This is a genomic window from Pseudoalteromonas sp. AS84 (assembly GCF_038900255.1).
Taxonomy (GTDB): Bacteria; Pseudomonadota; Gammaproteobacteria; order Enterobacterales; family Alteromonadaceae; genus Pseudoalteromonas.
In genome coordinates this window covers 57,672-115,342 of sequence record NZ_JBBMQY010000009.1, presented here as the reverse complement: position 1 = coordinate 115,342, position 57,671 = coordinate 57,672, and the positions used below count along the sequence as shown (strand labels likewise).

Genomic DNA, 57,671 nt, shown 5'->3' with positions numbered 1-57,671 from the left:
ATTAGAAGCGGTTGCTAAAGCAAGCAAACCACTACTAATCATCGCAGAAGACCTTGAAGGCGAAGCACTAGCTACATTAGTAGTTAATAACATGCGCGGTATTGTTAAAGTATCAGCTGTTAAAGCACCAGGTTTTGGCGACCGTCGTAAAGCAATGCTACAAGATATCGCTGTATTAACTGGCGGTACTGTTATTTCTGAAGAAATCGGCTTAGAGCTTGAAAAAGCAACAGTTGAAGACCTAGGTACAGCTAAGCGCGTAATTATCACAAAAGATGATACAACAATCATTGATGGTGCTGGTGAAGAAGCGGGTATTACTGGTCGTGTTTCTCAAATTAAAGCACAAATCGAAGAAGCAACATCAGACTACGATAAAGAAAAACTTCAAGAGCGCATGGCTAAACTAGCTGGCGGTGTTGCAGTAATCAAAGTAGGTGCTGCTACTGAAATCGAAATGAAAGAGAAAAAAGACCGCGTTGAAGATGCATTAAATGCAACTCGTGCAGCGGTTGAAGAAGGCGTAGTACCTGGCGGCGGTGTTGCACTTGTACGTGCTGCTAGCAAGCTAGTTGATTTAGTTGGCGACAACGAAGATCAAAACCACGGTATTAAAGTTGCACTTCGTGCAATGGAAGCACCACTTCGTCAAATCGTAACTAATGCTGGCGAAGAAGCATCTGTTGTAATTAACGCAGTTAAAGGCGGCGACGGTAACTTTGGTTACAACGCAGCAACTGGCGAATACAACGACATGATTGAAATGGGTATCCTAGATCCAACTAAAGTAACACGCTCTGCATTACAATTTGCAGGGTCTATTGCGGGTCTAATGATCACTACTGAAGCAATGGTAGCAGAAATCCCGAAAGATGAAGCTGGTGCACCTGATATGGGTGGCATGGGCGGAATGGGTGGTATGGGCGGCATGATGTGATAAACATCACCGTTTAAGCACCTCGCTTATATAAAAAACCAGCTTCGGCTGGTTTTTTGCTTTTTAGCAGAAAAACTATAGACAGCTTACCCTTAATGGTTAGCCCTATTTGAATAATATTATAACAGTACTTAGAAACACTAGGTGTGAATGAAAGGTATCATCGCTTTGGCTCAGGCAACCGTGATGCAGTGTGTTGCCACACAATCACCAAATAAATGAGATGGAATATTCATCATATCGTGGAAGGAGTTAAAGATGCCAGTGATGAAATGAGTAATCTGGTATTGTTGCATCCCAATTGATACAGGCAGTTACACTCAAACTAGGCGTTGAGAAAATACTTTTTTATTTTTGGTATAATAGACGTAACTTTGAACAGATGAGAGTGTTGTCTATGAACAGTGAACATTTTGAACTTTTAAATCAAGTGAAAAATCAAGACGAAACTTATGGTTTCTATTGTGACTTTGATAATAAAAAGGTGATAACAATGTCACAGCTTATTTCTGAAGGATATATACAAGGTCAGAAACAAAGTCATGATAATGGGGTTATTTTTAGCAAAGTTCAAATTACGATGAGAGGAATTTCAGCCTACGAAAACTTTGATCAGAAAGAATCAGAATGGACACTGCCAAACAGATTGACGGTATTGAACATCTCCGTGGCTATTTTAGGAATAATGGTTACAACCATAATTTCACTTTATTTGACAAAAGGCTAGTCGCTGTTTTGTACTTAGATACTGATTTATAAAGGCTTGAGCCACGTAAGCGGGAAACTCGCACGTACGATCCCTATAGGAGGAGCATGCAGCAATGGCTCCCTACCCGACATCAACATCGCCGTTTAAGCACCTCGCTTATATAAAAAACCAGCTTCGGCTGGTTTTTTGCTTTTTAGTATAAAAACCATTGACATTGTTTAATTTATACCCACATCTAAGTTACGTATAACTAAGATTTATATTAAATGGATTTATTAAGTAATAACACAATATTCATCTTCTTTGTTTTTATTGCCCTTGTGACTGGGTTATTTTCATTCGTAGTTTGGGCTATGCTCAAAATGGTCACGTGGGGTAAAAGTATGTCTAAGGGGGCTTATTTATTTTTAGCATTCTTTCCGCTTATTTCTATTATTCCTATCCCACCGCCTACCTACGAAAATGTTCAAAAAGCAAAACAAGAACAAAGAAAACGCAAAGAAGACTCAGGTGATCCACCCGATGATGAAGACGAACTCGTAAGTTAATTCATATTACATACTGCGGGCATATACCTGCGTAATTGTTTACTAAATATGATAAAAAGCACATTTATTCAAGAGTACGGAGCAAACTAAACATGACTAACGTTCAACAGCATATTGGCAGCATTGCATTAGTTGTTAAGGACTACGACGATGCCATTGAGTTTTATACTCAAAAGCTCAACTTTGAGTTAGTCGAGGATACTGATTTAGGAGATGATAAACGCTGGGTGTTAATTTCACCTCCAAATTCAAACGGGGCTAATTCAAACGAGACTAATTCAAACGGGACTAATTCGAGCAGGACTAATCTACTGCTTGCTAAAGCCACAACACCCGAACAGATAAGCGCTATTGGTAATCAAACGGGTGGTCGCGTGTTTTTATTTTTGCATACCAATGACTTTTGGCGAGATTATAATTTAATGCTTTCTAAAAGCGTTACATTTAACGAAGAACCTCGAGTAGAACCCTATGGTACCGTCGTGGTTTTTGAAGACTTGTATGGTACAAAATGGGATTTATTACAGCTTAATAATTAGTACGATAAAATGCTGTTAAATATAAAAGCAAAGTTTTTATTAACCGCAGGCGTTATTGCATCTGCAGCGGCTGTAGGGCATTTACTTTGTATATGGGGTGGCACTAGTTGGTTTATATTTGCTCGCGCCCCAATACAAATAATAGAATCATCACAGCAAGGTACATTCCTTGCGCCTTTAGGTAGTATTGCAATAGCTGGACTCATGTTTGCCTGTACTGCATTTGCCTTATCAGCAATTGGCTTAGTGCGTAATATAGCATTTACTAGAACCGCTTTAATTGCTATTGCAACCTTGTGTATCATACGAAGCTTAATAATTATCCCTGCATTAATTCGAGCCGATACATGGAATATTATAGCGAGCAGTGTTTGGCTTTATGTAGGTGTATGCTTTTTAGTGGGTGCAATAACGTTTCACAATTTAAAACCGAACACTAATAGTTGAGTGACGCTTAAACTCACGTCTCTTTATTAACTAACTCTCTTACAATTGGGAATAAATCACTGGGTAGCATGCCCCTTTGCCCATCTCGCTCACTTGCGATATCACCGGCTTTAGCGTGCAGTGTTACACCATAGCGTGCTGCTTCATCAATATTTAAACCTTGAGCAAGTAATGCACCAATAATACCGGTAAGTACATCGCCACTGCCGCCAACGGCCAATGCCGGGTTGCCATCTTCACATACCCACGTTTGCTCAGCATTATCTATTAATGTTCCAGCCCCTTTTAATACACAGGTCGCGTTATAGCGTTTAGCGCAAAGGCGAGCATAATTAAAACGATCAGATTCGATTTCGCTGGTGCTCACACTCAACAGTCGAGAGGCTTCGCCGGGATGTGGAGTAAGTACGCATTGCTCTAACGTGTATGATGAAGCTTTCTTAGCCAGTAAATTAAGGGCATCTGCATCTATAACCAACGGCATTTTATTGTTTTGGCAATATTGCATTACTTCATCGAATGTTTGCTGTGCCCATTCGTCTTGCCCAAGCCCTGGGCCAATAACAACGCAGCTTGCCCACTCTAGTGCTTGATGTAAGTTATTACTGCTTACCATAAGTTCTGGTCTGCCAATGCTAATAGGCGTTATTGAGCTTTCGTGTGTATACACTCTTACCATGCCAGCACCCGTTCTAAGAGCTGCTTCACTACTTAACCTAATTGCACCTGCAGTACCTTGATTGCCACCAACACATAAAAGTTTACCGTGGCTTCCTTTGTGACTATTAATTGCTCGCGTGGATATTCCTTTAAAGCTATTAATATTAATCAGGGTTCCTGATGATTGAGCGATACAAGTAAACGCATCACCAATTGCTAAATCATCAAATACTAACTTACCGCTATATTGTTTACCTGCTGTCGTTGTGAGCCCTTGCTTAATACCCACAAAAGTAACGGTTGAAGTTGCTTGTACTGCGCACCCTAAAGGCTGCCCTGTATTAGCCTCAATGCCTGATGGAATATCAATGCTTATTACGGGCTTACCACTGTTATTTACAGCCTTAATTATATTCGCAAAGTTATCACGCACTGCGCTTTTAAGCCCAGTACCAAGGAGCGCATCAATAACTATATCGCACTCATTAAGGGCATCTTTTGTAAAATGAGAAACTTCCCCACCCGCTTCAATCCATAACTGCTGCGCTTTTGCTGCATCACCGGTTAATATCTTCTCGGGTTCAGCAGCGCATACCGTTACCTTTTTACCCAATTGCTTTATAAGCCTTGCAACAATATAACCATCTCCAGCATTGTTACCATGGCCAACGAGTACTAAGGTATGTTTTGCATCAAATAACTGCCATTGCTTATATACAGCCTCGCCTGCACGCTGCATTAGGGTAAATAAATCACAATGACTATTTTTAGCCGCTAAAGCTTCATTGTCTCTTACTTGTTGTGCGGTAAATAAGGTTTTATTAAGCATAAAGGCTCCTTTACTAGGTGATACTTCACCTTATCAAATACTTATATCTAGCGGCTAGTTCTGTTGATAATTTTAAACTGCAATTTTATTTAAAGTCTAACTTAGCAAAATACGCCCAAGCCAATTTGGGCATGACCAACATGAGCACGACTAACTTGAGCAAGGTGAGCTAATTAAAGTACAATGCAGTTAATTAAAGGCTTGGCTTACTTGTAACCCAGGCCTGTTTATTTTTAGGTAGAGAAAAAATGGCACAAACTCGCGGTAACTTATTTATTTTGTCAGCCCCTTCTGGTGCTGGTAAATCAAGCTTAATCAATGCGTTATTAAAAAAACACGCTGACATGAAAGTATCTGTATCACATACAACTCGCGCCCCTCGCCCAGGTGAAGAAAATGGCGTGCATTATCACTTTGTATCTACAGACGAATTTAAAGCGCTTATTGCCAAAGATGACTTTTTTGAATGGGCTCAAGTATTCGATAATTACTACGGCACATCAAAGCAGGCTATTGAGTCGCAGCTTGATGCGGGTATTGATGTGTTTTTAGATATTGATTGGCAAGGCGCTCAGCAAGTGCGCAAAATTATGCCAAGCGTACAAACTATTTTTATTCTACCGCCTTCAAAAGAAGAATTAGAGCAACGCTTAAATAACCGTGGCCAAGATTCGGCTGAAGTTATTGCCTCTCGTATGGCAAAAGCACAATCTGAAACATCACATTATAACGAATACGACTTTGTAATTGTTAATGATGACTTTGAGAGCGCACTTGCCGACATAGAAACAATTGTAATGGCTCAGCGCTTAACGCTAAAAACCCAAGAAGATCGTCATCAAGTTTTACTAAATAGTCTGCTTAAATAATTTAAGCCTACTTAAATTAGGCTTAGGCAAGTAAAACTGATAAAAATTGAACACTGGCTATTGGCGAAAGTGGCTCCTTGGAGTAAACTACGCCTTTGCTTTTAAATTATTTTTGGAGTGCTGTGATGGCCCGCGTAACAGTTGAAGATGCAGTAGATGCAGTTGGTAATCGTTTTGACTTAATTTTAGTTGCGGCTCGTCGTGCCCGCCAAATTGCTGTTGGTGGTAAAACTCCACTAGTAGACCCTGAAAACGATAAGCCAACGGTAGTTGCTTTACGTGAAATTGAATTAGGTTTAGTTGATAGCTCTTCAATGGACTTAATTGACCGTGAAGAACAACAACACCAAGAAGCAGCAGAATTAGCTGCTGTTGCTGCCATTGTTGGTGGCAACCAATAATCGACCTCCCGGTCTGATTTAGCCAACGGCGCAGTATTTCTACTATAGCCGTTGGCAATCCTTTCATTTCATCGTATATTCGTAACTTACCTAATTTGCTTCACTAGGGCTGTCTATCTTTCGAGGTTAAATTTGCAGTAGTATGCTTGCATAAATGCCAAGCATGAGCTGCCCAAAGGGTTCTGCCTAGGGGCAATTTACTCTTTGTTGCTCGATTTTTACTTAGCCCGCTAGGCTAAAAACCTCGCGCCGCGATTAAATCGCCCCTAGATTGAACAAATTTTAATCCTGAAAGGTCAACAGGCCCTAGAACATTGGAGTGTGAATGTATCTTTTTGAAGGTCTTAAAAAGAAAATTTCAGAATACTTGCCCGCTGCTGATGTAGAGCTGGTTCAAAAATCTTACGTGGTAGCCCGAGAGGCCCATGAAGGACAAACTCGCTCAAGTGGCGAACCTTATATTACTCATCCTGTTGAAGTAACCCAAATTCTTGCAGGCATGCATCTTGACCATGAAACGCTCATGGCCGCGCTAATGCACGATGTAATTGAAGATACTGATTTTAGCCAACAAGATTTAGCCGAAATTTTTGGCGAAACAGTGGCAGAACTCGTTGAAGGTGTAAGTAAGCTCGATAAACTTAGCTTTAAAGATAAAAAAGAATTCCAAGCCGAAAACTACCGTAAAATGATTATGGCAATGACTCAGGATATTCGAGTTATTTTAATCAAGCTTGCTGATAGAACACACAATATGCGTACCTTAGGGGCACTGCGCCCAGATAAGCGCCGCAGAATAGCACGTGAAACGCTTGAAATTTACGCGCCAATAGCAAACCGTTTAGGTATCCACGATATTAAAAATGAGCTTGAAGACTTAGGTTTTCAAGCTTTATATCCTATGCGTCATCGCGCACTTAAATCTGAAGTAGCAAAAGCACGTGGTAATCGCAAAGAAGTTATCACTAATATCCAACACGAAATAGAAGCACGTCTTGAAGAGTCAGGCATTAAAGCGACTGTGTCAGGCCGTGAGAAACATTTATATAGTATTTATAAAAAAATGCTTAATAAAGAACTGCTATTTAACGAAGTTATGGATATTTACGCGTTTAGAATTGCAGTTGATTCTATGGATACGTGTTATCGCGTATTAGGTGTGGCTCATAGTCTTTATAAGCCTATAGAAACACGCTTTAAAGATTATATTGCAGTACCAAAAACTAACGGTTACCAATCACTTCATACTTCATTAGTTGGCCCACACGGAATACCTGTTGAGATTCAGATTCGTACTCACGATATGGATCAGATGGCCGACAAAGGTGTAGCGGCGCACTGGATGTATAAAAAATCAGGTGATGGTGCAGGTAATACTTCGCAGCAACGTGCTCGCCAATGGATGCAAAGCTTATTAGAGCTTCAGCAAAGTGCGGGTTCATCGTTTGAATTTATTGAAAATGTAAAAACTGAGCTATTCCCAGAAGAAATTTACGTATTTACACCTGATGGTCGTATTGTTGAGCTACCAATGGGCGCTACCGCAGTCGATTTTGCGTATGCAGTTCATACTGATGTAGGCAACACTTGTGTAGGCGCACGCGTTAATCGCAAGCCACATCCTTTAAGTAGGCCGTTAGATACAGGGCAAACCATAGAGATAATAACAAGCTCAGGTGCCCACCCTAATGCAACATGGCTAAACTTTATTGTTACTGGTAAAGCACGCTTAGGTGTTCGTAATTACCTTAGAAGCCAGCATCATGAAGAAGCTATGCTTTTAGGGCGTCGTTTGCTTGATTCGGCATTAGGCGAAAACAAACTGGATAGTATTGCTGATGAAAATATAGCGAGAGTACTTGAAGAACACGAACTCTCCACAGTTTTAGAGTTGTTGGTAGAAATTGGCTCTGGTAACTTAATGAGCATGTTAATTGCCAAGCGCTTATTGCAAAATGACAATGACGATTTAACTGATATAACAAACCAAGCCAAAGCGACCATTATTGGTACTGAAGGCATGTTAGTGAATTACTCTAAGTGCTGCCGACCTGTACCAGGTGATGCCATTACAGCTCACATAAGCCAAGGTAAAGGCCTCACTGTTCACCGCCAAGAATGTAAAAACATTCGTGGTTGGGAAAATGAGCGCTCTAAATACTTAGTTGTAAAATGGGACGATAGCCCAGAAAAAGAATATATTGCAGCTCTGAGAGTTGAAATTATTAACCATCAAGGCGCGTTAGCTAAGCTAACCAATGTTGTTGCTACAACCCAAGCCAATATTGTAGAAATTGCCACTGATGAAAAAGAAAGTAATTTATACGTGATAGATTTAGGGGTTACCGTTAAAAACCGTATCCACGTTGCCAACATTATGCGCCGCATTCGCGTTATGCCTGATGTGCAAAAAGTCTATCGTAAAAAATAAAATAGGAAACACATGAATAAAGCATTTATCTCTACCGACAAAGCACCTGCAGCTATTGGCACTTACAGCCAAGCAGTTAAAGTAGGTACCGCTGTTTATTTATCTGGTCAAATTCCATTAGTTCCAGAAACGATGGAAATGATTTCAGAAGACTTTAGCGAACAAACGCATCAAGTATTTAAAAATATTACTGCGGTATGCGAAGAAGCAGGCGGAAAAATCCAAGACTTAGTTAAAATCAATATTTACCTAACAGATCTATCTAACTTCGCCACTGTAAATGAAGTAATGAGCCAATACTTTAAACAACCTTACCCAGCGAGAGCTGCATTAGGTGTTCGTGCACTCCCAAAAGGTGCACAAGTTGAAATAGACGGAATAATGGAATTACCTTCTACCAATTAAGTATTACAGGCTATAGAGCTTCTCTATAGCCTTTATTTTCTCGCTCCGCACTTCGTTTTCTCTGACTTCTTGACTCAAATGTAAATTTCTAGCAATCTGTAGTTGTGTTTTAAAAAACAAACTTAACTTAAGTAGTAAAAAAGGATTAACTCGTGTTTAAGCTTGCCAACAATGGAAATGTTTTACTTGATGTAAAAGAACATATTCCTCCCAGCGCTGCATTTATTTTAGAGGCTCTCGAAAAGTCAGCTTTTTGCGACTGTAAAATAGATCATGACGCTATTAATGATTTTTTTAAAAACGAAAACACACAACAAACTTTGGTTGTAGCAACAAAACACAATGCCACTTTAAATGTAACAATTAGCGACGATAAAATGCTGGCTATTGGCGAGCTAACGCTTGCCCAAGGTGGAAAGTTATTAAGCTTAGAAGATGCAAAAAAACAACTCGTTAAAGCAGGTATTGTGCGTGGCTATAAACAAGCATTTTTAGAACAGCTTCTGCAAAAACAATCTGAACACTCTGCGGGATCTTTAGTTAAGGGGATATTAGCTAAAGGTAGGCTCCCAAGCGATGGTTTAGCCACTAAACTAATAACAACGGTAGAAACTTTAAAAGATCGTTTAAAAGCGCCCAAACTCAAAGAAGACGGCAGTGTGGACATGCGCGACTTTGGCAAGCTTGCAAGCGTAGAGCCTGGCTCTGTGCTTATTCGCCAACAACCAGCAACTCCCGGTAAAGAAGGATTTACCGTAATAGGTGACATACTGCCTGCAAAACCCGGAGAAAATAAACAATTAGTGGCTGGTGAAGGCACTGAAATATCAAAAATGAATCCGCTTGAGTTAGTCTCTACTATTGCTGGTGTTCCGGTTGAAATTAATAATGGCATGCGTGTCGACGATATTTTTACCATTTCAGATGTAAATGTAAAAAGCGGCCATATTGACTTTCAAGGCAGTGTTATTGTTACTCGCAATATAGACCCAGGGATGAAAGTAACTGCCAAAGGCGATATTACTATATTTGGCACGGTTGAATCTGGCGAGCTTACCGCAGGCGGAAACATCACTGTTAAACAAGGTATTATTGGCCATCAAAAAGTGGATAGTAAATCACTTTCTTGCAAACTAATTGCGCTGGGTGATATTCATGTATCTCACTCACAGTATTGCTACCTCGATGCAAATAATATTTTTATTGATCGCCAAACAAGCCATTGTGTAATGAAAGCTAAGCGTTTACTGCAAGTAGGCCAACCAGACTTACCTAAGGGTAAAATATTTGGTGGCGAAATACTTGATGCAACAACTCTCATTGCTGGCGAAATAGGGAATGAATCAGGCGCTAAAATGATTATTAACCTAGCGGCTTCGGGCGCCGAAATAACAGCAGATACTGATAATTGCTTTAAAGACTTAGCTAAAACAGATGCACAATTAGATACGCTTCAAGCAGCGCTAGAAAAAACTGATTTAGTGAAGGATGCCGAAAAGAAGAAAATATTAATCACCAAAATTGGCGCTACTCAAAAACATTATTGTGAGCAAGCAGAGCTATTAGAAAAACGTCTTTCAAACTTAGATCACGACTTGCACGATTTACTTAGCGACGCTAATTTAGCGGTAAATTCTGTTTTGCATTCAGGTGTAGAAATTCATATTTTTGATAAAGTGCTAAAAACAATCCGTAATTACCCTCCGTGCAACGTTAAACTATTGAATAACAAAATTGAAATAGAGTTTAAAACAAGCTAAGAACAGAGTGCTCTATTGAGCACTCAAATTAATTCATGTTTTAAAGTAAACCACTTACCTCAACATGTGTTTGCTGCGGCCATACACCCACTTGTACTTGACCAATATGCTGCTTTTGTAGTAATAGCATCGCTAAGCGCGACTGCCCTATTCCACCGCCAATTGTTTGCGGGAATTTACTTTGTAGTAGCGCTTTATGCCAATCAAACTCTAAGCGATCTTCATCCCCTGTTGTACTTAACTGCGCTTTTAAAACCTCAGGGCTTACACGTATACCCATTGATGATATTTCAAATGCATCTTCAAGCACTGGGTTCCATACTAAAATGTCACCATTTAAACCCATATATTGATCGCATGTTGGCGTAGACCAATCATCGTAATCTGGGGCTCTTACATCATGAATTTTGCCATCTCCAAGCACGCCACCAATACCAATTAAAAATACAGCACCATATTCTTGTGCAATGGCTTTTTCGCGTTGCTTAGCACTAAAATCAGGATACATTTTACGCAGCTCTTCACTGTGCACAAACTTAATATCATCCGGTAAAAAAGGCGCCAAACCATAAGACTCTCTTACAAAAGCTTCCGTCTCTTTTATCCCTTTATAAATAGACTGAACAGTTTGCTTTAGTGTTGCCAGCGAACGCTCTGTCGTTTCGCTAATTACTTTTTCCCAATCCCACTGATCAACATATACAGAATGAATAGGACTTAATGAATCTTCATCTGGGCGCAAAGCCTTCATTTGAGTGTAAATACCCTCACCAATACTAAAGCCATAAGTAGCCAGTGTTTTACGTTTCCACTTAGCCAGTGAATGCACCACTTCGTAGCGGCTATCTGTAATCGCTTTCACATTTACAGCAACTGCGCTTTCATGGCCGCTTAAGTTATCTTGCGTGCCATCGCCCACTTTAGCCAAAATTGGGGCTTGAACCTCAACCAGCCCAAGTTGGGTTTCTAGTTGTTGTGAAAAAAATTGCTTAACTTTACTTATTTGCTGCTGTTGCTGCACATAGTGTGAACTCATAATAATTGGCCTCATTCCCAGTTATTGTTACTTGCTTAATTGATAAAAAGCGCTCTAACTAGCGCCCTTAATGAAGTTAATGTAACGATTTAAAGGATTAATTCAATATCCCACAACAAAAATAGCTTTAATATATAAAAAACACTAATTAAGTGGTATAAAAACCATATATTCGATAATTTTATGAGAAAAATATAATGGAAAATTATTTAATCGATAATCTCGATAAACAGATACTTCATGCGTTAATGGCAAATGCCCGTACTGCGTACGCCGAATTAGCAAAAAGATTTAATGTAAGCGCGGGGACAATTCACGTAAGAATTGAAAAAATGAAGCAAGCAGGGATCATTACAGGAACTCAATTAACGATTAATACTAAACAGCTAGGCTACGATGTATGCTGCTTTATAGGTATTAATTTAAATAACGCACGTGATTATCCACAAACACTTATAAAGCTAGAAGCATTGGAGGAAGTGGTAGAGGCTTATTACACAACAGGTAACTACAGTATATTTATAAAAGTAATGACAAAATCCATCGATCACTTACAAGATGTGCTGATTAATAAAATACAGGCAATAGAAGCAATCCAATCAACAGAAACACTTATTTCTCTACAAAACCCAATTAGCCGTACGGTAATGCCTTAACTGTAAAAATCTCGTATAATTGCCGAAAAAAGAGGATAACCATGCAGCAAACTCGCTATCAAAGAATCGAAGACGTACTTTCGCGTCGTCAAACAGACTTAACCGTGTGCTTAGAAGACGTGCATAAACACCATAACTTATCGGCAATAGTACGAAGTGCTGATGCAGTTGGTTGCCATCACGTACATGCTGTATGGCCTGAAAAACAAAAATGGCTAACAAACAATACCTCGGGTGGCAGTAAAAACTGGCTAGAGACGCACCTGCATAGAAATATTGATGATGCTGTAGTGGCAATGCGTGAACGCAATCCAGAAATACAGATATTAGCGACTCACCTGTCAGAAGATGCCGTTGATTTTAGAGAAGTAGATTACACCAAGCCAACGGCTATTATTGTTGGACAAGAAAAAACAGGGATATCAGAAAAAGCCCTAGAATATGCCGATCAAAATATTATTATTCCAATGCAAGGCATGGTGCAATCGCTAAATGTTTCGGTTGCTGCTGCGCTAATATTGTTTGAAGCACAGCGTCAACGTGAGCTGGCTGGTTTATATAATAGAGATATGCTGAGCGCCGAAGTTAAGCACCCACTTTACTTTGAAGGTTGCCATCCTATTATTGCAAGGCAGTGTAAACAAAAAAAATTACCCTACCCAGCACTTGATGAAAACGGCGAAATCGTCGCTGATGAGCAATTTTGGCAAGCTTTAAAACATACTTGATGGACTAAAGCTCTGTAAGTACACTTAACTTACTCACAAATAATAAGATTGATACAATTTGTCTAAACCTAGCTTAAATCAATACCCAATTACAGAGCTCAAAGGGGTCGGCCCAAAAATGGCTGAGCGTTTGCTAAAGCTAGGTATTTTAACTGTGCAAGATATGCTTTTTCATTTGCCACTTCGCTACGAAGATCGTACTCGCTTATACGCGATTAGCGAGTTGTCACTGCATAGCCATGTAAGTGTTGAAGCCACAATTGAAACAAGCCAAATAACGTTTGGTAAAAGGCGCATGCTTGTTTGCCAAATCAATGATGGTACTGGCAGGCTAACACTACGATTTTTTAATTTTACCGCCGCACAAAAAAACGCATTTAGTGCAGGTAAAATAATACGTTGTTTTGGTGAGATACGCCGAGGCCGTGTTGGCTTTGAAATGAGTCATCCTGAATACAGCATCAGCGATACCTCTAACGAGCAGCCGGTAGCGACGACATTAACGCCCGTTTATTCAACAACCGAAGGTTTAAAGCAGCTATCGATTAGAGCTTTAAGCGAACAGGCTATTAATTTACTAAATAAATACTCAGTAGAAGAACTACTGCCTTCAAAATGGCAGCTATCAAGTATGGCGTTAAGTGACGCCTTATTATTGCTGCATCGCCCACCTAATGATGTTGATGTAACTGCATTAGAGCAAGGTACTCACCCTGCTCAACAGCGCCTTGTATTTGAAGAATTACTTGCACAAAATCTCAGCTTATTAAAAGTAAGAGAGCAAGGGCAACAAGTTAAAGCCGTAGCATTAAATCCGGTCAACACATTAGAAAGCCAATTTTTAGAGCAACTTCCTTTTGCACCCACAAATGCGCAAAGCCGCGTAGTTGCTGAAATTAAAGGTGACATGCAACACGCGTATCCCATGATGCGTTTAGTACAAGGCGATGTAGGCTCAGGTAAAACCCTAGTAGCAGCACTTAGTGCACTAACAGCCATTGCCCAGGGCTTTCAAGTAGCTTTAATGGCACCTACTGAAATTTTATCAGAGCAACATGGTGTTAATTTTACAACGTGGTTTAATCAACTAGGTATAACAGTTGCGTGGCTTGGCGGTAAAACAAAGGGCAAAGAGCGCGTAGCAACACTTGAAAAAATCGCCTCTGGTGAGGCGCAAATGATTGTAGGTACTCACGCTTTATTCCAAGATGAAGTTAAGTTTAATAACTTAGTGCTTATCGTTATTGACGAACAACACCGCTTTGGTGTCCACCAGCGTTTATCACTACGCGAAAAGGGTAAGTTTGGTGATTGCTACCCTCATCAACTAGTTATGACCGCAACACCTATCCCACGTACGCTTGCTATGACCGCCTACGCCGACTTAGAAACTTCTGTGATTGACGAGCTGCCACCAGGGCGTACGCCAATCACAACAGTGGCACTTCCTGATACTCGCAGAGACGATATTATTGCTCGCGTTAAATTAGCGTGTAACGAGCAAGGCCGCCAGGTTTATTGGGTGTGTACACTTATTGATGAATCTGAAGTACTGCAATGCCAAGCAGCGGAGGACAGCGCACTGCAGTTAAAAGAAGCGCTACCAGAGCTAAATGTTGGTTTAGTACATGGCCGAATGAAATCAGCTGAAAAACAAGCCATTATGAGTGAGTTTAAAGCAGGTAATATACATGTTTTAGTTGCCACTACGGTTATTGAAGTCGGCGTAGATGTCCCTAATGCGAGCTTAATCATTATAGAAAACCCCGAGCGCTTAGGTTTAGCACAGCTGCATCAGTTACGTGGGCGAGTTGGCCGTGGCGCTACGGCATCGCATTGCGTGCTTTTATACCACGCACCGTTGTCTCACACCGCTCAAAAGCGATTAGGAGTACTACGCGATAGTAACGATGGTTTTGTGATAGCTGAGCGCGATTTAGAAATTCGTGGCCCTGGTGAAGTACTTGGTACAAAACAAACAGGGTTAGCCGAGTTTAAAATTGCCGACCTTACCCGCGATAAGCATATACTTAACCAAGTTAAACCGATTGCACAGCAAATGCTTAAGCAGCACCCTGAAGCTGTTGACCCACTAATTCAACGTTGGTTGGGTAATAAGCAAAATTACGCGCAAGCGTAACCACTCTATTTTCGATACTTTTGAGTTTGCTAAGTTAATTTACTAAATTAGTTTACTAAGTTAGAGATGCTAAATTTATTTGTTAGCATTTTGAGGGGATATAAAAAAGTCAGCTCTAGACAATATAGAGCTGACTACTGATATCTAAGCTAAGCAGCATAAAAGCGATTAGCGCCTTTTACTGCTCTTAGTTAAATTTAAGCTTTGTTAAGCTCAAATATAAGCGATGTTTGCGGGAATGATATTGGCATTTGTAAACCAAACTGCATTAGCGCTTCACCTGTAAATGTTTGACCATTTACCGCAGCAATAGAAGATGGGCGATACTCTTCAAATTTTACCGGCCACACTAAATTAAGTGTGTACTGCGCATCGGCATCTAGGCCAACAAAACGAAGCTTATTAGGCGCTGTACGCGGTGTTTCGCGAACGCTGTTATACGCAAATAACGCTTTTGTTTTTTGCTCATCGATTAAACCAAAGTTAATTGATAAATCGTCGCTACCTAAGCGGTATAAATCGGCGCTATGAATAAACTCACGATGCTCTTTGTGTAGTGCTATTGCCGCTTTAAGTGCATTGTATTCGTGATCGGTCAGCTCACGTGGGTCCATTTCAATGCCCATGTGGCCAAACATTGATACCGCAGCACGCATTTCAATACTTACATTACGCCCTGTGATATGACAATCGCGTGGCCCTACGTGTGCACCCATAACCGACGATGGGAAAAAGAACGAACATCCACGCTGTATTTCAAGGCGATCAAGCGCATCGTTTGAATCTGACGTCCATACACGGTCTGTGTGTGCAAGTACGCCGTAATCTACACGTGCACCACCTGACGAACAGCTTTCTATTTCAAGCCCTGGGTGCGCCGCTTTAATACGGTCAATTAAACGATAAAGTGCTAATGTTTGCTGGTGCACTGCTGGCTTACCATCAAAATTACCCGCATGGTTAATATCGCGGTTCATATCCCATTTAATGTACTTAATAGTTGGGTATTCAACTAAAATATCGTCGATGGCTTTGTATAGGTACTCAACAACCTCAGAGCGCGTTAAATCAAGTACTAGTTGATTTCTAAAGCTTAACTGTTCGTTGTTTTGGGAGCCTAAAACCCAATCAGGATGCGCGCGGTATAAATCACTATCTGGGTTGACCATTTCTGGTTCAAACCAAATACCAAACTCCATACCTAAGCTATTCACATGATCTATAACGGGTGATAAACCATCGGGGTAAATTTTGTAATCTACTGTCCAATCACCTAAACCAGCGTTATCGCCACGGCGGCCTTTAAACCAACCATCATCAAGTACAAAACGCTCAATACCTAACGGCGCTACTTTGTCGGCTAGCTGCTTAAGCGTGTCTACGTCGTGATCAAAGTATATGCCTTCCCATGTGTTGTAATGCACAGGACGTGTTTTTTCACGCTGCGCTTGGCTAAGTAAATTAGCTTTAACAAAACGATGAAAATTACGAGAAAGCGCACTAAAACCTTCACTCGAAAACGAGCCATAAATGCTCGGGCTTTGATATGTTTGACCTTTAGCAAGCATAAGCTCACCAGGAAGTAATAGCTCACCCATTTGTACATAACGACGACCTTCAGCTAAAAGCTCTGCGCGTAGTTTATTATTGCCACTCCAACCTAAATGAAAGCCGTAACATTCGCCGTGTTGCTCGCCTGCATTCTCGTTATGCACTAATAAACCAGGAAATACATCGTGTGATGTTTTTCCTTTACGGTTTTCACGAACAAAACTGCCTAAAACTAAATCAACCGATTGACGTTGAAATTCATTTGACCAACGACCTTCAAAGCTCACTATTTTGCTTACGCTATCTGGTAGCTGAAATGTTGGTGCTGCGCAAAAGTTAACGCTTAGTGGTGAGTCACCTAAATTAGTTAATACAGTATGTGCACTTAAAACATTTGTGTTGTTATCAAGCGTGATGCTGTGAACGACTTCAATACCACGAAGCTTATCTACGCTTACAAACTCAACGGTCGTACTTGAAGGCTGACGCACTTTTTGAAGCTCTGGCCCTACTGACCATGCGATTGAGTCGTTTACTAGCTCAAGCCCTGGCGCACCAGTAAAGCCCTCACCTAGTAATGGAGATAGAGAAATAGGCGCTTCTTCAACCACGGCACATTTTACTTCTTGACGCGTAGCAAGCTGAGTTAGCATTGTTTCTGTTGTTTGCTCAGATAGGTGTTTACCAAAGTACAGTAACGCCGGTGTTTTGCTCTGGCAGTCGAAAATAACGGTGCTGTTTACACTGTCTAATCGATAAAATGATTTAGTGTCGGCCATGATTTTCCTATCCTCTTGTTCATTGTGTGAGTTATAAATATAACGAAAATTAGTAAGCTACACTATGTACTAAATGTATCTCATTGCTTGAGCCACAATCTATCAGACTGTGACATTCAATAATAATAGTATATATCATATAAATTAGATTTTGATAGTCTTTACATCGCAAATAGTCAGATAAACTCACTGGAAGTACCACTGTAATAAAAAGTATTAAACTAACCTTAGCTTTGAAGTTGTCATGTTGCTTTTAATACATATAAAAAATCGGCCAGAGTTTCCCCATGACCGATTTTGTCAGCTTAAACTATTTATACGTTATTTTTGTACTTGTGCTTGGCCTGCGTCATCAAGTGCCGGTGTTTTACCTGCCCACTGCGCATTCAAACCAAAGACCACTTTATTTACTATCAATGCAAAAGCTACACATACAATCAGTGTAATTGGCATTAAGTGAATGTAATGAATGTCAGTATGTAGTGGTGAGTTTGCAAATGTAAGCATGCCATACATAACCACACCTAAAATTACTGCAGCAATACCCGCTCGTGCATCAACATTTTTAAATAATAAGCCCACTACAAAAATAGAGAATATAGGCATACTTAATAAGCCATTTAATTGCTGTAGTAAGTTAATAATACTGTCTGCTTGCTGGTAAATTGGTACAAGTACCAGTGTTAAGCTTGTGAGTAGTAACGTTACGTAACCACTTAGCTTTACAACACTTGGCTCTTTATTAAAGTACGCTTCGTGAATGTCACACACATATAGTGCTGTAGCTGAATTTAATAAGCTGTTGTAAGTAGAGAGTACTGCTGCTGCCATTGCCGCTGCGAACACACCGGTTAACCATGCTGGCATTACATCACCCACAATTCGACCATAAGCAGCGTCGCCAATATCGCCATAAAGTTTAAACGAAATAATACCCGGTAATACCACAATTGCTGGGACGATTAAAAAGCGAATACCCGCTGCGGCAAATATACCTTTTTGCGCTTCTTTAACATTAGGTGCTGCCATTGCTCGCTGTGTGATTGTTTGGTTAGTACCCCAGTAATACATTTGAATAAAGATCATACCGGTTAAAAGTGTTGGCCACGGAATAGGTGAGTCAGCATCACCTATGAGTGTTAAGCGCTCCTCAGGAATACCCGTAAAGTCATAATCAATCGCATTAAGTGCTAAAAACACGACTAAAACAGCCATGCCTAGTACAAGTATGCCATTGTAGGTATCCGATACAGCAACTGCTCTCAGGCCACCAAAAAACGCATAAACAGCACCAATAATGGCAAATGCGGTGGCAATATACATTAGCGGAATATCAACCTTAAACATGGTTTGCATAAATAGCGCGCCAGAATAAATAACCGCTGGCATATAAATAAGTGCATTACCTAAAAAGAATAAACCACCAATAACAGCGCGAATATGTTTGTTGTTATAACGCTTTTCTAAAAGCTCTGTGGTAGTTGTACAGTTGTATTTGTAATAAACAGGAATGAACACTTTGGCTAAAATAATCAAACCTATAATTGCTGCAAGCTCCCACCAAACCAGTAAAGCCATTTGGTTACCATTCATACCTACAAGCTGATCAGTACTTAAATTAGTTAATGTGATTGAACCTGCAACAAACATCCAAGTAAGGCCACCGCCCGCTAAAAAATACTCTTTGGTTTGGCTTTGTCCGTTATTGCGATTTTGGCCTCGGCATTTCCAATAAGTAAGGCCACCAATTAAAGCGGTGACAAAAACAAAAACCACCAGCTGTAAAATGTTATCTGACATGTGTGTGTCTCCTGCGCGTTATACGCAATGTCTGTGTAATAAAAAAGTGCACGCTACAGCGCGTGCGCATCTCGACTTAGTTCTAACTTAATCTGCTTTAAAGGCATAAGTTCGGGACGTTGGTTATGCAGCTTTACCAATGCATTTAACTGAAACAGTGAAATAAGCATGCTGTTAAGCACACTCAAGTAACCTTGCTTGTGTAAGTTTGCAACGGTATCGCTATTTAATGTTTGCAGTTTGTCTTCATCAACGGTGCTCAAACCTTGAATAGTTTGGGTTTCGCCTTGTTCAAACTGCAATACAATATCTATGTTTTTAATGAGCCCTAACCGCGCAACTTCTTGGGTAAATTGATACGTTTGATAGTCATTTTTTAAGTCGCTTTCTAACAGTTTTTGCTGTGCACTTAAAAATAAACTCGGGTTACCTTTAGCATCAAATAGTGCCTCACCTTGCTGCGTGTTTACGGCTGAGCTTTGATCATCAATTGCAATAAAATAATCGCTACTATTTGCTTCTCGGGTCATTAAATAAAGAGGCTGGGTTTGCATACATACCGGTGTGTAAAGTGCCTGCCATTGGTTGTTATTAACCAATAAACTTTGACCTGCACTAAAGCTGGTTAACGCTGATACGGTATAACTACCATTTTGTGTATTACGTGCTAAAAAAATAGGTAAGTCGCAGGCTGCTTTTGCTATTTCATTTGCTCTTAAATTAACTAAATGCTGCGTTTTTGCATATTCAACAGCTGCATTGGGGTTAATTTTTAATGTTTGGTGTTTGGTGTTTACTAGTTCACTAATAGCCATAGTTACACATCCTTAAACTGGGTTAGCTGCTAACCACTGCTCTATAAAAGCACGGTGAGGCGGCAAAGTTTGCAACATCTGCTGTGTAAGCTGGCTGTTACGTTCAATTATTTGTTTGGCTTGCACATGTTGTGAATACAAATATGCTTGTTTAGTAAAGTCAGGCTTAAAGCCCATACCGTACAAAACATACTGATAACTGGCAGCAGGGAATAACTCTAATGCGCCATGAAAATCTTGAATTAGCGGGCCACGGCTTCCCCAAAGCAGTAAATCTTCTTGTAGGGTTTGTGGAATAGTGTCGGGCTGTACATGTGCTTGCCAGTAAGGTTCTGGGCGCTTGGTTAGCATGTAATGCAGCTTTAAAAAGTCGATAATACGCTGCCAGCGGTAATCCATCTGCTCATTAAAACGCTTAGCTACAATAGGCATTACTTGTGTGTCTGCTGGCATATGCTCTGCTACAAAGCGTGCTGAAATTTCAACAAGCATAATAGCGGTTGCTTCAAGCGGTTCTACAAACCCTGCTGACATACCCACTGCAACACAGTTTTTATGCCAAAACTTCTCACGATATCCTGATTCAAAGTTAATTTTACGGGCAGTTAAACCGTTTGCTGCATCGCCTAAATAATTTATTAGGTTTTGCTCTGCTTCATCGTCTGATAAAAACTTGCTTGAATAAACATGCCCTACACCTCGGCGGTGCGTTAAACCTATATCCCAAATCCATCCAGCGTTTTGCGCTGTTGCTATGGTATGGCTGGCCAAGGAGTCGTCGCTTTCATCATAAGGGACTTGCATAGCCAGTGCGCTGTCGTTAAATAGCACGTGGTCCATTTTTTTAAACGGTACGTTGAGCGCTTGGCCTAATAACAATGATGAAAAACCAGTACAGTCTATAAATAAGTCGGCGTTTATAGTGCGGGTTTGATCTTTTAGAGTAAGCTCATTTATTGCACCATCGTCATCAAGCTTTACCTGATCAACAGTACCAATAATATGCTCTACACCAAGCTTACTTTTACAATGCTGTTTAAGCATTTCGGCAAAAGCGCCGGCATCTAAGTGATAAGCGTAATTACAATTACCTTGGTATTCACCTTGCGCTATACCTCTTGGGGCTAAGCTTGCTTCGCAAATATCATGTTGAAAATTAGTTTGCTGTGCAAAGTCTTCAACATTATCTAAATATGGGGCTAAATCTATACGGCCGTAGCCTAGCGGTACAGTAAATGGATGGTAGTAAAAGTCATTATTGCCATGTGTCCAATTTACAAACTTTCCGCCTTGTTTGAAGGTAGCATTACAGGCTTTAAACACATCAACTTCACGCAAGCCTATTTGCTGAAGTGTGTTTTTCATCGTGGGCCAGGTACCTTCACCTACGCCAATAGTTGGAATGTCTGACGATTCAACCAACATCACTTTTAAGCCGTCACCATTTTGACCTTGGTGATACGAAGCTATAATTGCAGCGCTCAGCCATCCTGCTGTACCACCGCCAACTACCGCTACTGTTTTTATTGCTTTATTCATAATGGACTACTCTTTGAGTATTTTTTGATAACGTTTTATACAACAAATGCCCGTTAGGGCATTTTGATTTAATGTGAATTCATTTTAGCCAATTAGGTTAACTAATATACATTACTGCTAAATTAACCTAATTGGTATTAGCACCTCGGTGCTGTAATGAAAACGAAGAGGCGAAAAAATACGCCTCCATCATTAATTAAAACGATCCGCGAATACCAAACGCGTAACGTGAGCCATTATCTTCTACTGAATAGATTTGGTTAGCAAAACGACCTGTTTGCACTAACTCTTCTTCAGTGATGTTGATGCCTTCTGCAAAAATAGTGAAGTTTTCGTTAATATCGTAGCTTGCACTAATATCCCACTGGCCGTAAGTTTCTACGTTCACTGGTTCACCGTTAAAGCCGTTATCAACTAAGCGTAAAAAGCCTTCACGGTTGTTAAATGCAACACGTGCTTGCCAGTTTTCTTGCTCATAGAAAAATATTAAGTTTTGTGAATCCCCAAGACCTTCTAGTGCAAATGTTTGTGTAGTATCATCACCCACACTAATGTCGCTATTCACAACAGTTGCATTAGCAATAAAACCAAAGCCATTTTCAAACATGTGAGTAACACCGACTTCAAAGCCGGTTACAGTTGCAGACTCACCATTTTGAGGACGACTTACAGTGTAAACTTCTGAACTACCAATAAGTTCGTCATCTGTTTGATCTGTACATGTAGTACACGCAAAATCAGGGCCTGAACGATCAGACATTTCGTATGTTTCGGCACCTGTTAGGGTAACAATAAAGTCATCTACTTCTTTACTAAATACTGCAAAGCTAAATAAGTTAGCATCGTTGTAGTACCACTCGTAAGAAATATCCCAGTTTTCTGATTGGAATGGTTTAAGTGCTGGATTACCACCACTTGCCGTTAAGTTTTGACGACGTGGCTCGTTAAAGTTTGTCGCAGGAGATAGCTGAGACATCGTTGGACGAGTAATACTGTCGTACGCTGCAAAGCGTAAAATCATGTTGTCTTGCAGCTCTAACTTAACATTGAAAGACGGTAATAAGTTTGAGTAGCTAGTGCCTTGCTCGATGTTCGTTGCAGGCCCAAAAACATTCTGAAATAATGTTGCGTCAGATGTTGGTATAACATCGCTAATAAAGCTTTGTATTGCAGCAACTTCAATATCAGTTTCTGAGTAACGTGCGCCCATATTAACAGTTACTGGCATATCAGCTAGGTCAAAACCAAGCGTAAAGTCCATGTATAAGCTAGTGATGTCTTCGTTAATTGTATAACGGTTATTTTGTAGTGTTGGCTCTACTGGGAAACCTTGATCGGCTAGGTAATCAAGCATTTTATCACCGTCGTAGGTGTAGAATGTATCGATTAAGCCTGGGAAGTAATTGCTTGCTTGGTATGCTTCAAAATCAATTGCATCAAGTGGTGCTTGTGTACCATAACCACAGAACTGACATTGACTACCAAAGATTTGAAAGCTTGATTTTTCACGCTCTTGGCGATAAGCACCAAAGTTAATGCGATCAACTGGGCCTTTATCTGGCACATATTCAAAATCGGCTTTTACTTCAGTAATTTCATCTTCATCTGTAAATTGATTACCAATTTCGTTGTAATGAAGACGCGCTAGGCTTGGATCTGGCAGCGAACCATTTTCAAAACCGTCATGCTGTACAGTAGGAATGCTGCCTGTACCGTCAAAAGTATAGCTATTGATAACACCTACAACGTTAAAACGATCTCTACCAGCACGGTCGTTTTCGGCTGTTGAGCGAGATACATCAAATTTAGCTTTTAATGACTCGTTTACTTGCCAATCAACGTTAATACCAAATGCTTTATTAGTTACATCACGTGAATTACGTGTATGCGATACAAAGTCACTTGCAGGGTCGCCACTTGGCGCGCCTAAACCAACTTCTTGAGAGAAAGTTAAAAGAGTGCCTGTTTCTGGATCAATCGTTGCACTGCCTACGCGGTCTGGTTCAAACCAAGATGCTAAATCGCGGACTGTTGAGTCAACTTCGAATTTTGAAATCATGCCATCAACAGTAATCGTAACATCGTCAGACGGTGCGTATTGAAGTACTAAACTTGCATTTGTACGCTCGCGGTCTTGCTCATCAACTACTTGGTCCCAGTTACGTGGAATGTAAGCATTTTCAAACAATACACCATCAGTTGGGTTAGAAATTGTTTGGCCACCGCGCCAACCTGCCGTTAAAATTTGGTTATTTTGAAGTTTACGTTGTTGATTAGTGATGGCAAAAAGCACACCTAGCTTGTCATCGTTAAACGTATTACTTATTAAGAATGATGTTGATGGAGATACTTCTTCAGAAAGGCTTTCGTACATACCTTTAACTGAACCTAAAATATGTAAACCACCAAAATCAAAAGGACGTGCTGTAGTTACGTTAACCGTACCGCCAATGCCGCCTTCTTGAAGAGTTGCTGTATTACTTTTATAAATATCAGCACCGGTGATTTGATCCGCGGCCAATACATCAAAGTTAAATTCACGACCTGCACTGTCTGTCGCAATTTGACGACCATTAACAAGTACAGTATTAAATTGTGGACCAAAACCACGAATAGTTACCGCTTGGCCTTCACCACCACTACGGTCAATTGCTACACCTGTAATACGTTGCAGAGATTCTGCTACGTTTAAATCAGGAAATTTACCAAGATCTTCTGCTTTAATCCCGTCTGTAACAACATTAGATGCTTTTTTATCCAACATTGATGAACGTAAGCTGCTGCGGATACCCGTTACTGCGATAACTTCAACATCTTCATTTACTACTGTAGGCGTATTGCCTTCAGCGCCTTGAGCTGCAACGTTTCCGCTTGCCAATATGCCAGTGATAGCAATACTGATCGCGGTTTTCTTGTTGAACGATAACTTATTGTTAATTATCATTTTTTAAAAACTCCTGATTGTGTGTAGTCGTTGTGTCGTTGTGGTAGTGCATATAGTTTCAAATACTATTTATATTATAAATACTTTAAAACAGCAAAAAGTGCAACCTTTTCCTGAATTATAGATAGCATTTAATCACCGTATTTTTGCTTTTAATTTTCTTTAAATTAACATTGAAAGGCTGCATTCACTCAGAAAAAGAGTAAATAATAACCTGCTCGTAATCCTCTCCCGGCAATAAATTAGCTTTTGGGAAATTTTCACGATTTGGCGCATCAGGCCAATTTTGCGCTTCAAAGCACAAAGCTTGGCGTGCTTTAAAAGGCGCACCAACAAAGTTAGCAGTATATAGTTGCATACCTGGCTGAGTGCTTTTAAGGGTTAAATTAACCTTCGTGTGTGGCGAAGTTAATGTAGCCATCGTCTTTAAACTGCTGTCATCATTAAAAATATAGCAGTGATCAAAGCCATTTCCAGCTTCTAACTGAGGATGAACAGCGCTTAATGCCTTACCAACTTGAGCTGGCTTGGTAAAATCAAAGCAGGTGCCTGTAACTAAAGCGGATTCATTAAGTGGAATACTGGTTTTATCGATAGGAAGATAGTAATTGGTATTAACTTGAACAAGGTGTTCATTAATTGATTCGCTGCCATCAAGATTAAAGTAACAATGGTTGGTAAAGTTAACGAGCGTTTCTTTATTGGTTAGCGCTTTAAAGTGCAGAGTAAGCTCGCCGTTTTTAGCGCTAATAGTTTGCCAAACCTGCAACTCACCAGGGAAACCTTGTTCGCCGTCGGGAGAGCAATAATAAAGCTCAACTTCACTTTCAGTTTGTTTGGTTACTTGCCAAAGTACTTTATTAAAGCCTTTAACGCCGCCGTGCAGGCTATTAGGACCGTTATTTGCTTCCAGTTGATACTGCGTACCAGATAAGTTAAAACGCCCCTTTGCAATGCGATTAGCGTATCGACCTACTGTAGCGCCAAGATAAAATGGGTTTTCAAGATAGTATTGAGGATCATCGACGCTAAGCGTCATCTCTTGTTTTTTAAATTTAATGCTTTTTATTATTGCGCCAAACGGCAAAATTTCAGCTGTTAAATTTTCACCATCACTGAGCTGAATAACTTGTAAAGGTTGGTTATTGGCAATAGATGTCACACGCATACTCCAATCAAATTACCGAATTAACATTTCCTGTTATAACGGCGCAACAATATATACTATAAATAGTATATAACTGAAGCCTGTAACTCAATCTAAATGCGTTAAAATTTCTCGACAAAAATTTACAGTTGCCGTCATATATTTACAATAATTCAGCTCAGCACGAGCTTATATAAAATATAAGCTTCGTAAGGTTAACTGCTTTGGTAAATATGCTCATTAAGCGCCGCTTTTTCGTCAACGCTAAGCGCTTGCTTTGATTTAGCGATAAAATCGTATCTCACCATCACGGCTTTGCCTATTGCGCAGCATTTATCGTGTTGCCATGCTTCTTGCCTCAGCGTAAAAGAACTAGTGCCTATATGCTCTACAGAGGTTTTAACTGTCACTTCGTGGCCATAAAATAATTCGCCTACAAACGACACTTCTACTTTGGCAATTATCAACTTCCAATCATGTGGATTTAAGTCCGGTGTAAAAAACTTAAAAATAGGACCACGCGCGACTTCAAACCATACAGGGAGTACGGTATTGTTAATGTGTCCGAGTGCATCTGTTTCGCTAAAGCGCGGCATCACTTTTTCAATAAACATAAAAATCCAATAATAATTATATAAAGGTAAACCATGACGGACTTTATACGCGTTATTGATAACGCATTAAGCGATGAGTTTTGCGATGAATTTATTACCACATTCGCGCAAAGCCCGCATGTAAAACAAGGGGTAACATCGGGCGGTGTCGACTTAAAGAAAAAAGACAGCCACGATCTGCATTTAAATAATCACCCCGAATATGCACAACAATTAAAACATATACAACAAACGACTGCACAGCATGTTTTTAAGTATGTTGAAGAACATATTTTTATGATGATTGGGGCGTTTGGATTAAAGGTCTATCACCCAAAAACAGGTGAAGTAGTCGATTTAACTCAAGACAATTTTGAAGAAGTAGGTAAACCGCAACTACCTGTTTTAGTACAGCAAATTTTTAGACTTGGCAATATCCAGGCGCAAAAATACGAAGTAAATAAGGGTGGCTATCCTTACTGGCACAGTGAAGTTTACCCGCAGCTACAGCACAATGAAGCTTTGCATCGCGTGTTGTTATTTATGTTTTATTTAAACGATGTAGAGGAAGGTGGTGAAACTGAGTTTTACTATCAAAACCGTAAAATAGCACCTAAAAAAGGCACTATGGTAATAGCCCCAGGCTACTTTACACATACTCATAGAGGTAATAAGCCAGTATCAAACGATAAGTATATTTTAACCTCGTGGGTGCTGTTTAATCGTGCAGAACAAATATATGGTGCGCCAAAAAGTTAGCGCACCAAAGCTTAGATGGTTAACCTAGTAGCTCATCAAATAAATCAAACAGTTGATCAAGCTCTTTAATAGTGTTGTAGTGCATACAACCAATGCGCACTACACCGCCTTTATCAAGCACATCTAACTGCTTGCATAAACCTTGGGCATAAAAGTTACCATCCCACACGCATATATGCTGCTTACCTAAAAATTCCGAAACAGCGCGTGGCTCTAAGCCTTCAAAAATTAAAGCAAAAGTAGGTGTACGCTCATTTAAGCGATCAAAGTCATCAATACCAAACAACTTAATGCGTGGGTAATTAACTAAGCGTGTTAAAAAGTGCTCACTAAGCGCCATTTCATGCTGTTTAGTTTTAGCAAAGGCCACGCTTAACTTTTCGCGGCGTGAATGGCTATCATCAAGCTCGCTTATTGCCGCAATGTAATCAACTGCCGCGATAAAACCCGCCATTGCTTCAAAGCTTTGTGTACCGGTTTCCCAGCGACCTGGCGCTACGTCTTTAGCGGGTTCTACTTTATAAGGTGTAAACCCTTCTAAATGTTCTTTTTTACCGTAAACCATACCTAAATGCGGGCCAAAAAACTTATATGCCGAGCAGGCTAAAAAGTCGCAATCAAGCGCTTGCACGTCAACAAGCTCGTGCGGTGCATAATGTACGGCATCAACATAAACAAGTGCGCCTACGCTGTGAGCAAGCTCTACAATACGTTTAATATTGTTGATTGAACCTGTGGTATTTGACGCATACGTTACCGCTACAAGCCTAGTATTGCTGTTTAATAAGCTTTCAAATTGCACCATATCTAAGCTGCAATCTGCTTCGTTAATAAGCGCTGTATTTACAACAACGCCTTTATCTTCTGCGGCTTGCTGCCACGACGATACATTTGAGAAGTGATCGGCATTGGTTACAATTATTTCATCGCCAGCTTGCCAGTCGCGTGAAATAGCACGGCTAAAACTAAACGTTAGGCTGGTCATGTTTGGACCAAACACAATTTGTTGTGAGCTAGGTGCATTAAGTAAGTCAGCAGCTGCTTGGCGCGCATTCGCCATCAGTTCAACCGTTTTATCACTTGAAAAAAACGCGCCACCTAGGTTTGAGTTGTAGTGCCCTAAATAAGCTGTCATCGCATTAAGCACCGATGTTGGTACCTGCGAGCCGCCTGGGCCGTCTAAAAATATTGGCGATTTACCATCAACGGTCTGCATTAATGCAGGAAACTGCTCACGTAATTGCGTTATGTTCATGCCTAACTCCCTTAAGACGTTAATACAAAACAATCCAGGTAACCTGGTTTGCTAGCATCAATTTTGTTCATAGGTGTTGCGTTATGCCACACTTGACGGTCATTTATTAATGCAAACATCCCGTCTTTTATTTCCATTTTAAAACAAGGCTCAGCTTGCTTGTTTTCGTATACAAGTAGCTCGCCACCTTCTAAATTTTCATGAGAAACACCGCATATACATACATGGTCAAAACCATCTTGATGTATGCCTTCTGGCGCTGCTGGTGTATCACTGTTAATAGCAAGCATACGGAACTGATGAATTTCAATATCACGCTGCTCATCAATACCGGTAAGTTGGCGAAACTCATTTACAATGCTTTTCATGCCTTCTGACTCAAGTAAACTTTGCTCTAGGTTTTCGTAAGTACGCTCTACATTACCTTGAAAAGTATTAATTGAATCGTCTTGAACAAATGCTTTGGCTTGCTGTAGCTTTATTTCACCATTTTGCATTTTAACTACTGAGTAACGACGTTTACGAAAGGCACCATCTGCATAAGGATTAGCAGGCAGGTTATCAAAAGAAGGCTTAACCAAATTAATATTTGCTTGGTTAACAAAACGTAGTTGCAGTAAATTCTGGTTGTTTAATGCTGTCATAAAATCTCGCCTAAAATAATGAGAATATTGATGAGGATTTTAATGCATTTTGATAGGAATTTTTGCGCGATTAATTACTTTAAAAGTAACTTGAGACTAGATTTAATACAATAATATAAAAAAAGAAGCATGAACTATCTAATATTTATTTTAGCCAATAAAAAACCCGCCTAAGCGGGTTTTTAAACAAACTCTAAAAATTATACAGCTTGTTGAATAATCACGTTGTCTGCTTTTTTAGTGTAAGCAGGCATACGGTGGAAGTTCAAGTAACGGTATGTATCTGAAGCCGTTGCATTGATCTTCGCTGCATATTCTTGGTACTCAGCAGCTGTAGGTAGTCTACCTATGATTGCAGCAATTGCAGCAAGCTCAGATGATGCTAAGAATACGTTTGCGCCATTACCTAAACGGTTAGGGAAGTTACGTGTAGAGGTAGACACAACCGTTGCTTTATCTGCAACACGTGCTTGGTTACCCATACATAGTGAACAACCTGGAGTTTCGATACGTGCGCCAACACGACCAAAAATACCGTAGTAACCTTCTTCTGTAAGTTGATCTTTGTCCATCTTAGTAGGTGGAGCAACCCAAAGCTGAGTCGGAAGTTGACCTTTAAAGCCATCAAGCAACTTACCAGCAGCACGGAAGTGACCAATGTTAGTCATACAAGAACCGATGAATACTTCATCAATTTTCTCGCCAGCAACATCAGAAAGAAGACGCGCATCATCTGGGTCATTTGGAGCACAAAGAACTGGCTCTTTAATCTCAGCTAAATCAATTTCAACGATATGCTTGTACTCTGCATCAGCGTCAGCTTCCATTAGTTCTGGGTTAGCTAACCAATCTTGCATTGCAGTAATACGACGTTCAATCGTACGTACATCGCCGTAACCTTCAGAAATCATCCACTTAAGCATAACAATGTTAGACTCAAGGTACTCAGAGATAGACTCTTTAGATAACTTAACAGTACAACCAGCAGCAGAACGCTCTGCAGATGCATCTGATAATTCAAACGCTTGCTCAACAGTAAGGTGCTCAACGCCTTCAATTTCTAGTACGCGACCAGAGAATTCGTTAATTTTACCTTTTTTCTCAACTGTTAATAAACCTTGTTTGATACCGTAGTAAGGGATTGCATGAACAAGGTCACGTAACGTGATACCTGGTTGCATTTCGCCTTTAAAACGAACCAAAATAGATTCAGGCATATCAAGTGGCATAACACCCGTTGCTGCTGCGAATGCTACTGCACCCGAACCTGCTGGGAATGAAATACCTAATGGGAAACGTGTATGTGAATCACCACCAGTACCTACGGTATCTGGTAATAACATACGGTTTAACCACGAGTGAATAATACCATCACCTGGACGAAGTGAAACACCGCCACGGTTCATGATGAAATCAGGAAGCGTATGGTGAGTGCTTACATCGATAGGCTTAGGATAAGCTGATGTATGACAAAATGACTGCATTGTTAAATCTGCAGAGAAACCTAAACATGCTAAATCTTTAAGTTCATCACGTGTCATAGGACCTGTTGTATCTTGCGAACCAACAGTTGTCATTTTAGGCTCACAGTACTGACCTGGGCGAATACCTGCAACGTTACATGCTTTACCAACCATTTTTTGCGCTAGTGTGAAGCCTTTATCAGAAACTTCTGTTGCTGTTGGTACTTTAAATGTATCAGTTGCGCCTAAGCCAAGAGATGTACGCGCTTTATCAGTTAAACCACGACCGATGATTAGTGGAATACGACCACCAGCACGAACTTCATCTAAAATCACATCAGATTTAAGTTCAAAAGTAGAAATCACTTTATCTGTACCATGTTGCTTAACAACACCTTCGTACGGATAAATGTCGATTTGCTCACCCATGTTGAGTTCATCAACATTTAATTCGATTGGTAATGCGCCTGAATCTTCCATTGTGTTGAAGAAGATTGGAGCAATTTTATTACCTAAACATACACCGCCAACACGCTTGTTTGGTACGAACGGGATATCATCGCCCATAAACCAAAGTACAGAGTTAGTTGCAGACTTACGAGAAGACCCCGTACCAACAACATCACCTACGTAAGCAAGTGGTAAACCTTTAGTTTTTAATTCTTCAAGCTGAGTAATTGGACCTACTTCGCCCGCTTTATCAGGTGTAATACCGTCACGTTCAATTTTTAGCATTGCTAAAGCATGAAGTGGGATATCTGGACGAGACCATGCATCTGGTGCAGGTGACAAGTCATCAGTATTTGTTTCGCCAGTTACTTTAAATACAGTAACTGAGATCTTTTCAGCAACAGCTGGCTTATTAGTAAACCATTCTGCATTTGCCCAAGATTCGATAATTTGCTTAGCGAATGTGTTACCCGCCTTTGCTTTTTCCTCTACATCGTAGAACGCATCAAACATAAGTAATGTATTTGAAAGGCCTTTAACTACGATTGGTGCAAGTGTTTCGTCATCAAGTAGGTCAATCATTGGTGCGATATTGTAACCGCCCAACATTGTACCTAACAATTCTGCCGCTTTTTCTTTAGAAACAAGTGGAGAATTAGTTTCACCTTTAGCTAAAGCTGCTAAAAATCCCGCTTTAATATAAGCAGCATCATCAACACCTGCTGGTATACGCTGAATGAACAAATCTAAAATGAATTCTTCTTCACCTGCTGGTGGAGTTTTTATTAATTCAATAAGATCAGCAGTTTGCTGAGCATCTAATGGCGCTGGTACGATACCTAACGCGGCACGTTCTTCTACGTGTTTACGATATTCTTGTAGCACAATATTGCCCTCTTGGTGACGTGAAAGTATCCGGTAGCGCTTCAAGCGCAAATAAGTTACCCAATACTTATAGTATTCTAACGCGTAATTATAAAGCTTTTATGGATAGATGAAAATCCATCCAGTTGCGCAACTGATTATACCGATTATAAATACTATGAATAGTGGTTGTAGTAAAAACTATTTTCATGAATACTTGTTAAGTAATAATCATTACCATTAACCAATATTAATTTATTATAGCCATAAAAAAACCCAGCACTTGGCTGGGTTTTTATTACAAACTATTTAATTAACGTAAAACTTTAACGTTTTTGATAGTTTTGATATGCGCTTCTACACGACGGTTTTCTGCGTTTGCAGCTTTAGTGTTTGCATCATTTTTAAGACGCTCTTCACCTAAACCAACTGTAGTAATACGGTCTTTAGCAATGCCATCAGAAACTAATTGCTCAGCTACTGCATCAGCACGTTTTTTAGATAACCATTTGTTGTAAGTTGCTTTACCTACAGAAGAAGTGTGACCTTCTAAAAGTACTGTTGTATCTGGGTACTCTTTTAAGAATGCAGATACTTTTTCAATATCGTTTAAGTACTGAGTAGATACTGCTGAAGCATTGTTAGGGAAAGTCACTAATAAGCTTACAGTTACTTCTTTATCTTCATATAAAGTACAACCAGTGCCATCAACTGCATCAGTCATAGGTGTGTTAGCACACTTATCGTCTGCATCAGCAATGTTATCGTTGTCGCTATCTGTAGGAGCTACAGCTACTTCAACAACTTCAGGAGCTGGCTTAACTGGCTCAACTGGTGCTGAATTTTGGCCGAATAAGTAGTTAATACCTATTTTAGCGCCTACATCAGTGTAACCACGGTCAAGACCTTGGTATACAGCTGTTTCAGCATTAACAAATAAGCCATCTGTAATGAAATGTTGGTAACCAACACCTGCATTTAAGAATGTGTTGTCATCTACTACGTCCATTTCTTTAATACCGAAAAGACCGTAGAAAGGACCGCCATTTAAATGGTAAAGAGCATCAATACCGTAACGCTCGCCATCAATACTGTTGCGGTTACCAGCAACTTTATCAAAAGCATTAAAATCCATATCTGCATATTCAAGACGTGCGCTCCAGTAATCACTGAAACGGTAACCAGCTTCAACACCCCAGCCAGTTGATTCATTCACGTCAAGACCAGCTTGAGCACGCATGTTTTTCCAAGATGCGTCATAGTAGTCGCCAAATGCGCCAATGTAGAAACCTTCTTCTTTATCAGCAGCGAATGTAGATGCGCTAGTTGCAGCCAACGCGATTGCAATTGTAAGTGATTTTAATTTCATTGTTTTCTTCCCATTTGAACAATTTTAAATTGTAGCTAATCGATACTAGCTCAATCAGTTTTATATAGACTAACTGAGCCTTTGTTAATCAATACTTAACGAAAAATAAAGTTTATAACTTTTTTCTATGCCCTGTCACAACACACATCCACTTACTATAGGCGAAATTGAAACTTTATTGAAAAATAAATATAGTAGTTTTTTGTAAATTAGTACTTAGCAAGGAATGTAAGAGCAATTAAATGCACTTATAAATGCAAAGAAATATTGCTTGGCTTTAATTCGGCGCATAATACCATCAGAATTAACATTCCCCTAGATATATGCGCATATTTGATTAAAAAATGACTCTTTTTAATCATGTAGTTATATTAAATGTTAAGAATTAAGTACCACAAAAGGTCTGGTAATCATTATCATTTATCGGTGAAGTTTGAAATTCTGATAATTTTTCACTATCAGAATACGGGCTACCCGCTACTTTTATAAAGCGCTGTAGTAACTCACTAGACCCTGTAGCGTTATATTGTGTAATTATTTCTTCGATCACATGATTACGCGGTATTACACGAGGATTTGCAGCTCTCATTACTTCATAACTATTATTGTCAGTTAAGCTTACCCACTTAGCTCTCCATTCAATTAGCGACTCAGGTATTACTGTTTCTTCTTTTAAGGATTCAGTAAGCGCATCGAAGGTATTGGTGTAATCGAGCTGGTTATCTTTTAATAGTGTTAACAACTCTGCGATTAACTCGCCATCACTGCTGCTAGATTCATTTAAACCCAGTTTTTGTTCCCACATAGCAGTAAACTCAATATTAAATTGCTCAGCAAAGTTATTAATGTATGGCGTCATTAACGTAACAGCCTGCTCGTCATCATCATTAATAAGTGGTATTAAACTCTCGGCCAAGCGTGCACAGTTCCAGTTAGCCATATTTGGCTGATTCCCAAAGGCATACCGACCTTGTTTATCGATAGAGCTAAATACGGTGTCAAAATCAAAATTATTCATCATAGCGCAGGGGCCGTAATCAATGGTTTCTCCGCTCACTAGCGTATTATCAGTATTCATTACTCCATGAATAAAGCCAACACGCATCCAGCTCACAACTAGCTTAACTTGGTTTTTAATCACACCGCCTAAAAGTGCTAAATAGCGCTGTGGTCCTGTGTCGGTTATTTCTGGATAATGTCGCTCTATAGCTAAATCTGCTAAATTTTTAAGCCCTTCAACATCGCCTTGCGTCGCTAAATATTGAAACGAGCCAACGCGAATATGACTGGTTGCTAAACGAGTAACTATTGCGCCTGCTTGTGGTGGGTTACGATAAACCGTTTCACCGCTGCCAACGACCGCTAAACATCGGGTAGTTTTAATGCCTAGTGCATGCATTGCTTCGCTCATTACGTATTCACGAATAGCGGGCCCAAGTGCACAACGGCCATCACCCCCTCTTGAATAAGGAGTAGCGCCAGAGCCCTTTAATTGAATATCCCATAACTGGTTTTCATTGTCAGTAATAGCCCCTAATAAGTGGGCTCGTCCGTCACCTAAACGTGGTGAAAAATGTCCAAATTGGTGCCCAGAGTAACCAAGTGCTACTGCAGGAATCGCCTGCTTTTCATTACCGCTAAAAGTATTAGCATGTAAATCATCAGCGACATTAATATTAAACTGTTTTGCTAAGCTCTCGTTCCACAGCAATAACTGAGGGGAGGCAACACTTGCAGGGAAATCTTCAATTGCGAAGTTTTCCGCAATATCTGTGTATCTTGGCACTAATTTCATGGTAATTCCTATTATTGCTGACTTATACCCACGCGGTTGTCACCTACACCATAGGCCACAATTAAGCTTAACTCTTGCATACTTAAGCCACTTTGCTTTTGCATTTCATTAAAAAAGGCTTGGGCTGCACTCAGTGATTTTTTGGTTTGTAAGCCGCCGTCTATAATTTTATGCGCACGCAAATAATTCTCTACATCGCGTGATAGTAAAAAAGTATCTTTACCAAGTGCTCGTAGCGCATAAGGGCCTGTATTTCCGCCTAAACGCGAACCATGCTTTTTTAAATACGCCCATAAACCAATAATATCGTCTGTTGGCCAATTAGCGACAAACTGGTTAAAACTGCCATGTTCTTGTGCTATTTCGTGGATCATGTAAGCATTTTCGGTAATTGTTTTTACTTTTTTATAGTTACGAACAATTCGCTCATCCGTTGCTTTTTGTTCCAGCATATCGGGTGGCATCATTAATAATTTATCAACACTAAAATCCCAAAAAACCTCTCTAAAGCCCGGCCACTTATTATTAATTACTGACCAATAAAAGCCGCTTTGAAATACTTTTCGAGTAAATTCTTCAAGCCAATCGTCGTCACTTAACGTGCTTAGTTGTTTTTTAGATAGCGGTTTTGCAAGTAATAACTTAAGCATCTTTTCAGAGCCTTTTCGCTCTACCGCTCGCTTATAAATATCGCTAAATTTTTCCATACTAATTAAATACCTCACTACTTATATTGCTAGTGTACGAGAAAAGCACCCAATACGTAACCATTCCCATTATGGATGAATGAATATGCATTTAGTAGCTTGACACCTAGACGGCTAAAATGCTTTAATCGCCGTAATTACCCTATTTAAATTGCAGCGGTTTGTAAGTTTTTACTCTACAAACAGGTGCAAAGGGCTAGAAGAGGTGCGTTATTCAGGTAGCGTATGTTAGGAGCGCAAACTCCAGTGAGCATACGTGAGGGGAATTAACGCCGAGAAGTAATCACTTTTGCGAAGTGTTTATTTCGGGCGACTAGGTTGAACCCTAGCGACTGTCACCAATAGCTGCTTATAACAAGCAGCTTATTAGTTTGGTGGAGAGCTTCTGGTCTTAAATATTAAGGCCGTGCGCCCTATTATTTTAAGCCCATTCGCTCTTCGAATTATTAGTTCGAACGACGTTAATGCGGCTCCTTCCATAAAGCTTTTTAACTCTTCGAATAACTTATAAGTTCGTGAGAGATGATCAACAACTTCAATTTAAACGACTACTCATTGTGGACCGCGCTTGTTACGCCATTTGATCAACACGGTGATGTTGACTACAACACGTTAACTAAGCTGGTTAGCGAGCAAGAAGCGGCACATAACGGTATTCTACTACTTGGTAGTACAGGCGAAGGCTTGGCGCTAACGCAAGAAGAGCAGCAAGCCATTGTTGAACACGTATGCCAGCTAAAACCAGCGGTACCATTAATGGTTGCTGTGGGTGGTAGTAACTTAAAGCAACAAATTGAGTGGGTTAACTATTGTAATACACTACCCATTCATAGCTTTTTACTTGGCTCACCCCTTTATGCAAAGCCCGGCGCTATAGGCCAAACTCATTGGTTTGAAAGCCTACTTAATGCAAGCGCTCACCCGTGTATGCTTTATAACGTACCGGGGCGCAGTGCTGTTAGCATCCCAACGGCAACAATTCAAAACTTACAAAACAATAAAAATTTATGGGCGTTAAAAGAAGCGAGCGGCAGCATTGCTCAGTTTGAAGCTTACCGCCAAGCGGCGCCTAATTTAGCTATATTTAGTGGCGACGATGCGCTAATGCCTTATTTTGCACAAGCAGGTGCAAAAGGGTTAGTGTCGGTAGCTGCAAACGCATGGCCCGCACAAACCCACGAGTTTGTTAAACGCAGTTTAAGTGGTCAACATCCTAATTTATTTGCTCAGTGGACTAGTGCCATTAATAGCCTATTTGCTGTCGCAAACCCCATTCCCGTAAAGGTATTGATGCATTTGCAAGGCCGCTTAAGCAGCCCGCAACTTCGTCCACCTTTAACACACCTTGAGTTAACTCAAACCGATTGCATCACAACTGCAAACAACACCATTTTATCTTGGCATTAAATACAGGTTTTTATAATGAGCTGGTTAGAACTATTAAATAATTTAGAATCGGGCGCAGTACGCGCAGCATCACAAAACGAAAGCGGCCAATGGCAAGCTAACGTAGAAGTAAAAAAAGGCATTTTAGAAGCCTTTAAAAATGGCACTAATACTGAGTTTGCAGGCGGTTTTGTTGATAAACACAACTTAGCTCCACAAGAGTTTAGTGCTGATGATGGCGTGCGTATGGTGCCGGGTGGCTCTAGTGTTCGCCGTGGTGCTTATGTTGCTAAAGGCACGATTATTATGCCACCAGCGTATGTAAACATCGGTGCATATATCGACGAAGGCACAATGGTAGATAGCCACGCATTAGTTGGTTCGTGTGCACAAGTAGGTAAAAACGTACATTTAAGTGCAGCAGTGCAGCTTGGTGGTGTACTTGAGCCAATTGGTGCAAGCCCAGTAGTTGTAGAAGACGACGCCTTTATTGGCGCTGGCTGTATTATTGTTGAAGGTGTAGTCATTAAAAAAGGTGCTGTGCTTGCACCAGGCGTGCGTTTATCTGCGACTATTCCTGTTTACGACTGCGTAAACGAGCGCCAACTTGATAAAGGCGAGCCAATCCCAGAATATGCCATTGTAATACCAGGCTCTCGCCCTGCTTCAAACGAATGGGCGCGCGAGCAAGGTCTAAGTATGTCGTGTGCGTTAATTGTTAAATACCGCGACGAACAAAGCGATGCATCATTATTACTTGAAGAGGTTTTACGATAATGAGCTTTTTGAGCACGCCTATCAAAACTGCTGTAAATACTATTACACAACAACTTGATACACCTTTTTTTGTTTACGACTTAGATAAACTAAACACGCATCTTGCGCGTTTAGTTGCACAAACCGACGTAAAACTTTGGTACGCCGTAAAAGCAAACCCACTGTCTAAAATTATTCAAAGCTTAGACAACGCCGGTTTTAATTTTGACGTAGCAAGTAAAGGTGAGCTTGAGCAAGTACTAGCACAAGGTATTAGCTCACAGCGCGTGCTCAACACGGGGCCCGCAAAAAGCCCCAAACAAATTAAACACTTTATTGAGCGCGGCGTATGTATATTTGTAGCCGAAAGCCTCAATCAAGTCCGTTGGTTAAACCAACAAGCACAACTACAAAACACGCAGTTACAAGTACTTTTACGTGTACAGTTGCGCTGGCCTGAAGGTGAAAAAAACCCATTGGGTGGCGACAGCCTTACCCCATTTGGTTTGGGTTGTAATGAATGGCAAGCACTTAATGTAGCCGACTACCCTGCACTTAAGTTTGACGGCTTACATATTTTTCAGTGGGGCAACATGCTTAGCACGCAAAAGCTAAGCGAATTGTGGTCACAAATGATTGCACCACTTAGCCAACTTGCCGGCGATTTAAATATTAGCCTTAAAATTCTCGATTTAGGTGGTGGTTTAGGTATTCCCTATACACAAAGCGAAACAACACTTGATTGGGATGACTTAATAACGGCGCTCGCTAAAATTAAAAGTGATGCGGGTGTAGAAGAGTTGTGGATGGAGCTTGGTCGCTATGCCGTTGGCGAATGCGGTCATTACGCCAACCCAGTAGTCGAACGCAAACAAAACTACAATCAAGAACAAGTAATTTTAAGCGGCGGTATAAATCACCTATTGCGCCCCGCTGTTACCAGCCAAGATTTCCCTGCTGCGTTACTGCGCGAGTCCAGTGCAAAAACTCAAGCGGTCACTTTATACGGGCCGCTTTGTACCGCGCTTGATTGCTTGGGTGAGCATAACCTACCAAGCGATTTAAATGAGCACGACTGGCTAGTGTTTAGCCAATGCGGTGCTTACGGCTTTACCGAAAGTATGCCGTATTTTTTATGCCACGAGCTAGCTGCCGAGTATACCCTGCAAAACGGTGAGCTTACCTGTGTTCGCCAAGCTGAAAATGCCAGTCATTATTTAAGGTAATAACTATGAGTAATACAACCCACATCAGCCAAGAGAACATTGTAGTAGGGGAAGTTGCAAACGGCTTACCACTTACAATTCCTGTTTATCGCTTAAAAGGCGATGGCACAGGACCTAGTGTTTATATTCAGGCCAATATGCATGGCGCTGAAGTGCAAGGTAATGCGGTTATTTTTCAGCTACTTGAGCAATTAAAACACCTAAACCTTAATGGCGATATTACCTTAGTCCCTTATGCAAATCCGATTGGTTGTAATCAAAAGTCGGGCGAGTTTACCCTTGGCAGGTTCGATCCAATTACTGGTACTAATTGGAATCGCATGTACCACTACAATAAAAATTTAGTGACGCAGTTTGCACAAAATCATACTCAGTATGATGACGCTACATTAAAAAGTAACTTTAAACAGGCGCTTATTGACGAAGTAGACAGCAAACTCAACGGCCCTGCTTATTTACTTAATACGGGTAAACGCATTGCGCTTAACTTACAAAAGCTCGCTCATCAGGCTGATATAGTACTCGATTTACACACGGGGCCTATTTCAAGCAAACACTTGTATTGCCCAACTTATGCAACCGACAGCGCGCGCTATTTTAATATTGAACATGTACTGCTTATTCCGAGTGATTTTGACGGCGCTATGGACGAAGCTAACTTTTGCCCATGGTGGCATTTAAGTGATGCACTTAGCGAGCAAGGCCGTGAATTAACCATTCCCGTAGAAGCATTTACTGTAGAGCTAGGCAGCCAAGAAAAAATAGACTTAAAAGAAGCACTACACGATGCAAACAGTATTTTAAGTTACTTAAATCATAAGGGCGTACTGCAAAACGCAACGAATACCCCTGCTGATATTACTCGTTATGCGTGTAATTTAGATGACTATTTTGCTTACTACGCCCCCATTGGCGGTATGGTTGAATACATAGCACCACTTGGCGGGCACATTAAAGCTGGTGAGCCTATTGCTAATATTTTACGGATGGAACGCTACTTAAGCGAGCAACCACTGCAGACACTTACTCTAGATTGCGATGCAATTGCCATTTTGCACTTTGCCTCAGCGAGTGTTAACCAAGGCACCGAGCTTTATAAGTTTTTTACTAACATATTTGAGCTTTAGCTCACCCTTCTCATTGCGTGAGAGCAGATTAACTAAAATAATTAATCTGCATTAAAAAAGCGGCCTAGGTCGCTTTTTTTCTGATCTATATTTACTTTATATACGTATAATGGTTGCTGTGAATACAAATTCAGTAAAAGTTCACCGTTACATATGTAAAAAGACGTTATAATTAAATTAACGCATACAACAACCCGAACTCACAAGGAATTACAATGAGCTGGCGCCACTGGATCACACTTTCTGCCTTAATAAGTACAGCGACCTTCGCACAAGAAGAAGTTGCTACAAACGAGCAAGATAACGACATCGAACTTGTAAAGCAGTGTATTTTAAATGAAGTAATTGGCGGAGACGGTAAACAGACATTAGACGATCTTCGTAAAAAGTGTTCAGCTCTTGAAGAAAACAAACAACTTACCGCGCTTGATAAACGCCAAGCTCGAGAAGAAGTCGGTAAAAAAAATAGAAACGTAATTACGCCACATAAGCGTAACTATATTTTACCGCTTTCGTACGTATCACACCCAAACGATCGCCCTTTTGATGGTTTTGACGAATTAACAGATGATAACGATGGTGAGCCACTAGACAACCTAGAAGCAAAATACCAGCTTTCAATCAAAGTGCCTCTATATGATGACTTTTCTGATGAAGACCAAGCCATATTTTTTGGCTTTACTCTGCAATCTTACTGGCAGCTTTATAACTCAGAAATCTCTTCTCCATTTCGTGAAACCAACTACGAACCAGAAATATTTTGGATAAACTACCTCGACCCAGAAAACGTATTATGGGGCGACGAAATGGCAATTTCACTAGGTATTTCGCATCAATCAAATGGTCGCAGCCAGCCAAACTCGCGTTCGTGGAACCGTATTTATGCAGACTTTATTTGGGAAAACAGAGGCTTTGTTTTTAGCTTTAAACCTTGGTACCGCATAGCTGAGGACGAAAAAGACAACGTTTTAGAAGCTAAAGGCGACGATAATCCAGACATATACAAATACATGGGCTATTTTGAATTTAGTGGTGCATACCGTCTTAACGATCATGAATTTAGCTTCATGACGCGTAACAACTTAAATTCAGAAAACCGTGGTGCAATTCAACTCGACTGGTCATTTCCGTTATGGGGTCGCGTTCGTGGTTATGCACAATACTTTAACGGTTATGGCGAAAGCTTAATTGATTACAACGCGGATGTAGAACGTATTGGTGTAGGTATATTATTAACTGACTTGTTATAAAACGAGCTCACAAAAAAGCCAAGCATTGCTTGGCTTTTTGTTTTTCGACATTAAACAATTATTTTTTAACCGCAAACACACCTTCAAACTCTGCAACTACATTGTCACCATCATAAATAGTAACAGGCACAATATAGGTTGCTTTACCGTCGGTTTCTAAATCGCTTAACTTGCCCTTACATGTTTGTATATCAACACAACCACGTGGGTCTGTAGTAAGCGGTTTTAAGTACTTAATGTTAGCATCGGCCAATACAATATTACCTTCAAGCCCAGCTTCTTTAAGTGCTAAGTACGTAGCGCCCCAACCTGTTAGCGTGGCCAAGCTATAAATAGACCCTGCAAACATGGTGTTATGTAGGTTTAAGTTAGCGTCAAGGTCGGCACTGGTTGTAAATTGCCAATCGGTATAGCTTTCTACCTTAATGCCCATCGCGTCACTAATTGGAATAGACTCACGCCATATATTTTGTAGTACTTGCGTCCAATTAGGGTGGCGGAACCAACCTGGCTCACATGGCTTTTGCTTTACCATTTTAAAGTGTTGAACATCGCCATACGCTAAATGCGCTTTTTCTTTTAGTTCATAACCGTGGCGCTTATAAAACTCAAGTGCTCGTTCGCGTGCAAACAAAACCAATTCACCGGCATTTTGAACCCATGCAATTTTTTCAAGCTCGTGAAGCAAACGACTACCAATATGCTGGTTACGATTACCCTCAGCAACTGCCATATAACGCACTTGTGCTTGCTCATGATTGTTAAAGTGCAAACGTGCTACGCCTAGCACTTCACCTTCTTTATTTTTTATAAAGCGATGCTCAGAATCTTGTTCCATATCGTCTTGTTCAGAGCCACGAGGCTCGCCCCAAGGCGCGCGTAATACCTGCCAACGCAATTGATAATACGCTTGCCAATCTTCGCTACTTTGTGGGGTGCTTACCTGAAACATACATACTCCTGTTGTTATATAAGCCGCAAATAAAAGTCAAAAAAGGCTACGGCGCTATACTAATCGTATTGGTTATCTACCAAGCTAGAAAAATAAAATAATTAAATTGATTGGTATTATTATGGCAAATACCATACTCCATCCTAAAAAAACTGCAAATACGACTTTGGTGATGCCTGCAAAATAACGTAAAAAATAATAGCAAAGGGCATTGCGCTTTAACGTTGCTAGTTTATGCTGAGAATATGACTGAAAAAATCAATTATATAAATTCACTGACGGGTTTGCTAAGCGATCAATTTATTGAAAATAGCCACAGCATTGGTCAGTTAATCTATTGGCATAAATGCAGTGGTGATCACATTCAAGTACGTGAGCACGAGCAGTTACGCTGGTTACTTATTAACGACACCCTTCAATCTGTTATTGATTTAAATAATCCGAGCTTATTACTTTTTCCGCATTTATTGTACTTAGATAAGCATTGGCAAGCTCTTAAGCCGCCACAAAATGTGTTAGAACTTGGCCTTGGCGGTGGAGCAATTCGTAATTATTTACAGTATAAATACCCTAAAGCACAAATAACATCGGTTGAAAAAAACGCCGATATTATTGATTGCTATACCCAGTTTTTTTCGTCAAATAAAAATGAGCAACTGCTTTGCGCCGATGCGCAACAGGTTTTAAAAAGTGCGCTAAATGTTGATTGGGTTATTCTAGATTTATTTAGCCAAATAGATGCACCTCGATTTTTATTTGAAGAGGCATTTTATAAAAAAATCTACTCGGCTTTAAATAACAACGGCGTGCTATTTATTAACTTTTTATCGCAGCATGAGTCGCAATTAAAGCAACTTCAGCAGCTATTACTCGATGTATTTGGTTGTAATGTTAGCCCGCAAAAAATTACGGGCTATGTAAATCATATTGTCGTGGTAACCAAAAACTTAAACAGATAAGTTAAACGTAACGGGCCCATCGTTACACAAGCTTACTTGCATATCGGCACCAAACTCACCTGTGGCTATTGTAAGCCCCAACTCTTTAGCTTGAGCTACAAAGTATTCGTAAAGCTCGTTAGCTTGGCTTGGCGTTGCCGCAGATGAAAAACTAGGGCGCATACCCTTTTTAGTGTCAGCCGCTAGCGTAAATTGCGAAACCACAAGTAACTCACCTTTAATATCTTTAAGGCTTAAGTTCATTTTGTCGTTTTCGTCAGTAAAAATACGATAATTACTTACTTTGTGTAAAAGTTTGTCAGATGTTTGCTTGTCGTCGTGTTTTTCGACACCTAATAGCAACAATATACCATTGCCAATCTCGCCTACTACTTGGTTATTAATTTCTACTTTGGCATACTTTACACGCTGTATTAAACCTTGCATTTAAACTGTATCCTTTAGTGCTGGTTCATCATCTTCTAGTTCAAGCTCAGGTGTTTCTGGAATATCATTTGGGCTAATGCACGCTGTAAATTCAGCGCCAAGCAAAACAACTACCCACGACAAATACACCCATACAAACAAAATAGGAATGGTAGCTACTGCGCCGTAAATAACTTCGTACGACGGAAAATGGCTAATATAAAGTGCAAATCCTTTTTTAGTCAGCTCAAATAAAAGTGCCGCAAAAAAAGCGCCAGGTATTGCCGCTCTAAACGACACGCGCGTATTAGGCACTAAGGTGTAGAGCATAATAAAGCCCACCATCGAAATCCCGTACGGCAATAACTTTAACAAAAATCCGCTAAACCCAGGAATACCCTGATCAGCAAACGATACCAACGATACAATGTAAGAGGTAACACCAATACTGGCACCGAGCAACATAGGCCCTAAGCTCAAAACCATCCAGTACACAGCAAATGAGATCATCATTGGGCGTTTTTTCTTAATTCGCCAAATTCGGTTTAATGTGGCATCTACATTGCGTATTAACAGTAAGGCTATTGCAGCTAAAAAGCCAATACCTACTGCCGTCATTTGGTTGGCATTGCCCGCAAAGGAGCTAATGTGCTCTCTAATAACATCGGTAGAAGTAGGGACAAAGTTGGTAAACAAAAAGCTCTCAATTTCCATGCGAGTAGATTCAAAGCCCGGAAAAGCCGAAAATATAGCAACACCCACCGCAATTAATGGCACTAACGACAGAAGTGTCACGTAAGCAAGGTAACCTGCATTAACCGTTATTTGATCGTCTATACAACGATTAAAATACTGCATCCACCAACCAGGTTGCTGGCGTATAAAGGACTTAACTTGCTGTTTGTAATGTGAGAGCTTATCATTCATACAATTGACTTGTGCTTATATAGTTTTGATTATAATAACAATCAACGCCATAATTTACAGCACTAACGCACGTACACAGGAATTCAAATGAAAAAACAAACATTACTCAGTGTTTCAATGCTTGTAGTAACACTTACTTTAACTGGCTGCCAATCAGCTTATTACTCTGCAATGGAAAAAGTGGGTGTTCATAAACGCGATATTCTTATCGACCGCGTAGAAGAAACCAAAGACTCTCAAGAAGAGTCACAAGAAGAATTTAAATCGGCACTAGAGCGCTTAACGACTCTAATCGATTTTAATGGTGGCGAATTACAAGACACTTATAATCAGTTAAACGACGATTACGAGTCGAGCTTAAATGCCGCTAACGAAGTATCAACTAACATCAATAAAGTAGAAGACGTAGCAGAAGCGCTATTTGATGAGTGGGGCGATGAGTTGGAGCAATACAAAAGCGCATCACTTAAGCGTGAAAGCAGCAAAAAGCTAGCCGCGACTAAGCGTCAATTTGATCAGCTATTACGCTCAATGCGCAGCGCAGAGAGTAAAATGGAGCCAGTATTAACCTCGCTTCATGATAACGTTTTATACTTAAAGCATAACTTAAATGCACAAGCGGTATCGGCTATTAAAGGTGAATTCACTAACCTTAAGCGCGATATTCAATTGTTGATGAACGACATGAACAAATCGATTGCCGATTCAAACAAATTTATTGAACAAATGAACAGCGCTGGCTAATCATTTGTTACTTTAACAAGCCTGCTTAATTGCAGGCTTTTTTATGTTAAAGGGAATGCTAAAAGGGATTTACAATGAAAAGCTTTTTAATCGCAACAATGCTCTTATGTATACTAACGGCCTGCGGTGCACCTAATAATATTAATCGTATTACCAGCCCCGACTCAGTTATAGTTATTAACGATAAAAACGGTCGTTATAAAAATTTATACACAGGTGAAAAAACATATCCCATCACCTGCACTGAAAACTGCTACCCAGCCCACCCAGACTTACTATGCAAAACCGGCAGTGAAAACTGCCAGTATCAAGGCCAGCAAACTAAACCACAACTTAGCACCGGCTATACTGTGCGCTGGCTTGGTCACGCTAGTTTTGTAATTAACACCCCAAATGGTCAAAGTGTGCTGTTTGATCCGGTAAAAAATCAGTTTGATTATCCAGTCGCACTTGGCTTTAAACTCGGCGGTGGCATTTATCGTAAAGCAGGCGCTTGGCCTAGTGAACAAGAACTAAAAAACATTGATGCGGTAATATATTCGCATATTCATTACGATCATTTTAATAAGGCCGACATACAAAGCATTGGCAATGAACCTCGCTATTTAACACCACTCGGTATGGCCGACAACTTCCCCACCGGCGGTTTTAATATTAGCGAAATGCCGTGGTACTCAACAACCAACATTGACGACTTAGTTATTAATGCCGTGCCAGCTCATCATTTTAGCGCTCGAGTATTGGTGCCCTTTATTTACGAAGATAACAATAAAGACTTATGGAATGGCTGGCTGCTTGAACAAAACGGCAGTACCTTATTTTTTGCAGGCGATACGGGCTACTCAAAGCACTTTAAAGATATACAGCAAAAATATGGCGATATAGATGTGTGCTTAATACCAATCGCATCTTACTACAGTAAAGAAAGTGGCAAATTTTATCGCTACGTTCACACTACACCAGAAGACGCGCTTAACGCAGCACAAGAGCTTAACTGCAAAGTAATAATACCGTGGGGATACGGTAACTCAAGTTGGAAAATGGGCGACCATACTAGCCACTCTGCTTTGCTACGTTTATTACACATGGTTAAAAATATGGATGCTAAAACACCGCTGTATATTTTAAACGAAGGCGAAAGTATTTCACTGTAACTATTTACTTAGCTGTTTTAAGATTGTTATTACATTAAGACAAATCCACAATAAAATTGAGAAATTAATGAAAAAATTAGCACTCGCCTTAAGCTTTTTATTAAGCACGCCTGCAATGGCCATTGATGTTGAACACACATCAACTCCAATTACTATTGATGGCGTATCAGAAAGTGCGTGGGATAAAGCCACTTGGCACGATATGCCTTATTTAATGGATGGCACACTGCCATCAAACGATGCCGATTTTAAAGGGCGTTATCGCTTACTGTGGGATCAAAACTACTTATACCTACAAGCCGATATAGTGGATGATGTTTTAATAGATACACACGCAGATCCAACCTATAAATATTGGGATGACGATGCATTAGAGATATTTATCGATAGCGATGCATCAGGTGGTAATCATCAATTTAATCATACTGCATTTGCGTATCATATAGGCCTTGATAACCAAGCCGCCGATTTTGGGCCTGATAAAAAGCCCCACTTATACACAGAACACTTAGTAAGTAACTGGAAACGAAATACCGTAGCACCTTATAACATTACTTGGGAAGTGGCGATCAAACTCTATCCAAATGATTACCAAGAAGGCACAAAAAATACACCTATTAAATTAACGGCAAAACAAGTTATCGGGTTCATGCTCGCCTACTGTGATAACGATGGCAGCAAAGTGCGCGAACACTTTATGGGCTCACACGAAGTCCAACCTGTAAACGGCGATAGAAACCGTGGATTTATAGACGCAGATGTATTTGGCAAAATCACCTTGGTGCGCTAGCCGCTCTTTAGCATTGTAGGTATGAGCGGTAAAACTCTAAATTTTATAAATAGTAGTCATCACATTAATTATTAAGCAACAAAGAAATACACATTAAGAATGTGTATTTCTTCTAAGCTCGTATTAGTAAATAGTAACTTGAACATCAATCCAAGCGTTTGCAGTGCCTAATGTACCACCAACCTCAACTGGATAAATACTAAAGCCATTCCAAGGGTCTATAAACGTTTGGTTCAGAAGTAGTGGTGAATCATTAAAGTCTTCTAACGACCAACCAGAACTTCGAGAGTTTGGAGTTGCATCCAACAATAATGAGTTATGGTTATACCAAGGAGCCGCGTTTTCATCCATGTAGTTTTGTAAATTTATAAGAATACCACTTTGCAATAAAGGAGTACGTAATTGAGACTCTGGAGGTGTATTTGTTTCACCATTTTGTGTGGTTCTATATTCTACCCAATATGTTTTATCTCCATCCCCTGACTTTACTTTTAGGCCTATCGGGCCAGGCGCATTATGGCCATTGCTGGTGCCATGATCAAAAGCATATATTCTATACTTTCCTGAAGTTGTGACAGTGGGTACATCAGTCTCTGTAATCCAATTTTTAAAATACCCTTTATACATTAAGTTCATTTCTTCTAAAGAGTGAGCACCCATCCCCATTAAGCCAAATACATTCCCGTAATTAGTAACTATGTCATTACTATTTCCATTTAATGTACTGCTCCCCCCCTCTATAGACATTGAGTGATGCAACCCCAATGCATGACCCGCTTCATGGGCAATAGTGCCAGCTTTATATGTATAGATTTCCATTAAAGGAGGAGCTGCTTGAGAGTTAATAAAGTAACTTGCTTGTGTACCTACAGGCGGTGCCGTTACCATTATTATGGTGCCTTCACCTGGAAAATTAGGATCTATGCCAGTATTAATTAATTCTTCTTTATAACCTGAACTCCACTTAGACTTATCATAATTATAATAGTCATGGTCATGGGGCATCGTAATTTTTGATTTTATCTCCCACGTAAAATTGAAATTACCATATGATTGCTCAGTAAAGTATTCTTTGGTTTTTTGCATTTCAGCATTAATTTGAGCAGTACTAAACTCTAAATCTTGATCAGGAAATCTAATTGGATAAACTAAGACATGGACACTCTCATAATCGTATCCATCATTACCTGGATCTACTAACCCTGGAGTGACGCGGCAATTAGTTGCATTGAAGTCGGCAACAACACTAACCCCTTTAAATAACCCTTCTAAACTGACATTATTCCAGCCATTTGCTGGCTGCGTTAAAATAACGCACTCAGTATTACCTATATGCGACGACCTAGTACTATCATCTCCATCGACAGGCCAACCATCTGTTCTTGCTGCAAGTGTTAAGTTTCCTAAACCATGGGCGGTACTGAAAGCAATACTAGTTATATTTTTGTTGAATGTTGAAACATTAAAACCTAGCTTATACGACGCAGCAGGAACGCAAACAGGAACACCATCCTGTAATAAAACTGCTGATGTTGGATCTTGAGTAGCGCAAATATCTGGTAATATATAGGGGTTAGGGTTGGGTTCAGGGCTAATAGGATCTGACAAACTGGTTTGCATACTTATAGTGTTACTCCAACCAGACCTATTCGTGCTGTTTTGAGCAAACATTGTATAATAATAAGTCGTATCTTCAACTAAGCCTGTGTCTGTATAAGTTGTGGTATTCTCACCCACCGTTGATATTACTTGCCAAGAAGAGCCTGCGCTTGATCGTTGAATCTCAAAGCCATTCTCATTATTTGAATTATCATCCCAAGTTAAATTAATGGTTGTTCCGTTAACTGTTGCTTGCAAATTGCTAGGAGCAGCTAAAGTACCTGTGTTTTCACTACCGCCGTTAGGTAATTCGTTATTGCTTCGGCAAGTAGTCGCACCAAAATCAACAACAAGGGATGCATTACTTCGCTCTCCAGATATAGCAATCATTAACCAATGTTGATTTGGATTACTAATAATTACACATTCTTCATTTGAGTCTGTAGTTAGTGATCTATAAGCGGTACTGTTTGATGCAGTGCTAGGCCAACGGCCCTGATCTACATATAAGTTAAGATCTCCCGTACCATGTGCTGTGCTGATAGCAATACTGTTATGACCACTTGCTCCTGCAATACTTAAATATGCAACTCCATCATCATTGATACAAACAGGGGATCCATCACTTATAGAAGTCGACGCCCCTTGAGTTGCACACATATCTGGTAACTCTGCACCGGATGTATAGTATGAGATAAATAGAAAAGAGCCTATCAGGCTTTTCACAAGTTTTAATGGGGGTCGTTTCATTTTTTCACCATTCTAAGTTAGTTAACTATTCTTTATGCTTTAGTTTAAAAACATAAGTTTACTTTTTATTTACAACTAAGTTTTAAAAACTAACTTACATAAAACATAGAATCAAGCATTCAAAAAACACTAAAAACAAAATTTCAAATCACAATAACAAATTGAAATTAAAGAACTTTTAAAGCGCAATGATAAATTGTGATGATAGATGATATAAAATGGTAAACTTTAAAAAACATAACGAACATGAATTACTAAACAGAGCTAATTTTTTTCTTACCCAACATAATTATGAAATAAATCTACATAGAAATTCCAAAGAGTAAAAGTGAGCACAATGCTTTACTCCACCAATTAACTAAAAAATAGCTGATATCAAATAAGCCCTAGACTCCACCTGCTAACGAGTCAATTTTCAACCGGAGCCAATGCAATACATTTACAATTTATTTATTTTAAGTTGGGTTAATTTACGAAATAAGACTGGATATCTGAAAAATTTTTGATTATCTCGCGAATAATATTAGGAATAACGAGGGGAATTTACATGCTAGACGCTTTTCTAATTAAAAGTAAAATCAACGTAGCTCGCGTTGAAAGTAACCGTTGGAGATAGATTCACTATGCAGAATTCAGATTAAATTAGGTATAATTATCTTTCGAGATTAAATGTTCTGCTACATGAAGAGTGCTGCTTAAGGTTTTTTGACTTCTAAGAGGTTAGATTTACTTAAACAAATAGCATTTTAGCCGTACAATAAAATATGTAAGCTAATCAGGGGACTACGCCTTCCACTGACATACTTAAGAAAACATTGAGGTTAAGCCGTTTGTTTAACCTCATTAGGCAAAAAGTTAGTCGCTATATAAAGACCCGTAGTTCAACACGTAGTGATTAGCTATGCTGCGCCCCTATCATTATTTGAATGGGGCACATATCAGACCTTTCTTACCTGTAAAACAATACACTAAGACTAATTCACCTCAATACAACCTGCACAAAGGATTCTCCAAATCCTAGTGCTAATAAGCTAAGAATCATTCAAAATCAAACTTAATTGACATCCCATTATGCTCACCAACAATACTGAAATAATGATAACCTGCTCGAGGATTATTTATCGTAATGAATTCTGCATTATCCGGGTTGTCAGACCTTTGGTCATAACTATTCCCACTAGCCCAACCAGATGATTTATAATATAAATTTCCGTTACCAGATCCATGCGCTGTCATTATGACAACTTTATTTGTGCCCAATGGAACGTTAATACCGTAGTATGCGATTGCATTAACCCAAGAGCCGCTGGGTACACAAATATCATCACTTTGCTCAATCCAACCCGATATAGGGCTTTCTATTGCGCAAGCATCGATCACTGTATCACCACCACTGTGCTCAGCACTTATAGAAACTGTAGTTACTACCGTGTCAGTAGCACCATCACTATCCGTAACTGTTAACTCCACATTATAGTCACCTACAGCTGTATAAGTATGGCTAGGGTTCATTAAAGTGCTGATTTTTCCATCTCCAAAGTTCCAGCTATATGAAACTATTGGTCCTTCAGTATCTGATGAACCTGCACTACTAAAACTTATCGAGTTATTCACAGTACCTAAATATGAACCATTAGAATAAGCTGTTGGGGGCGTATTCTGATTTTCACTAACATTACATCCAGGAGTGTCAAATTCAACTAAAATAGATGCAGTTCCATTCGAATTAGAAATTTTCAGATTACCCCAGTAGTTACGCCCTCCAGATACATAAATACACTCACTGTTTCCAATATCATTCGAAATACCATCATCACTATTCGTGCCTGTAGGCCAACCTGAATTATCATAATTAATACTTAAATCACCAGAACCGTGTGACGTTCTGATTTTAACACTGTCATGGCCACTAATATTTGCGATACTAAGCCAAATTACTGGTGAATTACCTAAACAAACAGTATTACCAGCTACTAAATTACCACCAGTAATAGGTGCCTGTGTAGTACATGTATTTGGTAAGGTATTCCCTGGTATAATATCTTCTGCTGAAATAGTCACTTTAGTACTTGTAGTGTTTGTTGCCCCTTCATTGTCAGTTACAGTAAGACGCACATCATAAACCCCTTGTGAGTTATAAGCGTGGCTAGGGTTGGCAAGTGTACTCACTGCACCATCACCAAAATCCCAACGAAAAGCCTCTATCGAACCATCATTATCTGTAGAACCCGCGCTGGTAAAGTTAACGGCTATATTTACAACCCCATTATAAGTACCGTTAATATTTGCTGTTGGCGCATTATTTTGAACATCACCATTTATAGAATATACATTTTCACCTGGTGTAAGAGAAACCACCCCTTTACAGCTATTCAATGAATCAACAAACACCATTCTATCACCAGCCTGCCATGTAGTTCCTGTATAACTTTCACCTACGTTAAGTGTTGCATAAACAGTATCAGAGCGCGCACCAGTTACATAGTTAACCCACCGTACTTGCATGACTTCATTTGAGTTATTTGTAACAGTTACATTAGTGGTATTTGTAGTTTTAAAATAAGGCCTTTCTAAACTACATGAACCAATCTCATTAGCTGCAGGCAAAATGTCAGGCACTAAGTTATTAACTAAACTAGGCTCTACCGAAAAACTAGCTGTTTGCCCAACAATACCAACCCCAACACATTCTCGATTTTCGCTCATCATGACAAAGCGATCGTTTTCACGCCAAAAGCTATTATTGTATTGCTGACCTTGCGTTAATAATGCTATTTCTTGTGTTCCTGCACTTCCAGTAACATTATCAATCCACATTAATCTTAACGGGACTGAAGTATTATTTAGCACTGACAGATTAGATGTAGAAGAGTCATCTACATATCGAATATACCTTTGCTCCAAATTACATGAGCCAAAGTTATTATCTTCAGGAAGTGCAACATAACTCATAGCTGTCGCAGATGTTAATGATTGCACATAATCAGAAAAACCATCGCCTATACGGTCTGAAACATTTTTTAAGGTTGTTTGATAAGTTGCAGTACTCCCAGACCGAAGCGCATTAATTATATCGTCATAATCACTTCGATGATTTGCATTCATATAATGAATCGCCATATAACCCCATTGATATAAATCAGGGTGATTATAGTCCGCACTTAAAATATTGTAGAAAGGAGGAATCTCCTTACCAGAGAGGCTATTGAGTGTCCTTGTATAGTTTGTACCATTAGCTAGAAAATCAGCTAAGCCTTCAGTCAATCCCGCATTATATGTAAAAGTACCAAAGGGGCCTGAGACATTAAAACGACCATCTAAATAGTGTACATATTCGTGTTGTAGGTTATATACCTGCCCTGTATAAGCACAAGAAAAAGGTACCCAACTATCCTCACAAATGTGCGATATAAATTTCGCTTGGTTTACCGAGTTTGATGGTGTCCCCTCTAAGTACATTCCTCCATTATCAGTGTTAATTCCAAAATGCGCTTGGCCATTAGCTTTATATTCTGCACTTGATAAGTAAATATAAACATCTAAGGTAGTATTATTGTCATTGGGCAGCGGGGAACTAGCATTCGTATTAAAAAAACTGTAAAAATCCGTTTCAGTTTCAGATATTTCATCGCAACTACTTCTTAATTGCTGTTGTGTTATACCGCTTTGCGCTCGTAAATTCACAGAATTACATTGATAAGATTCAGTAAACACCTCATTTATAGTTGCTGCAGATGCGTTTTGGAAGCCACAAAGCATAAATGCAGCTATGGCCCCCACTGAGTTTATAGTTTTAATCATGCACTTTTCTCTTTAAGTATTATTTGAAAGTGAAGAATCAAGACATTCCTGTGTCAGTACATTCTTTTCGATCTTTAGAAGAAACATTTCTCAACTTATGTTTCACAGTTTAGGTATTTTCATTTACTTCCCAAGAGAATCTTCAAATCTCAAGGATTAATAAAATAGAGCTATTCAACACTTACAAGATAAAATATATTGAATGCAATATACACAAAAGGTAAATGAAAGTTACCAGGATGTAAATAAGATGATTAGAAAACAGAGCTAAATGATGACAACTGATTAAAAAAGATATCTTTAAAGCAGCTAATAACAAGCTCTATAAAGTGCAAGTGAGGCGAGTAAAAGTAAAGTTTGAGGGTTAGGCTAATATTGAAGGTAATAATTACCATCAATATTAGTTAACATTTTAAATATTTGGTCTGTTGATTGATAAAAATCTCTTGCGTGCTTATTCTTTCATTAAGAATAAATGACTCTTCTTATCATATGACTCGATTAGATACAGGTGTTCCTCATCATCGCTCAAAGCAACTTCGAAGTAATTAGCTTTGCTATAGATAAGTTCTTCAATTGTTTTTGTATCAAAATTATAATAAGAGACTATACTTTTCACTGCATCACTCTTGTCGATAAAGTAGACCCCATGATTAAATACAACAAAGTCATTTACATCATTTTTATTGGCACTAAGGACTCTTGAGATGATTTTAGTATGACTTTTTGTGATTGGGTTGTAGTGGTAAATATCATTATTATCAGCCCTACTGTAAAAGAAATCCCCCGTAGGAGATTGTGCAATACTGTCTGCATTAGGTATCGCAGTAACTATGTTTAATGGGTACCCTGAGCCTCCCATTTTCATGACTCTAGAATTGCCATATATTGACTCAATAAAATGAAACTCATTACCTGAAATAGAAAACCTACCTGTATATAAATTTTCTCCATCAGGGCAAAGAGGGGTAGCCTTGCCCGTTTTTATATTTATAAGCTGGCATGTGTGATTTATCGATAGCACCGCTTTATTTGTGCCTTTTTTCCAATTAATACTAAGTGGTGAATAATATTTCGATCGCTCTTTAAACTTTGCTAGTTGATTTATATTACCTTTATCATATTGCCATAATTGCACTTTATTACTGGGGGTTACAGCAGCAAAGACTAGCCTACCACTGCCCACTTCTGCAATGCCATGGAGGGACATTTTATTTCTAACAAGAACTTTACCTACCCCATCACCACCTTTTAATGGGTTAGCATATTTAACTATTTGCCTTGCAAACGACTCATTTCTCCCCTCTTGCTGCATGACTATATACGGCTTTCCTATTATTTTAGTTGGCCAGTAGCCTAAATATGCTCTCTCTGTAATTTTGATTACTTGCTGAGTCGCAATATCATAGTTTGACAAATACCCTTCAGCATCTACAAAAAAAAGTGATTTACTATTATCACTAAAACTAAACCCTGCTCTCTCTTCATAAAGAGAAATAGGGGTCGGTATAAATTCTCTATCCATAATATTGAAAAGATTAATTGTATAACTTTGCATATTATCAGCGCGCATTACAGCCAGCCACTGCTTATCTGGTGATATAGAGGCAAACAAATCACCTTGAGACGCTAATTCAGGGGAGCTTATTTGTTCTAACTTAGCCTGAAAGATATCATATAAATAAAGCTTTAAAGGCGCTGTAGCTACTTCACTCATATTGAAGAAGAACTGCTCATCATTGAGCCAATTTATTGAAGGTGAGATATTATGAATAGGTAGAGTTATATGTAATTTAGCATTAGTTGCTCTTAGCTCTTTTGAGTCAAAATTGGCTAAATAAATGCCAGCAAATTTACTATTATACCTAACAAATGCAACCCTAGTTTTATCAGGAGATACACTAGCAAAGTTATCGTTATTGAATGAGCTACTAAAAACTTTGCTTACACTCTCTAAATCGTCTGTATAGCTTGCATAAAGCTGCCAGGCATTATGCTGGGCTGAATGATGTGAAAAGAATAAAACCTGGCCATCATCGCTTACAGAAAGACTTTGGACTCTCCCATCATTATGTGTCATTGAGGTAACTAAGCTATATTTATTAGGCTTAGCCATATATAGATAAAAAGTAAGAGCAATAATTAAGACAAGTATTACACTTAAATATATATAGCGATAATGATGCCAACTCTTAATCTCATAAATTCTTTTTGTAATGGCCCCTACAACATTACAGAGCTTATTACTTAAGCTATTAGCGACTTTATTCCTGCTTTGAAATATTGAAGCATTCAATCTGTACCCACTACCCTTTGTACCTGTTACCGTATGGATATATTTCTTATTTGCTTCTAATTGAGCCAGTGCTCGACGCAAACTATAAATGTGATTATTAATTGTATGATCACTTACTGTAGCATTCCCCCAAACATGATTTCTCAAGTCATCTCTTGTTACAAGCTGTCCTGTTCGACTCGCGAGGTGGCATAAAATCCTCATAGCCATAGATTGAATATCTATCGACTCCCCATCACAACTCAACTTATCTATCGTAGGATCAACAGTAAGCTTTTCTAGTTGGAAAGCTTTATTAAAGTCGGTCATTACATATCATTAAACTAACCATAACATATGGTATACAATATACATAAAATATGGTTTTGACTAGTACATTCAACTCACATCAGTTATTCATTTGAGTATTGGAGATTACCAAATATGCATTTATATCAAATACGCTAGATAAAGCACTTCAAAGTCTAACTGGACTTGAAAACTTTAACCTCGCTAACTAAAACTCACAAAAAAGCCGCTGTATTTTTCAATACAGCAGCTTTTAAAATCATTATTCTAAATTAATAGATTATGACTTAGGTGCACGGCCCGCACGTTTACGTTCGTTTTCTGTAAGGTGTTTCTTACGGATACGAATGTTTAGTGGAGTAACTTCAACTAGCTCGTCATCATCGATGAACTCAAGCGCTTGCTCAAGTGAGTAGTTAAGGTGCGGAGAAAGCGTTTGCGCTTCATCAGTACCAGATGCACGTACGTTAGTTAACTGCTTGCCTTTAAGGGCGTTAACTGTAAGGTCGTTATCACGGTTATGAATACCGATAACCATACCTTCGTATACTTCAACACCGTGACCGATGAATAAACGGCCGCGCTCTTGTAAGTTGAATAATGCGTTAGTAAGTGCTTTACCAGTTGCGTTTGCAATCATTACGCCGTTCTTACGAACACCGATAGCGCCACCTTTATGAGGACCGTAATGATCGAACGTATGGTACATAAGACCAGAACCCGAAGTAAGCGTCATGAAATCAGTTTGGAAACCAATTAAACCACGGCTTGGGATCATGAAGTCTAAACGCATACGGCCTTTGCCATCTGGAGTCATGTTAGTAAGTTCACCTTTACGTAGGCCAACTTGTTCCATAACAGAACCTTGATGCTCTTCTTGACAGTCAATAGTCACTGTTTCAAACGGTTCTTCTAGAACGCCATCTACAGTACGTAAGATAACTTCTGGACGAGAAACTGAAAGCTCGTAACCTTCACGACGCATGTTTTCGATTAAGATACCTAGGTGTAATTCACCACGACCAGAAACACGGAAGCTATCTGGGCTAGCAGTATCTTCAACGCGAAGTGCTACGTTGTGTACTAATTCTTTGTCTAAACGCTCACGGATATTACGTGACGTTACAAACTTACCTTCTTTACCACAGAAAGGTGAGTTATTTACAGAGAATGTCATTGTTACAGTTGGCTCATCAACACTTAGTGGTGGTAATGCTTCAACGTTTCCTGGGAAACAAACTGTATCAGAAATCTTAAGCTCACCAATACCTGTTACAGTTACGATGTTACCAGCGTAAGCTCTATCAGTTTCGATACGCTCAAGACCTAGGTAGCTTTGTACTGCACCAATTTTACCATTACGTGTAGTGCCATCAGCACTGATAATAGTAACTTGTTGGTTAGGAGCAACAGAACCACGTTTAATACGACCAATACCAACTACACCAACATAAGAGTTGTAATCTAGTTGAGAAATTTGCATTTGGAAGTCACCTTCAGGATCTGCATCCGGTGGTGATACTTCTTCAACGATCATCTTGAACATAGGTTCCATGTTGTCTGATGGTTCGTCTAAATCTAGTGTTGCCCAACCGTTGATTGCTGAAGCGTAGATTACTTTAAAGTCTAACTGTTCGTCAGTCGCGCCAAGGTTGTCGAATAAATCAAAGATTTGATCCATAACCCAATCTG

Annotated in this window: 45 protein-coding genes and 1 riboswitch (2 of these 46 cut by a window edge); of the genes, 23 read left to right on the top strand and 22 right to left on the bottom strand. The window is 39.6% G+C overall.

The window, feature by feature from the left end:
* The 5 genes from groL to WNY79_RS11370 form a co-directional block, all read left to right on the top strand.
* Positions 1-937: the 3' portion of a chaperonin GroEL gene (gene groL / locus WNY79_RS11390; protein WP_076925777.1), read on the top strand. The gene continues 710 nt to the left of window position 1, outside the view; the window shows 937 of its 1,647 coding nt (coding positions 711-1,647); its start codon lies off the left edge, out of view; the stop codon is at positions 935-937.
* A 397-nt stretch (positions 938-1,334) separates the two neighbouring features.
* The gene (locus WNY79_RS11385; protein ID WP_169044595.1) at positions 1,335-1,664 is read left to right on the top strand and encodes a hypothetical protein; all 330 of its coding nucleotides are present in this window, start codon (positions 1,335-1,337) and stop codon (positions 1,662-1,664) included.
* A gap of 248 nt (positions 1,665-1,912) precedes the next feature.
* Positions 1,913-2,194, top strand: a complete 282-nt coding sequence (locus WNY79_RS11380; RefSeq protein ID WP_342875908.1) for a hypothetical protein — start codon at positions 1,913-1,915, stop codon at positions 2,192-2,194.
* A gap of 92 nt (positions 2,195-2,286) precedes the next feature.
* Positions 2,287-2,733: a VOC family protein gene (locus WNY79_RS11375; protein ID WP_342875907.1), complete on the top strand. Its 447-nt coding sequence runs from the start codon at positions 2,287-2,289 to the stop codon at positions 2,731-2,733.
* A gap of 9 nt (positions 2,734-2,742) precedes the next feature.
* Positions 2,743-3,180: a hypothetical protein gene (locus tag WNY79_RS11370; protein WP_342875906.1), complete on the top strand. Its 438-nt coding sequence runs from the start codon at positions 2,743-2,745 to the stop codon at positions 3,178-3,180.
* 13 nt (positions 3,181-3,193) lie between these two features.
* Here WNY79_RS11370 and WNY79_RS11365 read toward each other — a convergent pair whose 3' ends face one another.
* The gene (locus tag WNY79_RS11365; protein WP_342875905.1) at positions 3,194-4,669 is read right to left on the bottom strand and encodes an NAD(P)H-hydrate dehydratase; all 1,476 of its coding nucleotides are present in this window, start codon (positions 4,667-4,669) and stop codon (positions 3,194-3,196) included.
* Positions 4,670-4,917: 248 nt separating this feature from the next.
* Between WNY79_RS11365 and gmk the strand changes: the two genes are divergently transcribed.
* The 5 genes from gmk (at position 4,918) to WNY79_RS11340 (ending at position 10,535) form a co-directional block, all read left to right on the top strand.
* Positions 4,918-5,538, top strand: coding sequence for a guanylate kinase (gene gmk, locus WNY79_RS11360; protein WP_024600051.1), 621 nt, complete (start codon positions 4,918-4,920; stop codon positions 5,536-5,538).
* A gap of 125 nt (positions 5,539-5,663) precedes the next feature.
* Complete coding sequence (gene rpoZ / locus WNY79_RS11355) at positions 5,664-5,939, top strand: DNA-directed RNA polymerase subunit omega (protein ID WP_002958829.1); 276 nt, start codon at positions 5,664-5,666, stop codon at positions 5,937-5,939.
* 325 nt (positions 5,940-6,264) lie between these two features.
* Entirely contained in the window at positions 6,265-8,370 is a 2,106-nt protein-coding gene (gene spoT / locus WNY79_RS11350) for a bifunctional GTP diphosphokinase/guanosine-3',5'-bis pyrophosphate 3'-pyrophosphohydrolase (RefSeq protein ID WP_024600050.1), read from the top strand.
* A 12-nt stretch (positions 8,371-8,382) separates the two neighbouring features.
* The gene (locus WNY79_RS11345; protein ID WP_024600049.1) at positions 8,383-8,775 is read left to right on the top strand and encodes a RidA family protein; all 393 of its coding nucleotides are present in this window, start codon (positions 8,383-8,385) and stop codon (positions 8,773-8,775) included.
* A 152-nt stretch (positions 8,776-8,927) separates the two neighbouring features.
* Positions 8,928-10,535 carry a FapA family protein gene (locus WNY79_RS11340; RefSeq protein ID WP_342875904.1) on the top strand — a complete coding sequence of 536 codons (1,608 nt, stop codon included), beginning with the start codon at positions 8,928-8,930 and terminating at the stop codon, positions 10,533-10,535.
* A 40-nt stretch (positions 10,536-10,575) separates the two neighbouring features.
* Here the strand turns inward: WNY79_RS11340 and asnA are convergent, their stop codons facing one another.
* Entirely contained in the window at positions 10,576-11,571 is a 996-nt protein-coding gene (gene asnA / locus WNY79_RS11335; protein ID WP_342875903.1) for an aspartate--ammonia ligase, read from the bottom strand.
* Positions 11,572-11,768: 197 nt separating this feature from the next.
* Here asnA and asnC point away from each other — a divergent pair, with 197 nt between their 5' ends.
* From asnC to recG, 3 genes are read left to right on the top strand one after another with little or no spacing between them, the layout of a single operon-like run.
* Positions 11,769-12,227 carry a transcriptional regulator AsnC gene (gene asnC, locus WNY79_RS11330; protein ID WP_002958822.1) on the top strand — a complete coding sequence of 153 codons (459 nt, stop codon included), beginning with the start codon at positions 11,769-11,771 and terminating at the stop codon, positions 12,225-12,227.
* A gap of 41 nt (positions 12,228-12,268) precedes the next feature.
* Positions 12,269-12,955, top strand: coding sequence for a tRNA (guanosine(18)-2'-O)-methyltransferase TrmH (trmH, locus tag WNY79_RS11325; protein ID WP_076925783.1), 687 nt, complete (start codon positions 12,269-12,271; stop codon positions 12,953-12,955).
* Between the two features lie 58 nt (positions 12,956-13,013).
* Entirely contained in the window at positions 13,014-15,095 is a 2,082-nt protein-coding gene (gene recG, locus WNY79_RS11320; protein WP_342875902.1) for an ATP-dependent DNA helicase RecG, read from the top strand.
* A 197-nt stretch (positions 15,096-15,292) separates the two neighbouring features.
* Here recG and WNY79_RS11315 read toward each other — a convergent pair whose 3' ends face one another.
* From WNY79_RS11315 to WNY79_RS11285, 7 genes are all read right to left on the bottom strand, one after another.
* Positions 15,293-17,425 carry an alpha-galactosidase gene (locus WNY79_RS11315; protein ID WP_342875901.1) on the bottom strand — a complete coding sequence of 711 codons (2,133 nt, stop codon included), beginning with the start codon at positions 17,423-17,425 and terminating at the stop codon, positions 15,293-15,295.
* Between the two features lie 321 nt (positions 17,426-17,746).
* A complete protein-coding gene (locus WNY79_RS11310) occupies positions 17,747-19,225 on the bottom strand; it encodes an SLC5 family protein (RefSeq protein WP_007580003.1) in 1,479 nt (492 codons plus the stop codon).
* 53 nt (positions 19,226-19,278) lie between these two features.
* Positions 19,279-20,040, bottom strand: a complete 762-nt coding sequence (locus WNY79_RS11305) for a SapC family protein (RefSeq protein WP_010554817.1) — start codon at positions 20,038-20,040, stop codon at positions 19,279-19,281.
* A gap of 12 nt (positions 20,041-20,052) precedes the next feature.
* Positions 20,053-21,579, bottom strand: coding sequence for a tryptophan halogenase family protein (locus WNY79_RS11300; protein ID WP_342875900.1), 1,527 nt, complete (start codon positions 21,577-21,579; stop codon positions 20,053-20,055).
* Between the two features lie 196 nt (positions 21,580-21,775).
* Positions 21,776-24,523 carry a TonB-dependent receptor gene (locus tag WNY79_RS11295; protein ID WP_024600041.1) on the bottom strand — a complete coding sequence of 916 codons (2,748 nt, stop codon included), beginning with the start codon at positions 24,521-24,523 and terminating at the stop codon, positions 21,776-21,778.
* 187 nt (positions 24,524-24,710) lie between these two features.
* On the bottom strand, positions 24,711-25,685 hold the full coding sequence (locus WNY79_RS11290) for an aldose epimerase family protein (RefSeq protein WP_342875899.1): 975 nt from the start codon (positions 25,683-25,685) through the stop codon (positions 24,711-24,713).
* A gap of 200 nt (positions 25,686-25,885) precedes the next feature.
* Positions 25,886-26,284, bottom strand: coding sequence for an acyl-CoA thioesterase (locus tag WNY79_RS11285; RefSeq protein WP_076925789.1), 399 nt, complete (start codon positions 26,282-26,284; stop codon positions 25,886-25,888).
* A 33-nt stretch (positions 26,285-26,317) separates the two neighbouring features.
* Between WNY79_RS11285 and WNY79_RS11280 the strand changes: the two genes are divergently transcribed.
* Positions 26,318-27,022, top strand: coding sequence for a 2OG-Fe(II) oxygenase (locus tag WNY79_RS11280; RefSeq protein ID WP_024600038.1), 705 nt, complete (start codon positions 26,318-26,320; stop codon positions 27,020-27,022).
* Between the two features lie 19 nt (positions 27,023-27,041).
* Here the strand turns inward: WNY79_RS11280 and WNY79_RS11275 are convergent, their stop codons facing one another.
* The 6 genes from WNY79_RS11275 to WNY79_RS11250 all read right to left on the bottom strand — a co-directional run bounded on the left by WNY79_RS11275 (position 27,042) and on the right by WNY79_RS11250 (position 35,569).
* A complete protein-coding gene (locus tag WNY79_RS11275) occupies positions 27,042-28,277 on the bottom strand; it encodes a cysteine desulfurase-like protein (RefSeq protein WP_342875898.1) in 1,236 nt (411 codons plus the stop codon).
* 11 nt (positions 28,278-28,288) lie between these two features.
* Complete coding sequence (locus tag WNY79_RS11270) at positions 28,289-28,921, bottom strand: 2OG-Fe dioxygenase family protein (protein WP_342875897.1); 633 nt, start codon at positions 28,919-28,921, stop codon at positions 28,289-28,291.
* A 200-nt stretch (positions 28,922-29,121) separates the two neighbouring features.
* Positions 29,122-31,719, bottom strand: a complete 2,598-nt coding sequence (acnB, locus tag WNY79_RS11265; protein WP_024600035.1) for a bifunctional aconitate hydratase 2/2-methylisocitrate dehydratase — start codon at positions 31,717-31,719, stop codon at positions 29,122-29,124.
* 292 nt (positions 31,720-32,011) lie between these two features.
* On the bottom strand, positions 32,012-33,067 hold the full coding sequence (locus WNY79_RS11260; protein ID WP_024600034.1) for an OmpA family protein: 1,056 nt from the start codon (positions 33,065-33,067) through the stop codon (positions 32,012-32,014).
* Between the two features lie 385 nt (positions 33,068-33,452).
* On the bottom strand, positions 33,453-34,862 hold the full coding sequence (locus WNY79_RS11255) for a YdiU family protein (protein ID WP_342875896.1): 1,410 nt from the start codon (positions 34,860-34,862) through the stop codon (positions 33,453-33,455).
* Between the two features lie 11 nt (positions 34,863-34,873).
* Positions 34,874-35,569, bottom strand: a complete 696-nt coding sequence (locus tag WNY79_RS11250; RefSeq protein WP_342875895.1) for a DNA-3-methyladenine glycosylase I — start codon at positions 35,567-35,569, stop codon at positions 34,874-34,876.
* 192 nt (positions 35,570-35,761) lie between these two features.
* A riboswitch (Lysine riboswitch) is annotated at positions 35,762-35,962 on the top strand.
* A gap of 129 nt (positions 35,963-36,091) precedes the next feature.
* Between WNY79_RS11250 and dapA the strand changes: the two genes are divergently transcribed.
* The 5 genes from dapA (at position 36,092) to WNY79_RS11225 (ending at position 41,314) form a co-directional block, all read left to right on the top strand.
* A complete protein-coding gene (gene dapA / locus WNY79_RS11245) occupies positions 36,092-36,976 on the top strand; it encodes a 4-hydroxy-tetrahydrodipicolinate synthase (protein ID WP_024606521.1) in 885 nt (294 codons plus the stop codon).
* 15 nt (positions 36,977-36,991) lie between these two features.
* Positions 36,992-37,732: a 2,3,4,5-tetrahydropyridine-2,6-dicarboxylate N-succinyltransferase gene (locus tag WNY79_RS11240; protein WP_342875894.1), complete on the top strand. Its 741-nt coding sequence runs from the start codon at positions 36,992-36,994 to the stop codon at positions 37,730-37,732.
* Positions 37,732-38,937 carry a PLP-dependent decarboxylase gene (locus WNY79_RS11235; RefSeq protein WP_342875893.1) on the top strand — a complete coding sequence of 402 codons (1,206 nt, stop codon included), beginning with the start codon at positions 37,732-37,734 and terminating at the stop codon, positions 38,935-38,937. Before WNY79_RS11240 ends, WNY79_RS11235 begins: the two co-directional genes overlap by 1 nt.
* A 5-nt stretch (positions 38,938-38,942) precedes the next feature.
* Complete coding sequence (locus WNY79_RS11230; protein ID WP_342875892.1) at positions 38,943-40,064, top strand: succinylglutamate desuccinylase/aspartoacylase family protein; 1,122 nt, start codon at positions 38,943-38,945, stop codon at positions 40,062-40,064.
* A gap of 215 nt (positions 40,065-40,279) precedes the next feature.
* Positions 40,280-41,314, top strand: coding sequence for a phospholipase A (locus tag WNY79_RS11225; protein ID WP_024600027.1), 1,035 nt, complete (start codon positions 40,280-40,282; stop codon positions 41,312-41,314).
* 58 nt (positions 41,315-41,372) lie between these two features.
* Here the strand turns inward: WNY79_RS11225 and WNY79_RS11220 are convergent, their stop codons facing one another.
* Positions 41,373-42,266 (bottom strand): bifunctional GNAT family N-acetyltransferase/hotdog fold thioesterase, encoded by an 894-nt coding sequence (locus WNY79_RS11220; RefSeq protein ID WP_076925800.1) that lies wholly within the window; start codon positions 42,264-42,266, stop codon positions 41,373-41,375.
* A gap of 245 nt (positions 42,267-42,511) precedes the next feature.
* Here WNY79_RS11220 and WNY79_RS11215 point away from each other — a divergent pair, with 245 nt between their 5' ends.
* Positions 42,512-43,225 carry an SAM-dependent methyltransferase gene (locus WNY79_RS11215; RefSeq protein WP_342875891.1) on the top strand — a complete coding sequence of 238 codons (714 nt, stop codon included), beginning with the start codon at positions 42,512-42,514 and terminating at the stop codon, positions 43,223-43,225.
* On the opposite strand, the gene dtd is transcribed toward WNY79_RS11215, so the two are convergent.
* Both dtd and WNY79_RS11205 read right to left on the bottom strand, forming a co-directional pair.
* A complete protein-coding gene (dtd, locus tag WNY79_RS11210; RefSeq protein WP_121953822.1) occupies positions 43,214-43,651 on the bottom strand; it encodes a D-aminoacyl-tRNA deacylase in 438 nt (145 codons plus the stop codon). The genes WNY79_RS11215 and dtd overlap by 12 nt on opposite strands.
* On the bottom strand, positions 43,652-44,557 hold the full coding sequence (locus WNY79_RS11205; protein ID WP_121953823.1) for a virulence factor BrkB family protein: 906 nt from the start codon (positions 44,555-44,557) through the stop codon (positions 43,652-43,654).
* 87 nt (positions 44,558-44,644) lie between these two features.
* On the opposite strand from WNY79_RS11205, the gene WNY79_RS11200 reads away from it, so the two are divergent.
* From WNY79_RS11200 to WNY79_RS11190, 3 genes are all read left to right on the top strand, one after another.
* Positions 44,645-45,301 carry a DUF2959 domain-containing protein gene (locus WNY79_RS11200; RefSeq protein ID WP_024597208.1) on the top strand — a complete coding sequence of 219 codons (657 nt, stop codon included), beginning with the start codon at positions 44,645-44,647 and terminating at the stop codon, positions 45,299-45,301.
* Positions 45,302-45,375: 74 nt separating this feature from the next.
* On the top strand, positions 45,376-46,455 hold the full coding sequence (locus WNY79_RS11195; RefSeq protein WP_342875890.1) for an MBL fold metallo-hydrolase: 1,080 nt from the start codon (positions 45,376-45,378) through the stop codon (positions 46,453-46,455).
* Positions 46,456-46,522: 67 nt separating this feature from the next.
* Positions 46,523-47,245 carry a CBM9 family sugar-binding protein gene (locus tag WNY79_RS11190; RefSeq protein ID WP_342875889.1) on the top strand — a complete coding sequence of 241 codons (723 nt, stop codon included), beginning with the start codon at positions 46,523-46,525 and terminating at the stop codon, positions 47,243-47,245.
* 123 nt (positions 47,246-47,368) lie between these two features.
* Here the strand turns inward: WNY79_RS11190 and WNY79_RS11185 are convergent, their stop codons facing one another.
* The 4 genes from WNY79_RS11185 to typA all read right to left on the bottom strand — a co-directional run.
* The gene (locus WNY79_RS11185) at positions 47,369-49,594 is read right to left on the bottom strand and encodes a fibronectin type III domain-containing protein (RefSeq protein WP_342875888.1); all 2,226 of its coding nucleotides are present in this window, start codon (positions 49,592-49,594) and stop codon (positions 47,369-47,371) included.
* Positions 49,595-50,632: 1,038 nt separating this feature from the next.
* Positions 50,633-53,395, bottom strand: a complete 2,763-nt coding sequence (locus WNY79_RS11180; RefSeq protein ID WP_342875887.1) for a collagenase — start codon at positions 53,393-53,395, stop codon at positions 50,633-50,635.
* Positions 53,396-53,849: 454 nt separating this feature from the next.
* Positions 53,850-56,000, bottom strand: coding sequence for a winged helix-turn-helix domain-containing protein (locus WNY79_RS11175; protein WP_342875886.1), 2,151 nt, complete (start codon positions 55,998-56,000; stop codon positions 53,850-53,852).
* Between the two features lie 259 nt (positions 56,001-56,259).
* Positions 56,260-57,671, bottom strand: partial view of a translational GTPase TypA gene (gene typA, locus WNY79_RS11170; protein WP_002961123.1) — the 3' portion only. Its footprint extends 412 nt past the window's final position; 1,412 of the gene's 1,824 nt are visible here — the last part of the coding sequence; its start codon lies off the right edge, out of view; it ends in the stop codon at positions 56,260-56,262.

Bases quoted from the DNA above. Each gene is read 5' to 3' on its own strand.
- WNY79_RS11385 (WP_169044595.1), top strand. From the start codon at position 1,335: ATGAACAGTGAACATTTTGAACTTTTAAATCAAGTGAAAAATCAAGAC.
- WNY79_RS11380 (WP_342875908.1), top strand. From the start codon at position 1,913: ATGGATTTATTAAGTAATAACACAATATTCATCTTCTTTGTTTTTATT.
- WNY79_RS11375 (WP_342875907.1), top strand. From the start codon at position 2,287: ATGACTAACGTTCAACAGCATATTGGCAGCATTGCATTAGTTGTTAAG.
- WNY79_RS11370 (WP_342875906.1), top strand. From the start codon at position 2,743: ATGCTGTTAAATATAAAAGCAAAGTTTTTATTAACCGCAGGCGTTATT.
- WNY79_RS11365 (WP_342875905.1), bottom strand. From the start codon at position 4,669: ATGCTTAATAAAACCTTATTTACCGCACAACAAGTAAGAGACAATGAA.
- gmk (WP_024600051.1), top strand. From the start codon at position 4,918: ATGGCACAAACTCGCGGTAACTTATTTATTTTGTCAGCCCCTTCTGGT.
- rpoZ (WP_002958829.1), top strand. From the start codon at position 5,664: ATGGCCCGCGTAACAGTTGAAGATGCAGTAGATGCAGTTGGTAATCGT.
- spoT (WP_024600050.1), top strand. From the start codon at position 6,265: ATGTATCTTTTTGAAGGTCTTAAAAAGAAAATTTCAGAATACTTGCCC.
- WNY79_RS11345 (WP_024600049.1), top strand. From the start codon at position 8,383: ATGAATAAAGCATTTATCTCTACCGACAAAGCACCTGCAGCTATTGGC.
- asnA (WP_342875903.1), bottom strand. From the start codon at position 11,571: ATGAGTTCACACTATGTGCAGCAACAGCAGCAAATAAGTAAAGTTAAG.
- asnC (WP_002958822.1), top strand. From the start codon at position 11,769: ATGGAAAATTATTTAATCGATAATCTCGATAAACAGATACTTCATGCG.
- trmH (WP_076925783.1), top strand. From the start codon at position 12,269: ATGCAGCAAACTCGCTATCAAAGAATCGAAGACGTACTTTCGCGTCGT.
- WNY79_RS11315 (WP_342875901.1), bottom strand. From the start codon at position 17,425: ATGGCCGACACTAAATCATTTTATCGATTAGACAGTGTAAACAGCACC.
- WNY79_RS11310 (WP_007580003.1), bottom strand. From the start codon at position 19,225: ATGTCAGATAACATTTTACAGCTGGTGGTTTTTGTTTTTGTCACCGCT.
- WNY79_RS11305 (WP_010554817.1), bottom strand. From the start codon at position 20,040: ATGGCTATTAGTGAACTAGTAAACACCAAACACCAAACATTAAAAATT.
- WNY79_RS11300 (WP_342875900.1), bottom strand. From the start codon at position 21,579: ATGAATAAAGCAATAAAAACAGTAGCGGTAGTTGGCGGTGGTACAGCA.
- WNY79_RS11295 (WP_024600041.1), bottom strand. From the start codon at position 24,523: ATGATAATTAACAATAAGTTATCGTTCAACAAGAAAACCGCGATCAGT.
- WNY79_RS11285 (WP_076925789.1), bottom strand. From the start codon at position 26,284: ATGTTTATTGAAAAAGTGATGCCGCGCTTTAGCGAAACAGATGCACTC.
- WNY79_RS11280 (WP_024600038.1), top strand. From the start codon at position 26,318: ATGACGGACTTTATACGCGTTATTGATAACGCATTAAGCGATGAGTTT.
- WNY79_RS11275 (WP_342875898.1), bottom strand. From the start codon at position 28,277: ATGAACATAACGCAATTACGTGAGCAGTTTCCTGCATTAATGCAGACC.
- WNY79_RS11270 (WP_342875897.1), bottom strand. From the start codon at position 28,921: ATGACAGCATTAAACAACCAGAATTTACTGCAACTACGTTTTGTTAAC.
- WNY79_RS11260 (WP_024600034.1), bottom strand. From the start codon at position 33,067: ATGAAATTAAAATCACTTACAATTGCAATCGCGTTGGCTGCAACTAGC.
- WNY79_RS11255 (WP_342875896.1), bottom strand. From the start codon at position 34,862: ATGAAATTAGTGCCAAGATACACAGATATTGCGGAAAACTTCGCAATT.
- WNY79_RS11250 (WP_342875895.1), bottom strand. From the start codon at position 35,569: ATGGAAAAATTTAGCGATATTTATAAGCGAGCGGTAGAGCGAAAAGGC.
- dapA (WP_024606521.1), top strand. From the start codon at position 36,092: ATGATCAACAACTTCAATTTAAACGACTACTCATTGTGGACCGCGCTT.
- WNY79_RS11240 (WP_342875894.1), top strand. From the start codon at position 36,992: ATGAGCTGGTTAGAACTATTAAATAATTTAGAATCGGGCGCAGTACGC.
- WNY79_RS11235 (WP_342875893.1), top strand. From the start codon at position 37,732: ATGAGCTTTTTGAGCACGCCTATCAAAACTGCTGTAAATACTATTACA.
- WNY79_RS11230 (WP_342875892.1), top strand. From the start codon at position 38,943: ATGAGTAATACAACCCACATCAGCCAAGAGAACATTGTAGTAGGGGAA.
- WNY79_RS11225 (WP_024600027.1), top strand. From the start codon at position 40,280: ATGAGCTGGCGCCACTGGATCACACTTTCTGCCTTAATAAGTACAGCG.
- WNY79_RS11220 (WP_076925800.1), bottom strand. From the start codon at position 42,266: ATGTTTCAGGTAAGCACCCCACAAAGTAGCGAAGATTGGCAAGCGTAT.
- WNY79_RS11215 (WP_342875891.1), top strand. From the start codon at position 42,512: ATGACTGAAAAAATCAATTATATAAATTCACTGACGGGTTTGCTAAGC.
- dtd (WP_121953822.1), bottom strand. From the start codon at position 43,651: ATGCAAGGTTTAATACAGCGTGTAAAGTATGCCAAAGTAGAAATTAAT.
- WNY79_RS11205 (WP_121953823.1), bottom strand. From the start codon at position 44,557: ATGAATGATAAGCTCTCACATTACAAACAGCAAGTTAAGTCCTTTATA.
- WNY79_RS11200 (WP_024597208.1), top strand. From the start codon at position 44,645: ATGAAAAAACAAACATTACTCAGTGTTTCAATGCTTGTAGTAACACTT.
- WNY79_RS11195 (WP_342875890.1), top strand. From the start codon at position 45,376: ATGAAAAGCTTTTTAATCGCAACAATGCTCTTATGTATACTAACGGCC.
- WNY79_RS11190 (WP_342875889.1), top strand. From the start codon at position 46,523: ATGAAAAAATTAGCACTCGCCTTAAGCTTTTTATTAAGCACGCCTGCA.
- WNY79_RS11185 (WP_342875888.1), bottom strand. From the start codon at position 49,594: ATGAAACGACCCCCATTAAAACTTGTGAAAAGCCTGATAGGCTCTTTT.
- WNY79_RS11180 (WP_342875887.1), bottom strand. From the start codon at position 53,395: ATGATTAAAACTATAAACTCAGTGGGGGCCATAGCTGCATTTATGCTT.
- WNY79_RS11175 (WP_342875886.1), bottom strand. From the start codon at position 56,000: ATGACCGACTTTAATAAAGCTTTCCAACTAGAAAAGCTTACTGTTGAT.